This is a genomic window from Nostoc sp., assembly GCF_036919575.1.
In the GTDB taxonomy this organism is placed as follows: Bacteria; Cyanobacteriota; Cyanobacteriia; order Cyanobacteriales; family Nostocaceae; genus Nostoc.
This window is the reverse complement of record NZ_JBALBY010000081.1, coordinates 1-57,228: the sequence shown is the minus strand read 5'-3', so window position 1 is coordinate 57,228 and position 57,228 is coordinate 1. Positions and strand designations below refer to the sequence as shown.

Here is a 57,228-nt window from a genome sequence, read left to right as displayed (position 1 = left end):
TACGAGTCTGCATCTCAGAGATTTATAAAAGGTGTTAATTTTTATTGACGTTTAATACTTATATCTTTAGGTAGAAGTCAAACACTATTGTAATTTCTAACCTAGTTATTAACTTTTCTGAGGTATGAAATTATGCTCAACATTATTGCTTGGATAGTTCTGGGTTTAATTGCTGGAGCTATAGCGAAAGCTATTTATCCCGGTCGTCAGGGTGGTGGAATTGTTTCAACTATGGTTTTAGGTATCGTCGGTGCTGTAATCGGGGGAATTGTAGTTACTCTTTTAGAGACAGGAAGATTTCAATTAACTGCTGCAACCCTCAGTATCCCTGGTGTAATTGTTGCCGTCATTGGCGCAATAATTGCCATCTTTCTATGGAACTTATTAGCAGGGCGTAGCAGTTATTAGTTGAATTTAATTGCTATAAAAATCATGGTTAGAAGCAAGTTTTTAGTAATTAATCCTTTCAGATTTTACGCCAATACCAAAACTCCACTTCCTCAAAGTTAGTGGAGTATTTAATGTTACACTATCAGTAATGAATCATGGCTAAAATTGCTATTTGTACTGCAAAAGCTAAATTAGTCTAAAGCTTTCTTGAGTTCGTCTTTAATATTTTCTACAGTGTGACTAACTTGAGCTTCAGCTTGCTTTGCTTGTCCTTCAGCTTTATCTTGTGGATTACCGGTTATTTCACCCACAACCTCTTGGATTTTTCCTTCAATATTTTTTGCAGTAGCTTCTATTCTTTTTTCGGCAGTCATGGTTTTTATTTCCAGCTTGTAGTTGATTCAGCTATTACATAAACTAACAATAGTATATTATTTTTTACTTCCATCAACCGATAGAATAATTTTGTAAATTATATTAACCTAAGATAGATGTGGGATACCACAGAATCATCCAATTTGAAGAAGAATTCAGAATTCAGAATTCAGAATCCAGAATTCAGAATCCAGAATTCAGCAATCTTTCAGTCGGGGATTCAGACCCGCACTTCGACCCTTCGGCGCAGGCTCAGGGCAGGCAAGCTCTGTTACCACCACTGAATTGTTGCACCACCAAATCGTAGATTTGGTGGGGGTCTTAAACCCAGTTATTCATCCGCCAGCGATGCACTGAGCCGGTCGTTGTGTCATACAGAATACCTTTCCTGTATTCTGACGACTGGCGCCAATATTGCTGTTCGATAAAATTTAGATATATTAAGAAAATAACTTTTTCCCAAATAAATGAACTACTAAGTTAAAGCAAATTTTTAATGAAACGAAAATAAAGGAGTGCCAACAAAACGTCAAAAAAATGTCTGGAAAAGTGAGATTAATGACATTATTCGGGGTGCTTGTGGAGGTTTTTTATTTGGCATACCTTTGCTATACACAATGGAGGTTTGGTGGATTGGATCGCTGGCAAAACCACAATTGATGATCATGGCGATCGCATTGATGTTTATTGTGGTTTACTTTCTCAATCAGATAGAAGGCTTTCGGGAACGCAGATATACTTGGCTAGCTGATCAAGCCGCAATGGATACCGTAGAAGCGATCGCGATCGGACTAGCTTGCTCTACCTTTGTGCTGCTACTATTGCGAGAATTGACAACAGAAACTATTTATATTCAGCCAGAATCCGCGCCAAGGTGAGTTAAATCTGCGTGTTGGTAGCTATAAATTGCCATAGCCCAAAGAAACCTCACCCTGGTTATGCTACGCAAAACCTGTCCCTCTCCTTACTAAGGAGAGGGATGTCCGATAGCACTCTTTGAGGTTTTGGAGGACTTTTGGTTAATCGGATAACTTGTGTGTACACCGTAGGGCTATATGGTTGCTGACGCGCAGTAGTTTAAGCTTTAACTTTAGCTTTTGACCAAACACCGTTTTCATCTTCATCATATTGCTGATGAACAGACTCCCAGGCGGCTTGTTCAGCTGTGAACTCGTCATTTTTCTCATTGAAGACAGTGTTATAACGCTCAATGAATGTACTCTGAGCTTCATTAGAAAGATGAGCGCGAACTTCAGGAGACAAGTCCTCTGGACTATTGCACTGTCCAGGACAAGGACGAGCAAAGGTTTTCTCAATCGTGTTAATTTCTTCAGCACCAGCACTTTCGAGCAGCAATTGAAATTCGCCGCCGCGATCGCTCGGAACTTCTGTCATCAATAAGAACTCGCCAGCTTGTAAGCGGGTTTGGTAGATCGTCGCTTTATCTTCTGGCATCCCCAAAGTGGTTAGAACCGATACTAGACCGGCACCTGCACTACCTGCGATCGCTCCACTCGCAGCCCCCAACAGCACTGCACCTATAGGCCCTGCTGCTACAATTGAGCCGACAAAAGGAATAAACAATACGCCTACACCCGTGAGCAAGCTGAGAAAGGAACCAAACAAGGAACCAAAAACTGCCCCAGTTCTCAAACCTCCCAGAATCACATCTTTTTTACTAATAAAGCCAGCAATTCTAGTTTCCGACTGAAAGTTTCTGCCCATGACCGAAATATGATCTCTAGGCACACCCCTATCTAATAAACGTCGAATCACATCATCAATTTGCTTCTGTTCTTTGAATACAGCAGAGATAGTACGTTCTGCTTTATATACTTCTGGCACTTAAATACTCCTTATATGATGTTGTTTTTGCAATAAATATGGTGAATAGGTAGATGCACCCAGATTAATTCTTTGACACCAGTTGAGGGAGAAATGAATCCTCCCTCAACTGGTTTCACAGTCAGCCATCATCAACTCAGACGTTATCGAACAGAATTCAGAAGTCAGGAGTCAGAATTCATGTTAGGTATTCTGAACGAAAAAGCGGATGAATAATCGGCGTTTTTGCACCCCCACAAAACTAGAATTTTTGGTGGTCTTGATTCTGAATTCTGGATTCTGGATTCTTCTTGAACAGCTACACACCTACAGGTGTCTTAGCGTCTGCTGCTGGCTTTCTACCATCTGGGTCTAATGCTTCCCCTTCAATAAATGAACGCAGCATCCAAGCTATCTGCTCATGCTGTTCCAGGAGTCCAGTTAAAAAGTCAGCAGTTCCCTGATCGTGGAAATTTTCACCAGACTGATCAACATGGTCTCTCAAGTTACGAATAACCTGCTCGTGATCGTGGACTAAATTAGCTACCATCCCTGTTGCTGTGGGAACATTACCAGCATGTTCCTTGAGGCTAGCAAGCTTGAGAAATCCTTCCAATGTGCCAACTGGGAAACCGCCCAAAGTACGAACCCGCTCTGCCAAGGCATCAATATTCAGAGTCAGCTGTTGGTAGTGTTCTTCCCAAAGTTGATGCAAAGAGCGGAACTGAGGGCCAACGACATCCCAGTGGTACTTTTTGGTTTTCACCAATAGTAGATAAGCATCTGCCAAATCTTGATTTAACAGATTAATCACACCTTGACGCTGTTCATCTGTCAAACCAATGTTTATCGCACGCATTGTTTTCTATCCCTAAGCAAACTTATTTATTAATATCTCAAATTTCCCACATAATGCACATCAACCAAAGGAAATATTATCAGTTTAAATTAATTATCCCATTACATAATTGTACCTATGCCTTAATAGGTAGTATTCGTTTAATAATTGAATTTGCCAGCTTAACATTACTAATCAGCAATGGGTCACTGCTTTTATGCAATCACCCATTACTACCGAAAAATTACCAAGGTATTAACTCTGTTAGTTACCTGTAACTTTGTCCAAAAATTTCTTTACATTTTCTTCAGCAGATGTTGCACTCTGTGAATTTTCAGGACGATTTTGCTTGTCAATATCAGCATCTCCCTGAACCTCATTTAGTCCTTTGTTGGACTCCTTTTGAACCTTTTTCAGTCCAGCTGGTGGTTCTTTAGCGGCTTCGTCAGTTTTGCGTTGAATGTCAAGCAGTTGTGTAGTACCTTCAGTCGGCTCACTTTGGTAGCTATCGATTGCAAAAGCAGGAAAAGCATTAGATAACAATATTAAGGCACAAGTAAAAGCCACAACTAGAAAACGTACTGGACGGAAGATAGATAAAACAGAAGCAATAACCTTCATTTGAAATCCTCAATAACAGCTTTAACAACACAAAACTTTCACTGAAAGAGCAGAAGCTCATAGCTTTATTTGGCAAAGTTGAGCAATAATAAAACTAGCAAGCTATGCTTCAATCTGGAAGTTCTTGAGAAACGAACCTGACAAAGAAATTGTCTTTGGATTTCTGCATCGAATTAGTCAGGGATAAGTAAGTAAATACCACCTTAATTCTTTAGCAAAATAATTACAATTCATGTTGACATTCTTCGTTTCCGGTTCCATATTTCTACTTTTACTTTGAAAACGCTGAGGTCTGCATCAATCCCTAGAATGAACTTTGCCGAATCTTTAGTTGCAATAAAATCAGTCTCTAGGTATATCGACTTAATATAGTTTTGGCAGGTTAATGCCTCTATTATTTATGTTCAGTTAGCTCGACTTTATCCAATCAGTAGAAGCGAGCATCCCAATTTTGCAAAAAGATGTTTGTCATTGCGATCGCACATTCTACTACGTTGCGATCGCAATGACAATTAAAATAATTCGTAATTCGTAATAGAGCCTCCGGCACGCTACGCGAACGTAATTCGTAATTAAGTTTTGTGACGAACGCGAACAGCGTCTCTAAGAGTTGAGTGCTGTTGTGGGGACGGTTTCCGACTCGCATTACTTCGGGGGATTTCAATTAGGCGTTCAATTTGTGCTGCCTGTCAAGAGGGGGGAATTAAACAAAACACATACTTTATTAATAACCTGGGTTTAATACAACTTACACATTTGGGATGCTCCCCAGGAGAAAAACTTTTGTAGTATCTTGCGTTTACTACTTATTCATGTGAAAATTGTAAGATACGGTAACTCGCTCAATTTACCGTATATTTATCATAAAACCTATAAAAAATACTTATATTACACAAGATTACACAGCGAATCTAGGGATTTAGATATGAATATCAATACGCAGTGGATCAAAACAGATGTACTTGTGATTGGCGGTGGTACAGCAGGAACAATGGCAGGTATCAAGGCAAAACAAGCGAATTCTGATGCAGATGTACTGATTTTAGAAAAGGCTAACATACGTCGCAGTGGTGCGATCGCAATGGGTATGGACGGAGTGAATACCGCAGTCATTCCCGGCCATTCCACACCAGAACAATACGTGCGTGAAATCACCCTTGCTAATGATGGCATTGTCAACCAAAAAGCCGTTTATCAAACAGGCAAATTAGGTTACGAAGTCATCCAAGAATTAGAAAGCTGGGGTGTGAAATTTCAAAAAGATGCCCAAGGCAACTATGACTTAAAACAAGTGCATCGTGTGGGTAAATATGTCTTACCCATGCCAGAAGGTAAAGACCTCAAAACAATTCTTACCCGACAAGTTAAACGCCACAAAGTCAAAGTCACAAATCGCGTCATGGCAACCCGTGTGTTAGTCAAAGAAGGACGTGCTATTGGTGCGGTGGGATTTGATGTTAGAAGTGGAGATTATATTATCATTCAAGCTAAAGCAGTCATCCTGTGTACAGGTGCTTGTGGCAGATTAGGATTACCTGCTTCTGGCTATCTCTACGGCACTTATGAAAATCCTACCAATGCTGGAGATGGCTATTCAATGGCTTACCATGCCGGAGCAGAACTCAGTAATATTGAATGCTTTCAAGTTAATCCTTTAATCAAAGATTATAATGGTCCGGCCTGTGCTTATGTCGCCGGGCCTTTTGGCGCTCATACTGCTAACGCCGAAGGAAATCGCTTCATTAGTTGTGACTATTGGAGTGGTCAAATGATGTTGGAAATCTGGAAAGAATTAAATTCTGGGAAAGGGCCAGTCCAACTTAAAATGACCCATCTTGATGAAGATACAATCGCTGAAATTGAATCGATATTGTGGGCGAATGAACGCCCAAGTAGAGAACGTTTTCATCAAGGCAGAAATGAAGATTATCGCACCCACGGCGTAGAGATGCACATTTCAGAAATTGGCTTATGTAGTGGTCATAGTGCCTCTGGTGTGTGGGTGAATGAAAATGCTCAAACAACCGTCACAGGTTTATATGCAGCCGGAGACATGGCCAGCGTTCCCCATAATTATATGATTGGGGCATTTGTTTTCGGTCGCATAGCCGGAACTCATGCCATTGAATATATCCAAGATTTAGATTTTATCGAACCAGATACGGATTTTTTAGAAGCTGAAAAAGCCAGAATTTATGCTCCGTTAACACGTCCCAATGGTGTACCTCATACTCAAGTAGAATACAAATTAAGACGCTTAGTTAATGATTATCTGCAACCACCCAAATCAGGTAATAAAATCGAGATTGGTTTAAAACATTTTGTCCAATATCAAGAAACATTAGATATAATGGGCGCTCGTGACCCTCATGAATTGATGCGTAGTCTAGAAGTTCATTTTATTCGTGACTGTGCAGAAATGGCAGCCAGAGCATCATTGTATCGTCAAGAAACTCGCTGGGGACTTTATCATTACCGCTTAGATTATCCAGAAAAGAATGATGATGAATGGTTTTGCCATGTCAATTTAAAGAAAGATGAATTAGAGCAAATGGTACTGTTTAAGCGTCCTGTAGATCCTTACATTGTGGAAGTAGATACAGTCAAAGAATTTTATAATGTTGCAGTCTAAAAATGTCTTATGAAGCGATAATTTTCGATCTCGATAATACACTGTTGAATTTTGAGCTATGTGAACGCCAAGCTATTCTGGGAGCGCTTGAAGATTGTGGAGTATCTTTAGATTTAAATGGAGTAAGTGAGACTATTTTTCTTCAAGTGTTTGAAACTTATAATTCCCAGTATTGGAGACAGCGAGAAACTTTTTCTGCTGGTGAGTTGATAGAGATGTCTTACCGAAGTACACTTGCTCAATTAGATATAGAAACAGATAAAATCAGCAATCTTAGTCAAAATTTTTGGCATATTTTTAATCATTCTGCTGTAATAGAACCTGATGTAAATGAAGTACTAGCTGCTCTCGCAGGTAGTTATCGTTTGGCTGTCATCACTAACGGTTTGGTATCAGCACAAATACCGAGAATGCAAGCTGCGGGAATCGAGCATTTTTTTGAGGAAGTTGTAGTTTCTGAAGCAATTGGTTTTGCTAAACCATCTCCTGAAATATTTAATCATGCATTATCTAGATTAGATTTAACGCCAGCACAAGTACTTTACGTAGGAGATTCTCTCACTCATGACTATGCGGGAGCAATGCAAGTCAATATTGATTTTTGCTATTACAACCGAAAAAACCAAGTTTTACCACAAGAAGTGCAACCAAAATTTCTAATAAGCGAACTCTTAAAATTGCTAGAATTGGTTAGTTAACAGATTTTTGATTTGATTTATTGATTTAAAATTTAAATATTTTTTTAATCTTATTTTTAGGGATTTTATAATAAATATGTCTATTTATAATTCAATTGGTCAACAATATTCAAAAACTCGCATTCCTGATATTCGCATTGTCAAGAAACTAATTGATTTCCTCAATTTACCCAAAGGTAGCATTATCGCTGATATTGGTGCTGGTACTGGTGGTTACAGCCTAGCACTAGCTAACCAAGGATTTTTTGTTAATGCTATTGAACCTTCTGTAGTGATGCAAAAACAAGCAGTAGACCATCTGCAAATTAAGTGGTTCACTGGCTATGCAGAAAATTTACCTCTACCAGATAAGTCTGTTGATGGCGTTGTAAGTATCCTGACAATTCATCACTTTACTCATCTCGAAAAAGCGTTTCAAGAAATGCAACGAATTATTAGAGATGGGACAATAGTTGTGCTAACTTTTGATATTAGGTTTGCTCAGAAAATATGGCTTTATGATTATTTTCCGTTTTTGTGGGAAGATGCTTTACGATTTTTACCACTTAACGAACAGATAAATTTAATTAAGAGTAATACTCAAGGGCGTGTTGAAGTCATACCTCTTTTGTTGCCACATGATTTATCTGATTTATTCGCAGCAGCAGCCTGGAGACGACCAGAGTTATATCTTCAACCAGAAGTACGTGCTGGAATATCATCTTTTGCTTTAGCAAATCAAGATTTAATAAATAAAGGATTACAGTTATTGGCAGCAGATTTAAATAGTGGTAAATGGGTAAATAAGTATGGTGATATTCGCAATTTGATAGAGATTGATTTAGGCTATCGTTTTATCCGCGTAACGCTGGTTAACTAAATAACTGTGATGTAAACTTATGACAAATAAAGTGCGATCGCTCTTTCCTGTAGGTTGGGTGGAACGTAGTGTAACCCAACACATGATATCGGGAAAGCAGAAAATATTTATATTATAATAATCTCTCAATTTCTTGGATAAAATTAATACTAAACCTATTTTATATATTTAATTATTCGCTAAGATTAATATCGCTTGATGTTGGGTTACGGCGCAATATAAATTATTCATTGTGTTGCCAAAATACTAACTTGCGCCTCCACCCAACCTACAATAACTACGAATAGTTGCGATAATGCGATCGCTATCTCCCGTAGGTTGGGTGGAACCTAGTGGAACCCAACACATGATATCGGGAAAAGAGAAAATATTCACACTATAATAATCTCTCAATTTATTGTAAAGATTAATGCTAAACCTATTTTATGTATTTAGCCCGTAGGTTGGGTGGAACGAAGTGGAACCCAACAAATACCATGAAGAAAAATGCAAAAACTTTCAACTATAAAAATATCTCTATTCTCCAGGTGAAATTCACGCTGCAATTATTTTTATCTGTGGAAATCTTCTTTAAAATTTTCGTAATTTGCTGTACCATCCCCTTTGATTGCGATCGCACCGTTGCTGGGGTTGGTTTGGATGGTCAGGGTTGAGGGATTGATGCTGCCGTCAGCATCGCTGTCGTTAGCTAGGATGTTGATTAATACTGGTTTTGCTTGGTCGGTGGTGGCTGTGTCATCAGTTGCTGTTGGGGTAATTAGGTCTTTGTCTAGTAGCATGACGTTATCAACGATCACTTTGCCATCTTTTGCACCGAAGCCTAGTAGGTCGAAGTATAAGGTGGCAAGGGTTCCAGGAGCTATGTTGCTGATGTCGATTTTGACGGTGCGCGGTGTGTTCAGGGCTATTTTGTCGCCGGAGGTGTTTGCACCTGCTATCTTGACTTGATCACTAAAGTATGCGTTGCCGGTTTGCTGGAGGTTGAGGAGGGAGTCGGTTTGGGTGAGTCCTATGGATGTGCCGACTAGGGGGGTGAGGGTGCGGGCATCTAATAGGGCGACTTCAAAGGCGTCGTTGGGGGCAAATTCGTTGGTTCCTAGTTGGCTGTCAAGGATGGTGAATTGCAGGTATTTGGCGTGTGAGGGGATGATGAAGGTTTGGGTGAAGTTGCTGTTAAAGGGGGAGTCTTCGGTGAGGATGGCTTGGGAGTTGAGGATGTTGGCTGCACCACGAGTTGACCAGTCGGCTTGGGTGTCGAAGTCGCCGTTGAGGATGCCAATTAGGGGGTCGGAGTTGAGAGGCGCTTGCAAGGCATTCCCCCCCTCTCCCACTCCCCCACTCCCCCACTCCAAGGAGCGGACTGCGTTCAGGATTTGCAGGTCGATAAGGGAGGGGAGTTTACGAACACCTGGGGAGAGGGAGGTGTTCATTAGGTCGAAGGGATACAGTTTGGAATCGAGGTGGCTACCGTCTTTTGTGAGGGTGGTGGTGAAGTTGTCGCCTTGGAAGAATTTGGAACCGTTGATGGTTTGGATGTGGCGGTCAAATTCGGTGTAGCCGGAGATGATGCCTGCTAGGTGTCCCATTTCGTGCAGGATGCTGGTGAGCAGGTCGTATTTGCCGTATGCGTCGCCTGTAGTGGCGCGGTAGGCTGTGTCGGTGAGGGAGGTGGTGAATTCGCTGTTGTCTGCTGGTGTGGGGTCGATGAACCAGCCGATTCCGTTGGCATCAGCGTCGATGAGGATTGTACCACCGTTGGGGCGACCAAAGGAGTCGTAGTTGGTGATTTGGGCTTCGGCTAGTTGCCCTGTGGGGAGATCGGTTATTTGGAGGGTTAGGTCGAATGGGTTGGTAGGGTCGAAGAGGGTAGACCAGAGGGTTTTAGCGGTAGAGTTGATGGTATTGGTTGATGTAGAGGATGAGGTATGGAAAGAAAAGTCATAGAGGTTGAAGAGTTGCTGCGCCGATATGCTGCTGGGGAACGAGATTTCGCCTGGGTTAAGTTGCGTGTTCCTGATAGAGGGCAGGACTACTATTGGGCTATAGGGGCTGGCAGCATTTTGAATAGAGCCAATTTGAATGGGATTAATTTGAGTAATGCTGACCTCAGATACGCTGGCGAGATGAATGGTATCAATTTGAGTGATGCCAATTTGAGTGGAGCTTGGTTTGATTGGCCCATGAGAGATGCTAACTTGAGTGGGGCTAATCTCAGTAATGCCCACATGACCAAGGTTTCCTTGGATAGAGCCAACCTGAGCGGTGCTAATCTGAGTGGTGCTAATTTGTCCTTCTCCCAACTTGGTGGTGCCAACCTGAGTGGTGTTAACTTGAGAGCTGCCGATTTGGGTAGATGTGGTTTGAGTGGGGATTTGAGAGGTGTTGATTTGAGTGGTGCCGATTTGCACGCTACCGATTTGATGAGTATTGACTTGACTGGAGCTAACTTGAGCAACGCTATTTTGGAGCGTACCTACATCAAAGATGCTAACTTGACTGGGGTTAATCTGGAAGGTGCCAAGCTGGAGGGAGTTACTTTTATTAATACCATCATGCCAGATGGTACTATTCGGAATGAAACCCCAAGAAGATAGCGTAGTTTCTGTGTCAGCAAGCAAAGGAGCTTTGCTGTTTTTGCCTTTCAAAGCTTTCTTAACATCATCTGGTAGATTAGAAAGAAAATCATACCCAGGAAGATGTTGATTCTCAAGCTATCTCCCGTAGGTTGGGTGAAACGTAGTGGAACCCAACACATGATATCGGTAAAACAGAAAATATTTACACTATTTCTCTCAATTTATTAGATAAAATCAATGCTAAACCTATTTTTTATATTTAATTATTCGCTAAGATTAATACCGCTTGATGTTGGGTTACGGCGCAATATAAATTGTTCATTTGTTGCCAAAATACTAACTTGCGCCTCCACCCAACCTACAATAACTACGAATAGATTATTCATTTCCTACATCTTCGGGAAATTCTATCTCTATTCCTGAACCCCAATCTATATCGTAAATTCCTTTGTTTACATACAAAATGAAACTTGAATAATTCCAATCTTTAGGTGCTTTAACATATCCATGCTTGACAGGATTATAATGAATATAATCAACATGATGAATGAAATCAATTTCGTCTTGAATTTGATGTTCCCAAAATCGGCGTTGCCAAATAGCTTTTTCACCTTTCTTTCGACGTGATAGAGAAATTTTTCCTTGATATTGAATATCACAATGATGGGTAAAATAATTTTTGATTAATCGCCAGCGATCCGAAAAATCACTGTCCCGTGGTGGTAACGTCCAAATACAGTGTATGTGGTTTGGTAATATGACAATGGCATCTACAATAAATGGAGATTTGCTCATTACTTCTCTGAATGCTTGTCTTAACAGCAGAATATTCTCTGCATTACAAAGAAATTCCCGGCGGTTATGAGTAACAACGGTAAAGAAAAATGTACCTCCTTCTATCTTGGCTCTGCGATATTGCATAATGCCTATAAACAACCTACAATCGTGAGATAATTCATGCAAGCTTACCTTATTTATTTTACCGTTTAGCAGTTTCAGTACAAAATCATGGAGTTATTTTATGGCTTTAATCAATCAAAGAGTAGATGTTCCTGTTATCGTTGATGAATCGAAATGTTTAGAAAAATGCACAGCTTGTATTGAAGTTTGTCCTTTGGATGTGTTGGCAAAAAATCCAGAGACGGGGAAAGCGTATATGAAATATGATGAGTGTTGGTTTTGTCTACCTTGTGAAAAAGAATGTCCAACCAATGCAATTACAGTACAAATTCCGTTTTTATTACGTTAAATCTTCTCTTATTTTTTTGTGTGGTAAAAATTAATGAACGATGACCTCAAGCATTGGCTAGAAATGCTGCGATCGCATGATATAAATGACCGTATAGTAGCTGTCAAAACCTTGCAGCATCTAGGCGATGAAGAAACAATAGATGCTTTAATCATCGCTTTGAAAGATGAAAATACTACGGTTCAAAAAATAGCGATCGCTGCCATTTGGGAAATTGCCAATCCTGCTGCAATCCCGGCTTTAATTGAATGTCTGAGTTCAACAGATGCAGATATTCGCACTGAAGCCGCATCAGCGTTAAACGAGTTAATTACACAAGAGGAATTATTACTTTTACTAGATAAACTACAAAGTAATGATGTCAATCTTCAATTAAATATTTTAGTGCTTTTGCGGAAGATACATGACATTCAATCTTTATCCTACATTTTACCATTTTTAGAATCAAAAAATCCTGAGTTAAGAGAAGCAGCCGTTACGACACTCCGATATATCAATCAACTCGAAAAATGTCCACAAGCTTTAAATTTAATCTTTGATCAAGAAGCAAATGTACGTCGTGCTGCTGCTTTAACTTTAGAACATTTACAAGATACAGAGGTGATTACAATACTTTGTCAAGCACTCACAAATGATAGTGACTGGCAAGTTCGCCGGAATGCAGCAAAATCTCTGGTTATTCATGAAAATTATCAAGCAATTTCAGCATTAGAAATAGCTTTAAATGATGAACATTGGCAAGTAAGGAAATCAGCAGCACAAGCTTTGCAAAAAATTCCAGATATTCAAGTTATGCCGAGATTAATTCAAGCATTAACAGATGAATATGCAGATGTACGAAAAGAAGCCGCGATCGCACTTGGTCATTTAGCTGAACCTGATGCTATTAACCCATTACAACAAGCCTTAGATGATCCTGACAAAGAAGTGTCCATCCAAGCACAACGGGCAATTCAGAAGATTCAAACAGATAAAATAGTCTCAAGGGAGCAGTAAATATAGAGTTTCCTAATCATACAAGGTACATCTTAGCCCCCTCCTCGCTTGCGGAGAGGGGGTTGGGGGTGGGGTTCTTGTACCCTCAATCAAGGGAGCAGTAAATAACTAAGGAAAAGTGCAATGGGAAATCCATTTCCTGGAATGAACCTGTATTTGGAACAGTCGGAACTTTGGCATCAAGTCCATAATCGTTTGATTGTAGCGATCGCTGATGATCTAACTCCTCAAATTGCGCCTAAATACCGAGTTTCCATAGAGGAGCGAGTTTATACTAGTGTAGATGATATCTTACTTGTGGGAATTGCTGATGTAGCAGTTGCCAACCGTAACATTACAGATACCAGCACAACTTTAACTGCTGCAAAACTTACCGAACCCAGTAAAGTGAAAGTTCCCATACCGGAACAAGTAACTGAACGATTTTTAGAGGTGCGAGCAACTCAAAGTAAAGAAGTAGTTGCTGTGATCGAAATACTTTCCCCTAAAAATAAACGCTCAAAAGAAGGTAGAGCCGCTTACGAAAGCAAACGACAAAAAATTTTGGCTTCTGCAACCAACTTGGTAGAAATTGACCTCTTAAGACAAGGAGAGTCAATGCCTATTCTAGGAGCGATCGCCACAGATTATAGTATCCTGGTCAGTCGCAGCTACAATAGACCTGATGCAGATTTATATACTTTCGATTTAAAAAACCCAATTCCTGTTTTTCCAGTGCCTTTGCGTGAAGGAGAACCTGAGCCAATAGTTGACTTACAAAGGATACTAAATGAAGTATACGAACGTGCTAGATTTGACTTAGCAATTGATTATTCGCAACCTTTAAAAATAGTGCGTTCGCCACAGGAAAAAGCTTGGCTGAGAGAAATTTTGGAGAGGATTTAAATGAGAGCGATCATTCTTGGTAACTGAGTAATGCCAACACGATCAAAGCTTTGCTAATTTCGCAATGCAAATTCTTTACTCCAAATTATTGACCTCTGCTCACCAGCAATATTTATTAGGTGGAGCTTATCGACAACACAACGATAATTTAAATCTAAATGCTGTGTTTCTTCTAACACTTGCAAACATTGATCTCTATTTTTTGTAAATACTCCTAGCGTTAAATGCGGAACAAATGGTAAATTATCTCTATATTCAGCTAAGATACCTGTATATAATTCATTATGTAATTTGATCATATCTAGCTTTCCTTCTTCAACCATTAAAAACAGATGTTCATCCCATGACTTTTGCAATCCTTTTAGAGAAATAGGAAATGTTTTCCACTTACTCAAGATTTTATCAGTATGAAGAATGAGATTATTTTCATTGATAGATTTGATTAGGGGAAATACAAGTGTAATATGTGGTTCAATTAAATCAACTTGTGGGTCATATTTCTGCCTTATTTGATTGATATGTTCTGTGTTAATGTTGGGGTAATGTACAAGTGCGTAAGACATAGTGATCCAGGGCTATTTCATTCTAGACATAAACCGCCCGGAACTGAAGTTCCGGGCTAATACCTAAAGTCCGTTAAAACGGACTATAACCTTTTCTCAGTCGTCTTTAGACGACTTTCGCTATTAGACTCAGAATTCATTCTGAGGCGGGCTAGATGAGAATGAAATAGCCCTGCATACTAAAGGCTATAGATACTGTATTTTGAACTAAATTGAATGTTACATTACAGTCAAAAAAATTACATCATGAAAATTATGACACACGCATCAGTCGAACAAGCATGAGATTTAACAGGAATTTTTATGGAGTTATCAATGTCTAGCCATCAATTCCCTTTCTAACATCCAGAAGATATGACTACAGCCTATCATCAAGAAGTCGTCCAACTCCTCAAACAGGTTATCGAACCTACCTTAAAAAATGATGTCGTTAGTTTAGGAATGGTGCGAAATCTCCGCATAGTTGATGACTATGTTTACTTGCGTTTATATATCGGTTCTCATCAGCAGCAATTACAGACAGAGATTCAATCTAAATTATCATTTCTAACTTGGTGCAAAAAAACTTACATTCAACTTTGCACAATTCCTGGTGTCAAAATAACCCTAGCAGTTTCTAGTGGTAAAGGTGGCGTGGGTAAATCAACAACAGCCGTAAATATAGCCGCAGCTTTAAGATTACAAGGTGCAAAGGTTGGGTTATTAGATGCTGATATTTATGGGCCTAATGTGCCGCAAATGTTGGGTTTAGGGCAAGCTGATATTCAAGTAATTCATACTCCTACAGGTGATAAGTTTTTACCTCTAGAAGTTCAGGGAATTAAACTGATGTCAGTTGGTTTACTTGTAGAAGAAAATCGTCCTTTGGCATGGCGTGGCCCTGTGCTGCATAAAATTATCACTCAATTTTTGCAAGATGTGGAATGGGGCGAATTGGATTATTTATTAATAGATTTACCTCCCGGTACAGGTGATGCTCAAATCACAATTATCCAAGAAAGCCCAGTTTGCGGAGTTATTCTAGTGACAACTCCTCAGCAAATAGCGATCGCAGATGTACGACGCAACATATATATGTTTCGCCAAGTGGGTGTTCCCGTCCTTGGCATCGTTGAAAATATGAGCTATTTAATTTGTGGTGATTGTGGCGCACGCACGCCAATTTTTGGCAGTGGCGGCGGCGAACAACTCGCAGCAGAATTACAAGCGCCACTGCTGGGGCAAATTCCCATTGATCCCGATATTTGTAGCGGTGGTGATACTGGAAATCCGATTGCAATCAGCGTAGGCGAAGCCAGCCGAAGGCATCGCACTTCGCCAGCAAGTGAGGTTTTTGTACAAATTGCCACTGCACTTAACGCAACTTTTACTAATTGCAGAGAACCTGATTAAATAATTCGTAATTCGTAATTCGTAATTCGTAATTAATTTACGATAAAATTTGCGATCTCATAACTTTTAAAACATCCTCTAAACTTGATCTGACTTTTCACGTTATCTGGAAAAGCCACGAAAAACCTAACCCCCTAACCCCCTTCCCTACGAGGTAAGGGGGAAAATTCAAAGTCTCTCTCCTTTTAGGAGAGAGAAATAGAAGTGAGGTTTTCCAGATACCATGAAAAGTCAGTAAACTTGATAAGTCTGCCTTATTACCTCTTCTATTGAACTTATGCTATGAAACATTTCTATTAGTTCATGTGATCTTGTTTTTCGCTTCGCCAGCAGCACTTTTAACGGCGTTAAATAATGAACATCGGGGTCATCTTCCAAGGCAAGTTCTGCTGCTTGCAAGACATTTGTCGCATTGCTAAAAATATCCTCATTGTCAAACCCTTCTTTTGCAGAAAGTTGATGTAACGCTGCATCGGGTACAGTTGCTCTACCCAGTAAGGTTTCATCTAACACTAAACCTTTCAATAATGTCAGCAAAGCCGCATAGATGAAAAAGTTATCACAACTATCACAAGCCTTAAATTCAATGCGTCCCACTTCAGCCGGAATGCGGGCGATTTTGGTCAAGGAAGGTATGCTATTAATCAGTTGTTCCTGTTCCTGAATAAAAACCAAGGCTGCTGGCCTTTTTCCGGTTCTGATAAACGTTCGTACTGATAAGCCATCCCATAAACCTCCATTATAAAAAGGGGAACTATAACTAAAAGGGACGATATAGGGACTGTAATAGGTTAACTTTCTGCCAACATCAATCACATCTTCAGTAGACAAATCTGCCAATGAAATATTCAAATCTGGCCCGTATGTCACCATGTGAATATTAGCAGTTTGTTCGTCAGGATAAGCCTCTAGCTGTTTGATTTCATAATGGTTTAATGGGGGCTGAGGCTCAAAAACCGGATTGTAGGGATTAAAACTGACCAAAACTGGTGATAAACCAAAGTTAGCAGCAACCTCACGTAGCAAGTGAAAACTTTCTGATAATTCAGTAATAGCGCCTTGAATATCAGAATGTATAGTTGTTCTAATTTCAATACCTTTAACATGACAGTCTATCACCTTATCGGAATTCGCAAATCTTTCAAATCCCTCAATGTACCATCTCTTCATCTTAATACCCGCATCACCGACACGTAGTTGAGGATAATCACTGGGGTATGTAGGTAGCCTTTCAATAATTTGATTAAAATCAGCAAATTTTGTATGGTAAAAATCAGCAAACTTTCCTTCTTTGTTAAGGAAAGCAACTTCATGCTCAATGCCAAAGAAAAACATTATGTATACCTTTATTGCTGAGAGTTAACCTAATCTAACTAATGCCAAGTGATACGAATCTCACAGAGGAGGAAATAACATCAGTAAACGATTCATTAGAGAGAAACGTCCGCGATATTTAGCTGGGAGGTTCAAGCAGAAGCCGCGATTAAGTGGCGGCGTTCGGTTTCTTCAAAAAACTGTCGCCGCAGAACCATAACATCTGGTAAATGTAAACAACAGCCTATCTGAGAAACTTATGCAGTAGTGAATTTATCAAATTCATAATCAATTGCTGCAAGAATCTCAGATGATTTAGGATCTACTATAATTAGAACTGCTGCCTTAAGCTCACAAGCTATAGCCCAGAGGGGAATTAGTAGCGTTTCTTGAATAATGCCGAGGTTAACTTTAGTTTTATTCATAAATATCTCCACAACCCAAATTAAATCTTCCTTTTCCATTTAAGTAGAAAAGATTCTCAAAATTACTCTCAAATGGATTTTACCCCAAGACCGACTGTTGCGATTTGAAAACTTCTCTGGTTTATGTCTCTATGGGGCGATGCCTACGCACTTTCTTGATTTTTCTCTACTGTCCCACTCTTCATAGTCACTGGGTAGGATAGCTTAGTAGTGACTGAGGAAAGCTTGAGACGTGAGTTTTATGACAAGTACCGTTCAATCCCCCTACAGCAGCGAACAGATTGCCGCTTGGTTGCGTGGACTGCTCACCATTGCTTGGGCAGATGGTAATTTTGATGCTCAAGAACAGGAATTAATTGCCAGCATTACCAAAGATGAATTAGCTCTTGGGATTAAATGGGACTCACTAGAGGTAATTACCCCAGAGGAATTAGCCGCAGTGTTGGGTAAAGGTACGCCAGCAGCAGAAAATTTTTTAAGGACAGCAGTGATGGTAGCGATCGCAGATGGTACTTATTCTCCCAGCGAAGATCAGGTTTTGCAACAGTTCTGCCAAGTCTTGGAACAGCCGGAGAATTTACTCCAAGCCCTGCGCCACACCCTAGAACGCCCACAGCAAATTACCCCGACTATCCCCAGCCCTGGACTTACAAAGCGTCAAATTAATGCACTACATCCCCTGCGTGACTGGCTGGATGGGCTAGATATTCAAGACCCAAGAGTAGCCCGCTTTTTGTGTAAAATGATTCCCTCCCAGTGTCCCTTTGAGCGGGATGTCACCCTATTTGGACGTAAGATTGTCCACATCCCGCCGATGTGTAAAATTAACCCGTTATATGAGCAACTGGTAGGTTTACGTTTCCGCGCCCTCTGCTATCTGGCAGATAACTGCGGTGAAGATGTTTCAGCATATATTTAGTTAAAGTGATATAGTGAGAAGTTATAATTTTTAACTCCTAATTCCTAACTCCTCACTTCTCACTATTATTAAGTATGCAATTTATCGACCAAGCAGAAATTGAAGTTGAAGCCGGTAAGGGCGGCGATGGCATTGTCGCCTTCCGGCGAGAGAAGTACGTGCCGACTGGTGGTCCCTCTGGTGGTAATGGAGGACGAGGCGGTTCAGTAATTTTCGTTGCCGATGAAAATCTGCAAACCTTGTTGGACTTCAGATACAACCATCGCTTTCAGGCAGAAAAAGGTACTCGTGGCGGGCCAAGTAACTGCACTGGAGCCGGAGGAAAGGATTTGATCATCGAAGTTCCCTGCGGTACGACCATTTATGATGCTGGAACTGGCGAATTGTTGGGGGATTTAATTGAGCCTAAGCAGACTTTGCGGATTGCTCAAGGTGGTAAAGGCGGACTGGGAAATCAGCATTTCTTGAGTAACCGTAACCGCGCCCCAGAATACGCCCTCCCAGGATTACCAGGAGAAATAAAGCAGCTGCGCCTAGAGTTAAAACTTTTGGCAGAAGTGGGGATTATTGGCTTACCAAATGCGGGTAAATCCACTCTAATTTCATCTTTATCAGCTGCACGTCCAAAAATTGCAGACTACCCCTTCACTACCCTCATCCCAAATTTGGGTGTAGTGCGGAAACCTACTGGCGATGGTACTGTTTTCGCCGACATTCCCGGACTAATTGAGGGAGCAGCCCACGGAGCAGGGCTGGGACATGATTTCTTGCGCCATATCGAGCGCACGCGAGTGCTACTTCACTTGATTGATGCCACCAGTGATGATGTGGTTAGAGATTATAACATAATTAAGCAAGAATTACAAGCTTATGGACAGGGTTTAGCAGAACGTCCGCAAATTTTGGCGTTGAATAAAATTGATGCAGTTGATCGAGAAACTGTCGATTTGGAGGCGTTAGCTACCCAACTTAATCATCTCTCCTACGCCCCGGTTTTTGTGATTTCAGCAGTTACCCGCACCGGGTTAGAGCCAATGTTACAGGAAATTTGGGGAATTCTCGACCAAATGAAGGTTCCTGAAGAAGTGGAGGTATTTAGCTGACGAATTATGTTGACGTATTCTGAATTAGGGGAATGTTAATCACAAACTCAGCGCCTTGTCCCGGTTGCGAAATACATTCTAAAGAACCGCCATGTCTTTCTGTAATGATTTGGTAGCTGATGGCAAGTCCCATCCCCGTACCTTTGCCGATGGGTTTGGTGGTAAAGAAGGGGTCAAATAGTTGTTTTATAACATCTTCTGGTATTCCCAATCCATTGTCGGCAATCCTAATTGTTACCTGATTTGGCTCTTGTAGTTGGGTGCAAATGCGAATTGTCGAAATTGGGCATTGAGAATTTGTACTGAGCGTTGCCGAAGAATTGGGCATGGGGCATTGGGCATTGGGCATTGGGCATTGGTTATTCCCCTCATCTCCCTCATCTCCCTCATCTCCCTCATCTCCCTCATCTCCCTCATCTCCCTCATCTCCCTCATCTCCCTCATCCCCCCAGTCTTTTTCTTCAATTTTGAATTTTGAATTTTGAATTTTGAATTGATTTCTCCCCACTCCCTCTTCTAAAGCATCGATCGCATTTGACAAAATATTCATGAATACTTGGTTTAGCTGCCCAGCGTAACATTCAACCAGTGGTAGTTTGCCGTATTCTTTGATTATTTCAATTGTCGGGCGCTGGTCATTAGCTTTGAAGCGGCTTTGCAAAATCATCAGAGTGCTGTCAATTCCCTGATGGATATCAACAGCTTTCATTTCGGCTTCATCCAAGCGCGAAAAAGTTCGCAAGGAAAGCACAATCTCCCGAATGCGGTCTGCCCCAACTTTCATTGAGTTGATTGTTTGTGGCAAGTCAGACTTCAAAAAGTCCAGTTCAATTAGTTCTGCAAAATCCTCAATTTCTGGAACAGCTTGGGGATAATGATTTTGGTAGAGTTGCAAAAGTGAAAGTAAATCTTGGGTGTATTCCTTAGCAGGGCTGAGGTTGCCATAGATAAAATTCACCGGGTTGTTGATTTCGTGTGCCACTCCTGCGACTAGTTGACCCAAGCTGGACATCTTTTCACTTTGAATTAAGTGAGTCTGGGTGTGTTGAAGTTCGCGGAGTGTTTCTTTAAGTTCTTGAGCTTGTTGTCGTAGTTGCGCTTCTGACTTTAGTAGGGCTTCCTTGGCTTGTTTACGTTCTGTAATGTCCCTAGCAACAGCTACCCGACAAAAAGGCTCTCCTGTTTCAGGGTGTTTAACCAAAAACAGGCTGCAATCAGTGGGAATTTCTATGCCCGTTTGAAAATGTCTATGGCGAAACTCACCTTGCCAGAAACCATGTTGAGACATCAAAGGAGTAATTTCATCCATCAACTCTGCAAAAGCTTCGGGTGAATGAAAATCAACCAACAATTTGGTTTTGGCTGCTTCCAGGCTAGTAAGTCCCACCATCTTGAGTCCGGCAGGATTCACATGGAGAATTTGCCCTTCCATTGAAGCAATGCCAATAAAGTCGCTGCTGTTTTCAATCAAGGCTACAAATTTTTGCTGTTCCTCTTCAGCTCGTTTGCGTTCTGTGATGTCTAACACCATTGAGGCAACGCCAATCACTTGGCCATCAGGAGCCACTAACGGGTTGTTATACCACTCACAGACCATTGTCCTACCATCTTTAGTGACGTTCTCGTTGACACTAAAACTTCCTCCACTTTGGGTTAACAGGGCGGTGATAATCTCATTTACCTGCTTTCTAACGTTTTCAGGTACTATAATCTCAAAAAGATTCCCCAGCATTTCCTCTGTGGTGTATCCAAAGATTCTTTCTGCTGCCCGATTCCATGTCTGAATCTCAAACTTGGTATTCCATTCAATAATGGCTAAAGGTGTTTGTTCAATCAGCAACGTCAATCTTTGCTGTGAAGCCCTGAGTTCTGCCTCTGCTTGCTTATATTCGGTAATGTCACGATAATACCAAATTCTACCGTAATACTCTCCTAAAGGTGATGTCTCACCAGAAGCTCCTTGCTGTTTACGCACGGGTGCAGAATAGCGGTCAAAAATCTTTCCAGATTTTAGGAAAATTTCATCACGGCTGCTTTCCTCTGGATGCTGATAAAGATACTCCACCTTAGCTAGAAATTCGTCTGGATTGATTAGTTGGTCTAGTACCCATCCCAGGGGTTGGCGACCGTCGCGTGTTTCGAGCAGTGCCGCAGGAATTTGCCATAACTGGGAGAATTTCTGATTAAATGATATAATTGTGCGATTTTCATCAATAATCAGAATTCCGTCGATCGCAGCTTCTTGTTGAGCTTGCAGTAAAGCATTAGTACGCTGTAGGTCTGACTCTGCTTGCTGGCGTAAGCGAAGCTCGTCGTAGACATCGCGCAGTGCAGCTTGCCGATGGCTGATGTCGCATTCAGCCATTTCAGGAGCGATCGCTAATTCTTCGTTTTGTTGGCGCAGAACTTTCGCTGCTTCATTCTGTAAAATGATGTCTCGAATACTACCTACCAGAAATTTATTACCAGTCTCATCCTCAAAGCAAGACTTTTTTGTAGAAATGAGATGGCTTATACCCTGAGCATCGGTAAAAAGATCCTGGTTCTCAGTAGTAATATTTGCGGTGAAAACTAGTTCATCTTTTTGCCGGAATACATCAGCTTCTGCTTGAGGAAAAAAATCATCGTCTGACTTGCCAATTAATTCTTCTCGGCTATGACCGACGAAATCACAATAGGTATCGTTAAGTAATACCCAGCGATGTTGACGGTCTTTGACAAAAATTGGGTCAGATATGCCATTAATCATCTGATGCAGAAACGCCAAGGAGAAGTTTTGCTGCTGCGTGTTTTGTTTTGGCGCGGGATTATCTAAGAATCTAGGATGGTTCATACCCGAATTTATCTCTAAAATTGAGCAATAAAGAAACCTCTCCCTGGTTTTACTACGCAAAACCGTCCCTCTCCGACTCGGAGAGGGACAGACTTGAACGAAAGTTCAAGACAGGGAGAGGTTTGTCGAACTCACGTTTATTTAGCGCCGTGTGTATCAGCATGAGTAGTATTTATTATTCCCAAACTGAATACGGATGCAACAACCAAACCAATCTCTAACTTTTGGTGTTTCCAGGGGATTGAGGATTGGAGACTAGAAAGACTTTGTTCTCTGCGGGAACAAAGACGCACTAGCGATGCCTGCGGCGGGCTGTTCGGTGTCGCATTCATCAACTGTGGCGCGGCTTTTTTGAGTAGCCTAATTGATACAAAACCTTAAAATGCCTGCGGTATCGTTAAATCCGTAGATTAGACTAGAACCACAGGGTAACAATCAGAGGAATATTATGATGAGCGATCGCGACTATACATTAATCATTGACAAAAGCGGTAGTATGTCCACACCCGACCAAGTGGGTGGTAAAAGTAGATGGGAGATAGCCCAAGAGTCTACTCTCGCTTTGGCAAGAAAGGCCGAACAGTTTGACCCCGATGGCATTACAGTTTACGTGTTTGCCGGTAGATTTAAACGCTACGATGATGTCACCTCAGCCAAAGTCGCACAGATATTTCTCGAAAATGACCCTGCTGGGACAACAAATTTAGCAGGTGTACTTCAGGATGCACTTAATAACTACTTTCAACGCAAAGCAGCCGGTAAAGCGAAGCCAAACGGTGAGACAATTTTAGTGATCACCGATGGTGAACCAGACGATCGCAAAGCTGTGTTTGAAGTCATCATTCATGCGACTCGCCAGATGGAACGTGATGAAGAATTAGGAATTTCGATCATTCAAGTAGGTTCAGATGCCCAAGCAACTAAGTTCCTCAAAGCTTTGGATGACCAGTTGCAAAGTGTCGGCGCTAAATTTGATATTTGCGATACCGTCACTTTAGACGATTTAGAAGAAATGAGCCTTGTAGATGTATTGAGCAACGCCATAACTGACTAATGTGTTGATCACCCATAGTCCAGTAACTCTTTACTATTAATAACTGGAGAATTGAATAATGCTAGAAAATCGTGATTATACCTTGATTATCGACAAAAGCGGCAGCATGGCCACCCAAGATCAAAAGGGTGGTAGAAGTAGATGGGTTGCAGCCCAAGAATCTACTTTAGCTTTAGCTAGTAAGTGTGAGCAATTTGACCCCGATGGCATCACTATTTATGTATTCTCTGGTAAATTTAAGCGATATGAAAATGTGACATCCAGTATAGTAGGGCAAATTTTCCGAGAAAATGATCCCTCTGGTACAACTGACTTAGCAGGTGTGTTAAAACACGCAACTGATGATTATTTACAACGCAAAGCAGCCGGACAAACAAAGCCAAATGGTGAAACGATTTTAGTGGTTACTGATGGGGAACCGGACGATCGCAAAGCAGTAATGAAGGTGATTATTGAAGCTTCTCGCCGTATAGATCGAGATGAAGAACTAGCTATTTCCTTCATTCAAGTTGGTACAGATCCGCAAGCTACCCGCTTTCTAAAAGTCTTAGACGATGAACTCCAAAGTGCTGGTGCTAAGTTTGATATCTGTGACACAATTACTATGGAAGATATGGAAGATTTGAGTTTATCGGAAGTGCTACTCAATGCCATTAATGACTAGCTATACCATTTATTAGGAATTGCAAAAATGGATTCCATTGATAAGCTGTTAGCTCAACTCCAAACTGAATACAAAGAAGTACAACCAGAACAGCAGCAGTCAAAATCAGCCACAGCCAAATCTTTTATCCCACCATCGCCCAAGTCGGCATCTTTTATGGATAACCTTTTGGCAGAAGTTCAGGCTGATTTTGCAGAACAGGATGCTGCTATTGAGTTAAAAAGACAGCAAGAATTAGAACAGGAAAGGATTCGACAAGAACAACTCAAAGCCAAACAACTAGAGGTTTTGAAAGTGCAGGCAAAAAAATGGTTAGCCAAAGTAGATCCACTTTCGTCTGAAGGACTTTGGTTTGAAAGGTTTGCTGAAAGTTACTCCTCAAAATTAGAGGCAGCAATTGAATATTTAAGAAACAATGATTAAAATAATTCGTAATTCGTAATATCATGTCCGGGTAATTAAGCATAATACCCGGAACCCCAAAGAGCCAAAGCTGCGCTTTAGCTCCCCTCCCGAAGAGCGGGGAGGGGTTGGGGGTGGGGTTCTTTTATTATGGGTATGCTACCGGACATGATATAATTCGTAATTCAGAAAAATCTGCTAGCTAAAATTTGAAGTTAGCAATTATTATTTATTGCTTCTAGCAATCCTAAATGAGTTACGAATAAAAAGATCCCCGACTTCTTAAAGAAGTCGGGGATCTGAGCCTATCGGTGGAGAACAAATCAAATATGATTGCTATATGGTCAATATTGATGGTGATTTGTTCGAGCGAAATTTTGCACAGCCCATTCATGCATAGCATAGAGAATTGGTTGCAAAGTCTCTCCTAAAGGCGTTAGTGAATATTCCACCTTGGGCGGAATTTGGGGATAAACTTCTCGATGAATAATGCCGTCTTCCTCCATTTCTCTGAGTTGCTGAGTCAGCATCTTTTGCGTAACTCCAGGTAAAGCCCGTTGCAACTCACCAAACCGTTTGACGCCAGTCATTAATTCTCTAATAATCAAAACTTTCCAGCGTCCGCCAATCACCTTTAGGGTAGTTTCTACTTCACAAGTCAGCCTGCGATGGTTTTCTGCTTCAGCTTTCATAGTTTTTTTGTAGGAAGACCCTGACTCAAGTTTGCTGGGTAGTACCGTTAGTTATCTAATTATTGCTTGTTTTCGGAATCCTGAAAAACCTCAATTACTTAAAAATGGTTTACTTTTAACAAAAATATCTTTGTATTTTGCTAGTATCATCCCACAGAGGTAATGCAGGTAAGTTTGGATGGAGAAATTAACTAAACCAGTGCGATTTTGGCTTTGTGCAACTATCATAATTTTGGGTTTGATAAGCTGCGATCGCTTTGTCGGTACTTCTGGAGACGCGGTTGAGCGAGTGAGTGATGGTGATACTTTAGTAGTCAAAGATACCAACGGCAAAAATTTTAGCGTGCGTTTTGCTTGTGTAGATGCGCCAGAAATAGCTCATACTAACAAAGAAAAGCAGAGTAAACGCATTAGCGATCGCAATCAATTTACTTGGGGTGTGAAAGCACGAGAACGGGTACAAGAACTAGTCCAACAAGGAGGCGATCGCGTGACTTTGAATATCACAGATAGCGATCGCTATGGACGCAAAATTGCCGAAGTCCGTTTAAAAAATGGCACTTTTGTGCAACAGGTATTGTTACAAGAAGGTTTAGCAAAAGTGTATCGTCCCTATTTAAATAAGTGTCCTAGTAAAGACTTAGTTCAACAAGCCGAAGCTGAGGCGAAGGAACAACGGCTTGGTGTTTGGAGTGATGCTAAATTTGTGAATCCTTGGGAATATCGCAGCTTATATAAGAAGTAGAAAAGACCTCTTGCATAAATCACAAATAAGAACCCCAAAGAGCCAAAGCTATGCTTTGTTTCCCCTCCCGAAGAGCCTACGGTCTACACACAAGTCGAATGTAGAGGGTAACTTTCGTCATTTATCTCGTATCTCGTTCCCAGTCTCCGACTGGGAATGCCTGATTAGAGGCTCTGCCTCCAGTTAAATATTGAGTCAGAGACTCAATGAATGCATTCCCATACTGAGTATGGGAACGAGGAAAAAGACTTAGTTCAACAAGCCGAAGCTGAGGCAAAGGAACAACGGCTTGGTGTTTGGAGTGATGCTAAATTTGTGAATCCTTGGGAATATCGCAGCTTATATAAGAAGTAGAAACTTAAAAACCTCTACTCCTCTCCCCAAGTTTGCAGTTGCAAATACACTAGTACCAGCGTCACAGCTAGTAACACCGTCGCGGCGGCGGCTGCATAACCAAAATCAAACTGAGCAAAAGCCTCTTGGTAAATATAATAAACTAGCAAATTAGTCGAATTCAGAGGGCCACCGCCCGTTATCACATAAACTTGCTCAAAACTCCGCAATGTAAAAATCGCGGTAGTGATGATTGCAAAGATCACAGTCGGGCGCAATCCAGGCAGAGTAATATACCAAAATTGTTGCCAAGCATTTGCTCCATCCAAATCTGCTGCTTCATAACGACTGGGAGGAATTGCTTGCAACCCTGCTAAAAAAACCACCATATTGAAACCCAGTTGTTTCCAAATGCTCATTAAAATAATTACTGGCATTGCCCAAAATGTGTCTCCTAGCCAAGGTATGGCTGGAATGCCAAAAAAATCTAAAAGTCCGTTAACTGGCCCTGATGTTTGAAACAGCCAGCGAAATCCCAAACCGGCTGCCACAAGTGAGATAATTGAAGGGAGAAAATAGGCACTTCGCAGAATGCCCCGCAAGGGAATGGAGCGGTTTAATAGCACTGCCAATCCCAAGGAGATAACTAAACTGGGAATGATCGTAGCAACTGTAAAATAAAAGGTGTTACCCAGAACTTGCCAGAAGTCGGGGTTGAGTAGCAAGCGCCAATAGTTTTTTAAGCCTATCCAATAAGTACCTTTTAATGTGAAACTACCAGCAGTGAAGCTGAGGTAAAACAAATAGGCGATCGGCCAAATGATAAAAACGCCCAGTAAAATTAGTGCTGGTGTGAGAAAAATCCCAGCAGCTACTGTATCATTATCCAACCACGACTTAGTATATATTTTTGGCATCTATAAATTTTCCTTCTTAGCTGTTATTACCCTCCGCCTTGATTCTACCCTTAGCTTAGTTTCTCCCAGCATTAGCGATCGCTTAAGTAAGCTGTATACCAATGCTGCAAAGCATTGAGCGTGTCATCAATAATTTTCTACCAGCAAGGGCGGTTTACCGCTTACTGTCTGTGGAGACTCATTCTGTTGACTGAATAAACTTGTTGAGTTCCTGTACTAATAAATGCACTGTTGTTGATGGATTGTCTTTGGCTGGAATGTGAGGATCATATTGTTTAAGAAGATTTTCAGCATTTCTAATAGCAATAGATATCCGCGAGAGTTTACCTTTCTTTTAGGCATGAGAGTCGATTAAATAATTCAAATTTCCGATATATGGAATTGCGCCATATCTACCTTGAATATAATCACTCTCAAATGAGGCATCGTTACTTACATTGTATTCTGCTAGAGAGTACAAATCTGTTGTACCATATCTATTCTTTTCAGTAAACCAAATCTGATCCCTACGAAAAAGCTTATTGTTAAGCAAATTGGTATCGTGAGTCATGAATATTAACTGAGCATTATTGGGATTCGTTTCGTTGGAATTAAATAATTCCACAATTGCACGACTGATTAAAGGATGAATTCTAGCATCAAATTCATCAATAATTAGGACTTTACCGTTTTTCAGTGTATCAACAAGAGGTACTGCCAAAGCAAAGACTTTTTGAGTTCCTTCAGACTCTTGCTCATTTAAATCAAATATCTCTGTAGATACAGGATTTCCTTCGCCATTAAATTTCCGGTGCATGGTTTTAATTGATATTATTTTATTTTCACGATCCAGATTTGTTATAATAAAATTCTTGATTTCATCTGGCATTTTAGCAAGTAAAGAATCAAAAGTAACTTCACTTTCTTCTACCTTGACATCACCAAATCCCAAATCTAATTTTTTGAGTAACTGAAGAATTTCATCTTTATTTTTATTATTTATTAAACAATTAACTGTGTATCCTCGATAGCCTCTATCATCTAAACCAGAGACAAGTTTGACTCTATTTGTCAGCCAATCCAAGATTTTCTCTGCAATTTGGACATTAAATTGAGCAGATACAGATAAGAAGAGGGCATTATGTCTTGTTTTCTGCTGAATACCATCAGCTTTATATGTTTTAGATACACTAATCTTGTCCAGTTTGCGCTCAAAAAGTTTAGTTTCTTTTAATTTAGGGACATAAAATAACCATTCAGAGATAACTTTGTCACGAGTTGCCTCGAATCCATATCTATATCTCTTACCATTCATCAAAAATACTATTTCAAAAAAAGATGGTTTTTCTTCAGTTTCAGTGCTGAGTTTAAATCGCTCAACATCTATTTTTTCGGTACTTTGAGTCTCTTTAGAAGAATTAATCATGAACCATCTCATGAATTTTAAAGCTGTAGACAGGTTAGTTTTACCACTAGCATTTGCACCGTATATTGCGGCGCTTTTAAGTAGTTTTAAATAATTATCTATTTCAAAAACGTTGCTTTCGTCGAGCTTTTTGTCTTTTGCGACAAGGTTAGCTGCCACCATACTAAAGGTGACTTGCTCTTTAAACGATCTGTAGTTGCCGACACTAAATTCAATAAGCATAGATCAAGTTTAGGCTGAAGACAGAAATCTGTGAATAAATCATAATTTACTGTTTTAAGAGTAGCAATAATTGGTTGAAGATGCTAAAGTATAAGACTATTTTTATACATACATATGTACTGTTATTAAGGTATGCGGCATAATAAACACCTGCACCGGACGATTGGCGGTTTTGTTGCAAAAACTGACACTAGATATCTAAAAGTGAAGCAAAGGTTTATCTACAAGAAAATTACTTTAGATATATCAGTAAATTTAATCCTGGAATTGTGCGGGAAAGTGTCCACAAAACTAACGTGATGTAAATTACACCCAAACTCCATTGATACCAAGCTAGTGCAGAGATGATACCTGGTAAATGTTCATCTCGGAGGCGGATGTCATTAAATCCTAATTTAACTAGATTGTTGAGGCTAAAATCATAGTAGTTGAGCCAGTTCCAACGGCGATCGCCCAACAAGGGCATATATCGTTCCCGAAATGTCTGATTCCTTGGTATGACTGGTAAACGTCCAATCAATAATCGTAACTGGCGAAAGGTGCCGTCTTCTGTGAAGTAAGAAACGTCCATTAAATCGTGATAACGTCCTTGTTGGTAAAGTCGGATCAATAAAGCCATTGGGATGGGGACAATAATTATGAAAATACACCCCAATGTCAGCCAAGGTTGTTGAGCATTGCGAAAGATCGCTAGTAAGCTGAAGAATTCTAAAACGCTAAAACTGACTAATATCGAAATGGTTTCGTAGGATGTGGGAATAATTGGTATCGGATGCAGCCGACGATAGGGATCCACTAGCCAAAATAGTAAGCCGAAATAAGCGATCGCTAACCCTCCCACGCCAAACACTAACCAGAAATTCGTACCATAGCCACTCAACAACAGCAATACACTTAATGCCAACCAACTCCAAGCTTGCAGTAACCATTCACCGATAGAAAGTGGTTTACCTACAATTAAGCGATCGCTGAATTGGGTATATTTTTCTAAATCGATGTCTGCTAAGGTGAGTAACTCACTGGTGTTGCGAAATGGTTTTATTAGACGACGCTGGGCGATCGCTTTGGCTTGAGGTGCAGAAAAACCGAGGTTAATCAAACTTGCAACAGTTGCACTATTAATATTTGTAGCCGTCAGACGATGCCCAAACTCTATTAATCGTAGTCGTTGTTTTGTGTATTCCAGTTCATTAGCATCGGCAACTTGCTGTTGCTGACGAAAATTTTGCCCCAAATTCCGCAAGATGTTTTGATTACCTTGCAATGTTGGGATGCAGAACATCTTACCAATCTCACCGGGATTACCTAAAATTTTTGCTTGGTTGGAATTAAAAGTTAAATCAGGTACGCTTAAACAAGCCTCTGGAGCAAATATCGCATCGCTAAAATCTGCTTGGTTAAGAATGTTCGCACCTTGCAGATTTACGAATTGGTTAAACTCCGCTTCCCGGAAGCTCACAGCTTGCTCAAAAGTCACTTCTCTAAAAAGGAGGAACTGATTAAAATTCGCTTTAGTAAACTGTACTTGATTGGCAAAGCGCACATCAGAAAAATCAGCATTTTCTTGCCACTGCACACTATTGAATTTAGCCAACTGCTTAAAAGTTGCTTGGTTGAAGTTGGCAGTTTTTTCAAAGATGCTACCTTTAAAATCAGCAAATTCCTGAAATTTAGTTTGTTTAAAATTAGCTTTTTCAAAAAAAATACTACCTTGAAAATTGCTTTGTTGGCGGAAGTTAGCACTGGTGAAACTAACAGAACGACCGAATCTGGTTTCAGTCCAGTTAGTGGGTTGGAGAAAAGTTGCACCTTGGGCATCCACAGACTGAAGAAAGAACGTATTGGGGAACTTCACTTCGCCATTGAAGCGAGTTTGCACCAGTATCAATGCACCACGAAAGACGGCGATTTCACTGGATGGGGTTGACTGTGTTCCCAATAGCGATCGACAATCTTTGGAGTTGGGTAAAGCGTAGGCGTAGCTCATCGTAGACATCGTGAGTGACTGCAAGCAAATGAAGCGCAAACGTTCTAGTTCTTCTTGTTCAGTGGTGGTGAAAATGGGAGGAATGGCTTGAGCGTACAAGGGTGTTCTTAAACTTAAATCGCTGCCCACAAAATCCCCCAGAATCAAAGCATAGCTGAGGTCTAAACCCAGAGGTTTTGTACCTAGTTCTTTTCGCAGCAGTTGGTAAAAAGTATCACGAAAGCTGGCGTTTTCTGGGCGCAAATCAATCACCATCTTCTGCAAATCTACAGTTAAATTGCCTTCGCGGAGCATCGGTGTGTGTAGTCGTTCTTGTAATAATTCTAGAGTTAAGGGTGTGCGTTCTGGTTGTGCCTGTGCTGCCCAAGCAGGTAGGGGGAGGAGAAGAATTAAAAAAACGCAAAGGAACGCAAAGGGAAGCGCAGAGGAGCGCAGAGAAACCCCTCTGTGTAACTTCTGCGTGCCTATGGGTTTAAAAAATAATTTATGCAAATTGTTCGATCATTCGTCGCTAATCAGCAGAACAATTTTACCCGTCACAGTCCCGCTTTCAATTAATTGGTGGGCTTTAGCCGCTTCTTTCAAGGGAAACTTGTGACTAACGTGGATTTTTAACTTGCCTTCATCGATCCAGGTGGCACATTGTTCGAGAATTTCTGCATGATGCTGGAGGCTCTCTTCTAATCCTAGCAACGCTGGTGTCAGCATTAATTCAAAACCAATGCGGAGATTACGTACTCTAGCAGTTTTCCAAACAGTATTGGCTTCTGGTTCGAGAATCGTCACAATATCGCCATATACTCGCACTGCGGGGAAGCTTTTGTGAAAGGTTTCGCCGCCTATGGTGTCAAAAGCCAAGTCTACGCCTTCGCCGCCAGTCCAATCTAATACCGCTTGCACAAAGTCTGTTTGTTTGTAAAAAATTACATGGTCTGCACCGAGTTGTTTGACGAAATTAGCTTTTTCCTCAGAACTGACTGTGGTGGAAACAGTAGCACCTTTGAGTTTCGCCAATTGAATTGCTACATGACCGACACCACCAGCACCCGCATGAATCAAAACCCGTTCTCCAGGTTCCAATCGTCCCCGTTCATATAAAGCTTCCCAGGCGGTGATTAACACCAAAGGTGCTGCTGCTGCTTCGGCAAAGGAGATAGACGCGGGTTTACGTGCCACAAACCGCTCATCTACAACGGTATATTCAGCATAATTTCCTTGGTGTGCGCCCAAGCCACCATAGCAAAAATATACTTCATCGCCTGAGCGAAAACGCTGAACGCCAGCACCCACCGCTTCGACAATACCGGCGCCATCACATCCTAAAATTGTCGGCAAGCGATCGCGGTAGAAAGTGCCTCCGCTACGAAGTTTAGTGTCAATGGGATTAATGCCAGCCGCCACTAAACGCACTAAAAGTTCAGTATTACCTACAGGAACAGCAGGGTTTGGCACTTCCTGTTCTTGCAAAACTTCGGGACTGCCAGCTGCTGTCATTAAGACTGCTTTCACAACTCTTTCCTCCTGGCTTTAGATGCACGTTTATTAGCAACTTTAGCGCAAGAGGGTGGATATAAAGCTATGTTTTAGGGAAAACTGCGTAGGCGTAGCCCGCACTTCGACAAAGCTCAGTGGCGATCGTAGACATCGCGCCAACGCTATAATAAACGTACATTTAAATGTACACTTATCTAGATGCCAAAATATCTAAGCATAACGGAAGCTCGACGACAATTGTTAGATTTGCCGGATGAGTTGAAAGATGAGCCAGTGATCATCACCAGGCATGGTAAGCCCGTGATGGCAGCACTTAGTTTTGAGCAATTTGAATCTCTATTGGAAACCCTAGCAATCTTATCTGATCGGGAGTTTGCCCATCAGTTACGCGAGAGTATAGACCAGGGAGAACGAGGAGAAACCATTAAGTGGAAGGAAGTAAAAGCCCAACTTGGACTCTGAGACACCGCAACCCCCAAATATAGAGTATGAAATTGAACTGACACCGCTAGCTTTAGAAATGTTGACTAGTGTTAAAGATCAGCGTCATCAGACATCTTTGAGCGATCGCATCGATAAACTCAAAATAGATCCAGAAAAGCAGGGAAAACCTCTAGTTGAGAAGCTTAAAGGATATCGCAGTCTCAGGGCTGTGGGTCAACGCTACAGAATTATTTATAAAGTAGAGCTAGATAAAGTTGTGGTTTTAGTGGTTGGGGTGGGACTACACAAACAGCAGACTTAAATAACTAAATACTTTGCTAAACTTACTCCAAGATTAATAATTTAAGGAATTCTGCGTACCTACTCGTCGGTGAACTGACGCCATGCAACAAATAGTATTTGTTTTTGGGTACTATATGTTACTTTGGTGAACGTGTCTAGCACGTTCACCAAAGGAGTCTAAATAAAATTGTTTAAAAGTCAGAGGAATTTATGACTAAACTCTCCATAGAGCAAATGCTTTACTTGCTTTACACAGTTGCCTACTCAGATGAGGGTACGGTAACTCAAGGTACTGTCAAAGAGCATTTGTCTAAAGAACTTAAAAAAAATACTGGTGATATTTGCAACACTCTATACCAGCAAAATTTACTAGAATCTCCCAAGAGAAGGCGGATTTCAGTCACAGAAGAGGGCAGGAAAGCGCTTGTTGCCAATCTACAAACTACAGACTACGAATTTGACTCTTCAAAAGGGCAAAAAGTTCTAAACACTCTTCTGCATTGCCTTAAGCTGACATCGTTGAAAGACTATGTTTCTTCTGTGCTTATAGAAGATATGGACTTTGACACATTCGTAGAAAAGTTTAAAGAACTATATTTTGCAGAAAGAAAGCAACAAGAATTGCGTGGCGTTGTTGCTATTTACAGTCGAGATATTAGTCTAAAATTTAGGAAGAATCACCCTATTTTTGTCAGGACTACGCATCATCAGTACTGGAAATACATGAAAGATATTTTAGCGAAGCACCTGAGCAAGTCTTTGAAGGGAATGCCCGCGAGTTAGTGGAAGCGCAGTGTCGAACAAAGTGGGCAAGTTATTTGAGTAAATCTGCATATACTTTATCGGTAGTTTCAACTACAACTGTGCTATCAGGTCATGCATTTGACTGCTACGTGGAATTGTTGCATAACGGTACAACTGTAGCTAGAGCTTTTGGTGAAGCAAAGAACTATGAGCTTTTGAGTGGACACTTGCAGACGTTTGAGAAATGGTTAAGTGATGTTAATTTCAAGCTAGGCGCAAACCCTCCTGATCTAGCTTTTATGATTGCTCCTTCATGCCCATCTCTGTTACACCGAAAGTTAGAGCTTAAAAATATTCAATTTATTGAATCTAAAAAAGTAGCTTCACCACCGCCACCACCGCCACCGCCACCTCCTGTTATCAATATTAATAAGGCTGACAAAGATAGACTTATTGTTGCTTTTAAAGGTACAGGTGTAAGACTAACAACTATCGATAAGCTGATAAACCTTAGACAACGTAAAAGCTATATTCGCTTAGAAAGTCTGGCATCTGATCTAAAATTTACCGATGCAGTGAGAAAAAAACTTCAGGAAAAATTGAATAAAGCGGAGATTTGCTTTTGAAAGGAGTGATAATTCTTTTAGAAGGGGTGGAAAGATGCGAACCTCTCACTGTCTACGCCCCCTAGTCCAGTTTTGAAAAAGGAAAAAACCGCGAAACATAATGTTTCACGGCTTTCAGTGTGGTGTGAGGAGCTTAACTAAATATCATCATAAAGTAACTGCCCAACAACAACGCACTCGTAACAATTTTGGTAACAGACTTTTTTTAGCGATCGCACTTTCACATATAAATCCGGTCAGTCAAAAATTCCCAATCGGTTGACCAGCTTTGAATGTGCAGGTTTGGTGGAAACAAGCCAGTCTGAAGGATGAGTTCAAAATCTGACCGCTTCTAACTTCACTCCTTTAGCTAACTTTCAAGCAAAGCACCACCACAACTAGAACCACACCCAGCAGTACAACCATAGCAATAAGCAGCAGTTTGTATCTCACTAATCAGGTCTAAACTGCCAGCTTCTAACAGTTTGCTAACTGTCAAAGTTTCGCCATTGCGATTTTTTGCAGGCAAATTCATCATTTGGTTAAAGTCACAATCATATACATTGCCCAGATAGTCAATTGAAAGTTGATCGCGACACATTAAATGTTCAACTGTGCTGGGATTAAAATGCGATTCTAAAAACTCTAAATAGCTGGTATGCAGTTTTCTCCGTTCTAAATGCATTTTGGTTCTACCAACTGGTAGGTTGGTAATGGTGAAGAGGTTGTTAAACACAATATCAAAATGTTCTTGCAAGAACATTTTGTAATCTCGTTCTAGGTTGGTCTGTTCGGGGGCTAAGGAAAATTTTTCACCCGTGGGTAACTGGGGATTAAATACCAAGTCCAAAGTTAAATTTGGCTCTTTACCATAGCCAAGTTCGTTAAGCCACTGCAAAGCTTTGACTGAACTATCAAAAACACCAGCACCGCGCATTTTATCAACATTATCTGCTAGGTAGCAGGGTAGGGAAGCGACAATTCTTACTTGGTGTTTAGCAAAGTATTCTGGTAAATCAGCAAATCCATCTTCAAAATAAATGGTCAAATTAGACCGGACAATCACTTGTTTATTGGTTGCTCTTGCTGCTTCTACCAGTGGCTTAAATCCATAATTCATTTCTGGTGCGCCACCAGTCAAATCTACAATTTGAATTTCGGGGAATCTATGAATTAGCGAAATCAATTGTTCACAAATTTCAGGAGAAAGTTCTTCTGTACGTTTTGGACTAGCTTCGACATGACAGTGTGTACAAGCAAGGTTACAACGCTTACCTAGATTAATTTGTAAAACAGTAATTCCCTTTTTTGTCAAAGGTGAATTGAGTTTATTTTTAAAGGCTGTGACTGCTGTATCTAGTATATTTTTTGGTTGAGTTTGCATTAGTTACTATTCCTTAAATATGGTATAAATATATAGCAATACTATTTGATTTGTAAACACTGACAGGCTCAGATCCCCGACTTCTTGAAGAAGTCGGGGATCTTTTCGTTCATAACTGATTTAGGATTGCTATATAGCGCTTCTCGGTTGAGTAGGTACTGAACCCCACCCCCAACCCCCTCCCCGCTCTTCCAGAGGGGGCTATGATGTACCTCATCTGATTAGGAAACGCTATATTCAAATTTTGTTACCTTGTAATAATCTATAGGTTATTCCACTAATAATTGCAGCAGTTGGTAAAGTTAAAATCCACGATAGTAGTATCTGAGAAAAAACACGCATATTGACTTTTTTACCAATTAATCCTGCTCCAAAAATAGAACCAACTGAAACATAAGTGGTGGAAACTGGAAGCCCAAACCCACTAGCTGCAATTACCAGAATTCCAGTGACTATATTTGCTGATAAGCCTTGAGTATGATTCATTGAGGTAATTTTTGTACTCATGGTGACAGCAACTTTTTGTGAGTTGAGTAAACCGCCAAGTGCCATTGCGATCGCTATCGTAATCATTCCCCCCTGAATCGAGAAATACTCAATAATTAGAATGAGTGAAACAATCTTAGGAGTGTCATTTAATCCTCTAGCAAAACTGACAATTCCTGCGCTGAGAAAATGGCAAGTATCAATCATTTTCTGATTGACTGGTAGATACCATTTTGAATTGATATAGTTAGATAAGCTGTAAATTCCTGCTCCCCAGAAAATAGCAATGATTGGACTGAGTAATAGAGGCAAAATAAAGGAAGTTCCCAAAGCTGCAAAATTAACTTTGAGTCCGATCGCAACTAATCCAGCGCCAACAATGGCACCTGTTAAACTGTGAGTTGTGGAAATGGGAAACCCCATGAGGCTGGCTATAAGCACAGTTAAACCAGCTGCGATCGCTACTGCTATATGAAACTGTGGGGTGTTAGCGATCGCATCAGGCACTAATCCTTTTCCAGAGAAGTTTTTAAGTAGTGTACTTGCCAAAAAAGTCGCAGTTACTGCACCAGCAAAAGTTGTAAAAGTTGCCCACAAAATTACTGTTTGATAGCTGCTTGTTCGGCTACCAAACAGCGTTGCTACACCTTTAAAGTTGTCATTTGCACCATTGGAGTATGCTAAAAAAAGCGTCGCAATAAATAGACTAATTAACAACATTTTGGGGTTTTTGAAGAAGTATTCAGAATTCAGAATCCAGAATTCAGAATCCAGAATTAATAAAACAGGAGTCAGAATTCAGAATACTCTACCCATAAAGGAATAGAGTTTTAAGGCGAGAATATTTTAATTTTTTCGCCCAGAGTTCGGCTTGGTTTTAAACCAATATTCATTACCCAGTCGTACAGAATTCAATTCTGAATTCTGACCGGAGGCGGAGCGTCTCCGGCTCCGCTCCTGAGTTCTGAATTCTTCTTAGAAATTAACAGCAACCACCACCGCTATAGTGCCAGGTTGAATTGGTAACAATTATTTCTGCTGGCTTGATAGCCGCAAGTTTAGCAGCAGTCTTATCACACACTGCTGCGGGAATACCTCGCTGAAGTAGATGACCTGCTGAATCGTCAAAGAAGGGTTCTAAACCAGCATAAATTGCTGTTTTACCCGTGAAAATGCAAGCACCATCTTCGGCAATAGCAACTTTAAAAGAGACAGAATCCAGACTTTCTAAAAGTAGGTGTTCTTCTAAATTATAAGTCTGGGAATCTAGGAGACGATAAGGACGACGGGCGCGAATTTCAACTTGACCAAAGCCAGCATTTGTAATCCGTTCAGTATACTCTTGATATGTGAGTGCGCCTGATAAACACATGGCTCTGAGTCGTTCATCTTGTTGAAGATGTGCTGGAATTTGACGAGTAGCAATTGGATCGCTCATCTGCAAGCGTCCGCCGGGTTTTAATACCCGATAGGCTTCTTTTAAAGCACGGGTTAAATCTTCTGGTTCAAAGATGTTGAAAAGACAATTTTGCGCCACGATATCGACGCTAGCATCAGCAACGCGCAAGTTAAAAGCATCGCCTTCGCGGATTTCTACAAAACTGGTGTCAAACCAGGAATTTTCTTGAGCAGCAATTTCCAGATTACGTGCGGCTGCTTCCCGCATGGCTGCAACTGGTTCAACGGCAATTACAGCACTTGCACGGCGAGAAAAATAAGCGAATTGCAACGCTTCTAAGCCGCCACCAACACCGACATACAGCACAGTCGGTTGCTTTCCTAGTTCGGTGGGGTGAACAGTGGTGCCACAACCATAGTTCATTTCCTGCATTGGCAAAGGAATTTTTAATCCTGGTAATTGCAGGGGTGTACTTTGCACACAACAAAGTCCAACTTGCGGGGTTTGGGCAACTTCACGGTAGAATTGCGCTGCTGTTTCTAGATAGGTCATGCCATTTTAGATGATCATAGTTTTGTGCATCCTAGTATCATTAAAACTCTGAGTTGGATAAGTTTTTGCTGAGATTGCCAAAAACGCCAAATCTTCATAAAACAGGAGTCAGGAGTCAGGAGTCAGGAGTCAGGAGTCAGAATTCAGAATTCAGAATTCAGGAGTCAGGAGTCAGAATTCACCAATTGTGAATACTCTACCCATAAAGGGATAGAGTTTTAAGGTGAGAATATTTTAATTTTTTTCGCCCACCCTTCGGCCACGCTCAGGGCATGGCCAGGGGCGAGGTTTTAACCAATATTCATTACCCACTCCTACAGAATTCATACTGAATTCATACTGAATTCTGACTCCTGAGTTCTGAATTCTTCTTATAAAACAGAAAAATTTGACGATTTCAACTCAGGTCTTCAAATTCTAAAACATCTGCGCCATCTGCTTGCTGGCTTCTTCGCAGGTGAGCGCCGACTCTGGCTAATAATTCATCAACGCTGAAAGGTTTAACGAGGTAATCATCAGCACCAGCGTCTAAACCTGCAATGCGATCGCTTACTTCATCTTTGACGGTTAATAAGATTATCGGCACTTTATCACCAATACTTCGCAGGCGGCGGCAAATTTCCAACCCCGACAAACCTGGCAACATCCAGTCTAAAATTACTAAATCTAGATGTAACTCACGCGCTGCGGTGAGTGCAGTTAATCCATCGTAGGCAATACTGACTTGATAGCCTTGATAATTCAATTCCAATTCGACAAATCGGGCCAGTTTGACTTCATCTTCAACCAGTAAGATGTGCGTCATGATGATGTTAATGATTTCAGCAGGGTACGGTAAGTAATAATACGGTCTGGAAACACTGTCTTCGAGGTGCCAGCTACTGAATAGCCAAACATCTAATTAGGTGTACGCTAGCTTAGTATAAACCTGAGTAAGTAACAACCGTAAGTCTGCAATTAGCGATCGCTGCTTGATCAAAGAACCATCCAACTGGCGCTTTAGCAATAGGCTGTGACATCTTCACCGCATTCATCGGCAAGATAACAGAGCGCTTTAAAACGCAAACCAACCACTTCTTCGTATAGGGGATTTAATTTACACATCGGAGGAATGTGAAATAGCTTCCGACCAAACAGCGTGATATCTCGCTCAAAGGGACACTGAGCAGGAATAGCTTTGCACAGGAAATGAGCAAATTTGGAGTTATGAATTTCCATCGTTTCCAACCACTCGCGGACTCGGTGCAGTAGATCATTGTGTAAGCGGACTTGAGTAAAGCTTGTCATAATTGTTCACCTTAATAATTTCTAACTAGATTCAGTTTGTTCTATTTGAACTTCTATAAATACATACGCTTCGGTTCTATAGTTTTATGCAGTAATTGCTAATTATTTGGTTCTCTACAGAGATAGAAGAGTTTTTAGGCACACTGTTAACTACACATTCAAGTGCTACAGTTCCCGATGATTTGTCAAGGCGAACATATCTTTTGTGCCAAACTGCATTTCCGTAGGGGTTCCAGTCTGCTACTGGGATAGATGTCGGACTAGAAAAGTTTTTAACTACTGCTGATGGGCAAACTATTGCAGTGCCGCAGTATTACCGTAAGACACAATCCACATTAGGGACTGACAACAAATAAATTATCCAATCTTGTGGGGTGGGTAATATGAGCGCCCGTAGCAAAAGGCTCTCGTGTCGCCCACCCCACAAGAAGTAGTTGAGTATTTTTTTATTTGTCAGTCTCTTAACCCCTTAGCAACGCCAGCTTGCACGAAAAACGAACTTGAAGTCTCCCCAAGTGTCGCAACTGCCGTTTTGAACATTTTGTACTTGTTCAACTGTGCAAAGGGGCATCTCTTGCAGTATAAGCAAAGCGAGAGTTTTTGTCCGACGGGATACTCACATCTTGCACCTAGCCCTAGCGATTAGAAATCGCGGCTATACAAACGAAGTCCGCCTGCGCGGACTAACACAAAATCAATGTTTTCAACCCGCGCAGGCTGGTTTTGCCTCGTGTAGCCGTGACTTCCAGTCGCCGGGTGCAAGATATAAGGATACCGGGAGTCACTGACAAGCCTACACGCTCTCTGCTTGCAGTCAGTGTAGGAGTATGTCACTCTAGGATATATCACTGTTTCGCTGTATTGGAAGAAGCAAAAATGACTATAATATTCCAATTTGCTCTGATCGGTCTAGTTCTATTATCTTTTGTCCTGGTTGTTGGGGTTCCCGTTGCTTACGCGACTCCCCAAAATTGGGTTGAATCTAAAAAACTACTCTGGGTTGGTTCCGGCGTCTGGATTGGTTTGGTATTTTTAGTTGGTTTGTTAAACTTTTTTGTCGTATAGGCGACGGCTTCGCTCTGGCGCAGGCACATAATATAAGAACTAGAGGGGCAGAAAAGCCAAGGTCGAAGACCAAAGGAAAAAAGGAGAAATTTTTTCTGATTTCCTTTTTATGACAGTGCTTTCCTGCTCTTCTACATTTAAATAAGAAATGTATATTGGTCAGAACTATATTTGATTAAGAGGCAGTCATGGCAGTTTTCGAGGGAACTTTTACCCAAACGGAGCCTTTGCGGTTTGCAGTGGTGATTGGTCGATTTAATGACCTTGTTACCGGAAAGCTGCTAGAGGGATGTCAAGATTGCTTGAAACGGCACGGTGTAGACCCTAACCCCCACGGTAATCAGGTGGACTATGTTTGGGTTCCAGGAAGTTTTGAGGTACCTCTAGTAGCTCGTCAACTAGCTCTTTCCCATCGTTATGATGCGGTAATTTGTCTAGGTGCAGTCATTCGAGGGCAAACACCCCATTTTGATTATGTATCCTCAGAAGTTTCTAAAGGCATTGCCGCCGCTAGCTTTCAAACTGGGGTGCCAGTAATCTTTGGCATTTTGACAGTAGATACTATGCAGCAAGCCTTAGAACGGGCAGGTATCAAAGGTAATCATGGCTGGGATTACGCCATGAATGCCCTAGAAATGGCAAGCCTGATGCGGCAACTGCGTTCTAACCTGGCAGAGCCATATTCTCGTAATAGCCAGTCTTTGCCTGCCTCATTTCAAAGTGCCAGCGTCGGCAATTTAACTGCGGAGTCGGAAGAACTGAGCTAGGTTCGTCATTAGTCATTTGTCCATTGTCCTTTGTTATTCATTAATGACCAATGACCAATGACCAATGACCAATCACCAATGACCAATGACCAATCACCAATGACCAATCACCAATGACCAATGACCAATCACCAATGACCAATGACCAATGACCAATGACCAATGACCAATGACCAATCACCAATGACCAATGACCAATGACCAATGACTAATGACCAATGACCAATCACCAATGACCAATGACCAATGACCAATGACTAATGACTAATGACTAATGACCAAATTAAGGGGTTGACAATTACAAATAAATCTGAGATATTAAGATATGGTTATCAATTGCGGGTATAGCTCAGTGGTAGAGCGTCACCTTGCCAAGGTGAATGTCGCGCGTTCGAATCGCGTTACCCGCTTCCAACTAAAACCTCTTGGACTTGAAAATTCCAAGGGGTTTAGTATTTTTAAGGTGCGTTGAAGTCTTCGTGGATTTGCGCTACACTCCTGTGAGCCGCTCCCAATGTGGACAGATCGAGCAAAATAAAGAGAGAAGCCTTATCAGGCATTTACCAAAGGATTATATTCTCGCAGTTCATGTAAAACACGCTCAAGTTATTAGAACGCTTGTGCAATCTCAAAAACCCGAAAAAATCGATTTCAATGCTGAATACCCCTGTCCCTGTCGTCGCCGGGGTCAGTTAATTCCGATTACGCTGACAGAAGCATTTGGTTGCGATCGCTGTCAGCAAATCTTTGTCGTAGAAGATAATGGTCATGTCCTAGAACAGCTTTCTACCACCTATCCCTACAAACGGGCTTGGCGTTGGATGGGAAATAGTTGGCATGTTGTCCATCCCCGCTTGGGAGAAAGCTATCTGCCTATAGCGCTGGGCATTATTTTCGTGCTAGTGATTATATGGCTACCATTAGCACTGCGATTAGCAAATGGTTCCAGCATTATTGCTTGGGCAATGGTGGCGGTGCTGTTGGCTATCCTACCAGCACTAATGGTCTGGCTTACCTACAGACGTTAACTCAATGACTGTTGAAGTTTTGGATGACCACCCCGAACCAATTACTAGTGCCCAACGAGCCTATCAAGCTTCCCTAAAGTTGGGTAGCACAAAAGGAGCAGACCGGAGTCGTGCAGTATTGGCGATGGCACAAGCCCTTGAGCGCTCATTTGACGACATTCTAGAAGCCAACACCTTGGATTTAGAAGCCAGTCGGGAAATGGCAGTGCCAGAGTTAATATTGGACTGGCTGAAGCTGACTCCCACAAGGTTAGAGATGACAGTAGACATCTTACAACGGTTGGGGGAATTATCAGATCCGCTGCGGCGCGTCAGAACCGCTGATTATCAACTGGAAGATTCCCAAAGTTACACTCAATTAATGCCCTTGGGAGTGATTGGATTTATTTATGAAGCGTTTCCCGATTTAGGAGCGATCGCAGCGGGTTTTTGTATCAAAACTGGCAATTGTATAATTCTCAAAGGCAGTACTGTAGCTAGCCATTCCAACGCGGCGATCGCTGAGGTACTGCAAAATGCGATCGCCGAAGTTGGACTAGCTCCGGGGTGTGTAGAACTGATCACAGCAGAACATGGGGCTTCAATTCGGGATTTAGTCACCCAAGACGAGTACGTAAATTTAGTGATCCCCTACGGACGTTCCAGCTTAGTGCAGCAGGTAGTACGACAGTCAACTTGCCCAGTTTTAAAGTCAGCGATGGGTAACTGTTATCTCTACTGGTCGCCCAATAGCAGCTTAGAAATGGTGCGCTGGATGATTCTTGATAGCCATCAGAGCGAACCAGATCAAGTTAATGCCATTGAAAAGGTACTGATTCATCGCCAAGCCTTGCCATCATCAATAGCCGTTCTGTGGAACAGCTTGATGGAAAAAGGCTTTGAAATTAAAGGGGATGCAGAACTAGTAAAAGCCTTTCCCCAGTTGCAGCTGGTGAAGGAAGGCGAATGGGGAAACCCTTATTTAACTAGGACAGTAGCTTTTAAACTGGTGGATAGCTTAGAGGCTGCGATCGCCTGGATTAATGAATACAGCAGTGGTCATGCCGACTCTATCGTGACTGAATCTTACCAGGAAAGTCGGCAGTTTGCTTTGGGAGTTAACAGTGCCTCTACTTACATCAACACTTCCCCGCGTTTTTCTCGCAACCCCTCGCGGGGAGATTCAGTGTTTCTCGGCATGTCTAACCAAAAAGGTCATCGTCGGGGATTTATTAGCCTGGAAACCTTGACTACCGTCAAGCACATTGTTCAGGGAAATGGCAGGTTTTAAATAATTCGTAATTCGTAATTCGTAATTAAGTTTTGTAACGGGGATTTAGCGCATAGAAGAAACTTAAAAAAAGTCGCAGAATATGGGAAATTCAGGAGTAGTGTAGACTATTCAAGCTGGAAGCGTAGACATAGCCCGTCGTAGACATCGCCTGTTAGAGGTTGTTTGAAAAGTGTTTCGCTGTGACTTTAGGCACTTTTAGATCCCCCCTAACCCCCCTTAAAAAGGGGGGAACCGGAATCAAAGTCCCCCTTTTTAAGGGGGATTTAGGGGGATCTAAAACTATTTGATACCGACAATAGGACTTTTCAAACATCCTCTTAAAGGTTACAGTGAAATTTTCCTAAAACGGCAAGGGAAAAACTATGAATAAAAGTTGGGTTTTGGCAGTTGATCATTTAACGCCCAGTTTCCTATGTCTTGGATTTTGTAATCTACTGGATCGTGGAGAGTGAACGTGCGGAGATTACGCCAATAACGGTCAAAGCCATATTTTGCATTAGTAGCGCGTGCGCCCATAACTTCAAAGATCCGGTTGGTAATGTCTAAACCAACTCTAGTGGCCACGACTTTAGCAGTAGCGACACTGAGCGCACATTCTCCCCGTTGTTCTGCGGTAAGTGACCATTCCCGGTTCCAAGCTGCTTGTAGTAATTCTCCTGCTTGCTGAGTTAGATACACGGCTGCTTGGAGATCAACCCATATTTTGCCATAGTGCTGGAGGATGTAAGGATCTTTAGTTGCACTCTCTACACCTGATGTCAGCCAAGGTTTTGTATTAGTGCAAGTATATGTTTTAGCAGCTTCAAATGCTCCCTGTGCAATTCCCAGGTAGATATTAGCAAGATTCAATTGAGTTAAGCAGGCGCGAATAGTGGCGAAAGGTTGACTTTCTTTATCTCTACTACTAAGAATTTCGTCAGGATACACCAACACATTTTCAAAAGTAACACTACCACTGTCTGTTTGACGTTGCCCTATATTATCCCAATCATCATGAACAGTAACGCCTTGCCGTTGGGTGGGAATTACTACAATACTCAATTCACCACTTTCTTGATGAGTTGCAGTAATCGGCAATATATCCGAGTCTTGAGAGCCAGAGCAAAAGCTTTTAATCCCGTTGAGCCGGAAATAATCATTTTCCGATGTCAGAGTAGTTCTTTTATCTAAAGGGTTGAGGGCATTGCACCAAAACCAATTATTGTGAATAGTTTCTGAGTAATATCGCTGTTTTTGCTCTATGGAACCAAAGATATGAGGAATTACTACACCTAGATGGTGATAAGAAAAGACGTGAGCAATGGAGCTATCAACTTTGGCAAACTCGCGGGTAATTTGCAGGACGGTAATCCAGTTTTGTCCTAAACCACCGTATTCTCTGGGTACGATCAGTTTAAGTAAATTGCTTTGGCGCAAGCGATCGCGTTCATGCTTTGGTGTTCCCCCTTTTGCATCCCGTGCCACAGCAGTCTGGGCAAATTCTTTTGCTAAAGACTTAGCTAGATCAAGATAATTTTGAGACTCTTTAGTTTCGATTAATTGCATCCCTTGCAACTTCTCCTGTTAACCTTATCGTGAGGAGCAACTATAATTTTGACTGGCAAAACTTTAAATCTACAGTATTTCGATAAAATTACCGTACGCTAAATATATCATTGCACAATCTGACTAATAAGGCAAGTTCAAATTAAAATAATTTTGCTAAAGCTATGGGTTATTAGTACAGGGCTATTTCGTTCTAGACAGAAATCGCCCAGAACTGAAGTTCTTTGGCTTTTAGCTAAAGTCCGTTTTAACGGACTATAACCTTTTCTTAGTCGTCTTGAGACGACTTTCGCTATTAGACTCAGAATAAATTCTGAGGCGGACTAGATGAGAATGAAATAGCCCTGGTTATTAGTACAATCTCAAAAAATAATTATTTTAGAGTCAAGTAAAAAAACTTTTGAGAATAAATTTTCTCACCTACTTGTTTTTCAGGACTATATATGCAATATTATTAACTTAAATGCAATAATCTACTTTAACTTGATAGTTATGTAGTAGTTTGCTATTAATTGGCGATAAATTCAGATTATTCTGTAAAATTGCAATGTATTTTTTACAGATAGATAGAGATTCTCTTCGCAAATAGACCAACTTGTGCGGGGATTATATTTGTGTGAAAACAAGTCTTTTCTACACTTAAATATGCAGATGAAAACGCTAGATATTCACTGATACATCTGGTTGTATCTGGAAGTGTAGTGATATTAGTGAAAACTTTTGAGTGTTAAAGTAATTCAACATTTTTCCGGGCTAGTCATGAATTTTTAGCTTGACAAGTCACTGAAATGTCTGATGGCTTTCACTAAATTTTTTAAACCAAAAATGTGAGGGGAGTGATAGAAATGTTCAACCGTTCATTTCATAATTTATTCATGGAATCGATGATTTTGGGTGCTACTTTGCTAGCCAGCACATCAGCTTATGCTGAAGACAATAATTTAGTGGCTGTGAATGGGACTCAAACAAATATACCAACTGCCGCAGGCATCGCCAAGCGCCCCCTAAGCCGCAACCAAACTCCACGTTTCGCGGACAATTCTTCGGAAACAACCATCGCACAAACGCCTAAAATTCCTGCAATCAATAGTGATACAAGTGCCCAACAGACAAACAGCATGTCTCAGGTAACATCTGTATCTCAGTTTTCAGATGTGCAGCCAAGTGATTGGGCATTTGGCGCACTCCAGTCTTTAGTTGAGCGTTATGGATGCATTGCGGGCTATCCAAATGGCACTTATCGGGGAAACCGCGCCATCACTCGCTATGAATTTGCAGCAGGCTTAAATGCTTGTTTATCTCGGATCAACGAGCTAATTGCAACAGCTACATCAGACTTAGTTACCAAAGAAGACTTAACTAGCCTACAAAGACTACAAGCAGAATTCGCCACTGAACTAGCAACTCTACGGGGTCGCGTTGATAATTTAGAAGGTCGGACTGCGGAACTAGAAGCCAATCAGTTTTCTACAACCACAAAGCTAGTAGGAGAAGCCGTCTTTGCCGTCACAAATGCCTTCAGTGGCTCAGTTCATGGTAGCAACACAGTTTTTCAAGATAGAGTTCGCCTCAAATTCATAAGTAGTTTTACAGGTAAAGATGCTCTCTATGTCCGTTTGACTGGCGGTAATGCTACTACTTTGAAGCTGCCAAATGGTACAACAGAAGGACTTCAAACCTTTAATCTCTCTCCAGCTAACAACAATGATTTTCTCGATTGGCTCGCTTATTACTTCCCGATTGGAGACAAAATAGAAGCCTATGTAGGAGCAGTAAACGGAGTATTTTTTGATTTCATTCCCACTCTCAGTCCCTATTTGGATAGTGCGACAGGAGCCGGTCGCGCTCTGACAGAATTTGCATCGTCCAGCCCTATCTATAGAATTGGTGGTGGTGCTGGTGCAGGAATCAATTACAAATTCAGTGACAAAGTAGTATTGAGTTTGGGTTATTTAGCAGGAGATCATGCCAGTCCTGAAGTAGGCAGTGGCCTATTTAATGGTCAATATGGGGCGATCGCCCAACTAGCATGGAACCCCAACAAGAACTCTGGCATTGGTTTAACCTATGTAAATGCCTACCAAAATCGGGGAGCGATATTTGATATTGGTAGTGGTGGAGCGATCGTTGGAACTGCACAGGCTAACACTCCTTTTGATGAAGTAATTACAAACTCTTATGGAGCAGAAGCTTTTTACAAATTCAGTCCGAAAGTTGCAGTCAATGGCTTCTTTGGCTACACTAACGCCAAAAATCTCACAGGTAGTGGTAATGCAGATATTTGGTACTATGCTCTGGGATTGGCATTGCCAGATTTAGGTAAACAAGGCAATCTTGGTGGTATTCTCGTGGGCGCAGAACCTTATCGGGGTGGTAATCCTGCACCTGCAAACGATTTATCCTTACATATTGAAGGCTTTTACAAGTATCAGTTCACAGATAACATTGCCATCACCCCTGGCGTAATTTGGATCACGGCTCCTGGTCAAAACGATGACAATCAGGATGCGGTAATTGGCACTGTGAGAACAACCTTCACCTTTTAGATATTTAGCAAAGATACAAAGAACAATTCAGACATGAGTTCAGCAGCGTCAAAATTTTGATGCTGCTGAATTGATCTAGAATTTAGAGACAAGCCACAAAGCTTATACGCACTTCCCAACGCATATATCAACTTTAAGACGATGGCGATCGCTATAAATTTAATTCCCAACCGCTTCTAACCAAGTCGGCAAATCAGCTAAACTAGTAAAATCTAATAGTGCTTCGCTCAAATCTTCGAGAACAGGTAAAGGTAAATCAAAAAGTGGCGATCGCATTTCCCCAGACAATTCTCCAAACCGCTTAGTCAACAATCGGATAATAAGGTTAGCAGCCTCTTCCCGTCGTCCTTCCTCTCGTCCTTCCTCTCGTCCTTCCTCTCGTCCTTCCTCTCGTCCTTCTTCCTTGATTTCTCGGTAAACTCTCGTTTCTTTGAGCGTTATTCCTAACATAGACTCCACCTCAACTCGACTTAATTTTTCAAACTTGTACACCATAATTGTCGTGATCATCTCTATTATGGCGCGACTTGCCCTTTCAGGCACTTCTTGAGTGGTTCTTTCTAACAAATACCTTGCTTCCTCTGGTGCTTGTTCTGACTCAACTGTAGTCAACACCATCAGTGCTACCCATAAAGGTAATTGACGAATATCTCCCAACTCATCCAAATACACTCGATGCACTTGTGCGCTGTTAAGAAATCCCCGATGGGGATGAATATCGTTTTGCTCAATACTGCGTGACGGATAAATTATCACGGCTTGCCAATCGCTAAATCTAGCACGGTTGCGGTAAAAATATAATGAGGATTCTGCAAAGACCCTTTCATAAAGTTGTTCATCTTTTTGGAACTGCACCTCACAGAAATATACTATTCCTGCACCTGCGCTTTCTGGTGGTAAGAATACCCCGTCAATTTCAAACTTGGGTTCTTTGACAGCTACCGAATCAAAACGGTAATTGTCAGCATTTATTGGAGGATTTGTCAATAGTTCAAATAGCAAAGTGGGGGATTGTTGAAAAAGCTTGTAGAATATTGAATCTCGACGCATGAAGGATTCTATTTAATTTATTTGTTCAACCTGCGGTACATTAAATCACACATCCCTCTACATCGCTATTATATTGTTGTGTGTAGACGTTGAAGTAGAGACAGCAACATCACAACTATTAACGCCCTTCACGATTGAGCCTCAGAGGTTGCTGTTCTTCAACTAGTGGCGGTACATCCTGCCAAAGGCTAATTCCGTCGTATAATCCTGGAGCCATTAAGAATACTTGAACCCAAAGGATATTAAACCACCAGTAAAGCCCTTGGATCATATTTTCCTGACCTACCAGAGATACTGTCACCAGGTAAAACAAGACCGAAATTATTAAACTAGCAACAGATGCAACTATGCCTTTTGTGGGCTGTGATAGCTCTGTGAAAGGCCACATATTAAATTGCCACAGCAAGCCTAAACCAACTGTTGTCCAAATTGCAGCAAAGGTTGGGCCTGTCGTTGTTGTAAACAAATCCATTCCTAGCTGCTTGAGGAACAATTCTGTAATTAGAGTGAGTAATAAAATAATACCTGTATGCAGTAACCCCAAACGTGGCATTCCTAGTTCCAATTTGTTCAAAGGCCAACGTTCAAAGAAACTGCCGAATACTGTTGAACAAGGATACCAATACCAAGGAATGTAAAACAGTTGAAGTCCCCACATTTGTGGCAAAAAGGTAAGTGCAGGGGCAATAAAGAAGACGGCAAAAAAGATATTGAGAAAGCCGCTAATTGGATGCCAGTTGCGTACTTCTTCAGTGGTGACAATCGTGTTGTCAAAGAAGAACAAACTGGCGGCGGCTGCAATGATTGCTGTTTGTCCCCACAAGCCAACAGGTGTATCAGTGAGAGTTGCTTTTGCAGAGATGAATTTCCAAGCTTCTCCAGTTATGTAAACTAGCGCCAACAGCACTACTAAATTCACTGTTCCTCGTCCAAATCGGGTAGAGGAAAAGCGAGAGCCTGGATAGCCGTTGAGAGAAAAACCTAGATGCCACCACCAGACGAAGCATATAGTGATATAAGTCAACTTTGTTCCTACATTCAGCTGAATAATTTGACCAAAGATGAGTTCAAAAATATAGCTAATGACAGCAATTACAGCAATAAAAAGCAGTCCCTTAAATGGCTGGCTTTTCCAAATACTCCGCCTCTGGGTTGGGTTTGCAACGCTCATAGTATCAAGTAAATAATGTTGGATTTATCAGGGGCAAAGCATTCTGGTAAATATAGCGGTTCTCGCTTGAGTGACGTACAAGAACCCCACCCCCAACCCCCTCCCCGCATGCGAGGAGGGGGCTATGATGTATCTTATGTGATTAGGAAACGCTATATTTTCCCCGAAAGCTTCACCGAATTTTAGACTTCGGCGTGAGCGCTACTTCTCTACGAGAGGCTGCGCCAACGACAACGCTCAGTACAAGTCAGTCGAACGCTTTTAAATTTTGGATTTAAGATTCAAAATTTAAAATCTAAAAATGTCTAAGAGCAAGCAAATTTATTTGTGGAATAAATCCAAAATCTACAATTCCTTATTCAGAGCAACTGCATTAATGCATGGGGTCAATCTAAAATCCAAAATCCAAAATCCAAAATTGATTGACCCCAATAGAGAATGCGGCAATTACAGCCAAGGATGGCGTGGGGGATAAACACCATTGAGGAAGTAGTTACCAACAGCGTAGTATTTCCAGCGCACGGGATCGTGGAGTGTGTGAGCGCGGGCATTTCGCCAGTGGCGATTGTAGTTGAATTGCTCCAATGTGGACTTTGTACCTGCTAGTTCAAACAACTTGTTGGTAGCTAGTAATGCTGCTTCGGTGGCTAAGGCTTTGGCTTCCGCAACTGCGATCGATGCTTCAACTACCTTGGGTTCTTCTAAACCTGACTCGTTGGCAACATCAAGAAATTCGCCTGCACGACGCAGCAATGCTTCAGAAGCGTGAACCTGAATTTGGACGTTGCCTAAGTTATATAGTGTCAGGGGATCTTCGTATCCTTTTTCTAAATTGCTGTCAACCCAAGGGCGGGTATAGTTGCGGACAAAGTAGATGGTGTCACGAACTGCGGCTTTGGCAATCCCCACGTCTACAGCAGCTTGGATGATTTGCGCGATCGCACCCATTGGTGTTGCCCTCTCAAAGGCTAAGTAGTGCGGAATGACGTGTTCTGCCTTCACTTTCACATTTTCAATAATGGTAGTGCCGCTAGCTGTAGTACGCTGTCCGAAGCTCGTCCAGTCATCAAGTAGTGTCAATCCGGCGGCATCTCTTTCGACAAATGCCACCACTGTCCTACCATCTTGACTAGCAATCACGGGAACCCAATCAGCTAGTAATGCCCCGGCGGAGTAATATTTACGTCCGTTGAGTACGTAGTCAGAACCATCTGGTTCTAACTTTGTCTGGACATCGGTGACAGACTTAGTACCAATTTCCGAGAAGGCGTTACCAAAGCGCTTACCTTGTAAAGCCAAATCAAAGAAGAACTTCTTCTGCTCATTTGTGCCATCCAAGCGAACTGCTTCCACCATGTAGAGGTGGTTTTGGGGAATTTGACCGAGGCTAGAATCAGCTTCGGAGATGATTTTAATGACTTCTGCTAAGGTGACATTAGATACAAAAGCCCCACCATACTCTTTGGGGACTGTGATCCCCCACAATCCACTCTGGGAGAACTTTTGCACTTCCTCAGCAGGCAAACGCCGATTTTGATCGCGCTCTGAGTCACCTTTGGCAAACTCAGCTGCCAATTCATGAGCGATCGCGATCGCTTCTTTGTCATCCCGAATTATATGCGCCTTCTGTTCAGTATCAATTACTGATGTCATAATATAACTCCTTGATTGTGATAAGTATTTAACCAGACAATGATATAAATACATTGGCTAGTGGTAATTTGTAGGGCTGATTGCAATATGCCAATACACAGATTGAATCTGGTAAGATTCTTTGAATGATCAACTTTTTGTAGGAATGGGTTTAACCATTAAACGACTTCCCAAATAAATTACACAACTACTTGCAGAAGTCGTTAACTGTCAAGAATCTACTACACCACAACTAACTCATCAGCCTTACGACGATTAGCTTCTAGTTCGCGCACAATCGGAATTACTGTCCGACCAAATGCAGGCAAATCATCCGAGTAGTGTAAGAAGCCACCGAGAATTAGATCAACTCCGACTTCATAAAACTGGCGAATCTTGTCAGCTACTTGATCAGCCGTACCAATCAAGCCGGAACGGAAGCCATCGTTATACTGCACCAAGTCTTCAAAATTGGAATTCGCCCACATTCCCTGATGCTCACGAGTAGAAGCTCCCGCCTGTTTCACTGCTTCGCCAAATCCTTTTACCGCTTCCACATCTGCTTGAGCAATAATATCGCGCAATACTTCATGGGCTTCTGCTTCCGTATCTCGCACGATGATAAACGAATTCAGACCAAACTTAATTTTACGTCCTTCAAGACTCGCTAATGCAGACACTTCTTCAATCTGCGATCGCACACCTTCTATAGTGTTGCCATTCATAAAATACCAATCAGAGACGCGGCCAGCCATGCGCCGGGCTGCTTTCGAGTTACCACCTTGGAATATCTCCGGGTGTGGATTCTGATTAATCGGTTTGGGCTTCACCCAACCGCCGTTGATGCGATAAAAGTCGCCCTTAAAGTGAAACTCCTCCTCTGTCCACAAACCTTTGAGAACACGGATAAATTCCTCTGAACGACGATAGCGTTCGTCATGGTCTAACCAATGTTCACCATATATAGTGAATTCATCTTTGAACCAGCCGCTAACCACATTTAGTGCAAACCGACCGTTTGACAGAAAATCAATGCTGGCACCGATTTTAGCAACTACTCCCGGATGCCACAATCCTGGGTGAACTGCTGCAATTAGCTTCAATTTCTTGGTGACAGGAGCTAGGGCTGACACGATTGTAAGTGCCTCTAGCTGGTACTCAGCGCCATAGCTGGCGATAAATCTGGCTTGTGCTAGAGCATATTCAAACCCGACTTCTTCAGCCGTCTGAGCTAGTTGAGCATTATATTCGTAAGTCCAATCTGTCCGTTGGGGGATTTTACTAACAACTAACCCCCCGCTAACGTTGGGAATCCAGTATGCGAACTTAATATCTACCATAATTGTGCGTTTGTAATTGAAACTGCTTGGCTATTTGTCTAAGTTTGCTTGTAATCCAACAAAGCCTAATTTTTGATCACTAACAAATCAGCTAAAACTTGATCGGACAAAATCTTAGTCAAAATCGAAAGCTTGAGAGCGGCTGGAAATTACTCTGAGTTTATAAGTAGACAATCTCAAGATGTGATAGTGGCAATATACCATAACTCGACCGTGCTACCGTAGTTATTAATGTATCAGACTTTATCACGATAATTTTTCCGATGTCGTGACTCGATATACTTAAATTCCATTTCCATATTCCATTTTGGAATACAGCCCAATTTTGCTGAGTGAGTATTTAATTATTTTTAGGACTAGCCCTTTCAAGGTCACTGATAAAATCTCGGTAGTCTTGTAGTAGCCCCTCGTGGCTAGAATGTTGCAAAAAAATTGTAGGTTGGGTGGAGGCTTTGCGTAACCCAACATCCTGATAATCAGTTGGGTTGCGCCGGAGCGCAACCCAACCTACGTCTAATGCACTATTAAAGCCATGAGGGTCCACTACGTGCATTTCAAAAATCAAATACTAGTCCTATATTCCATATCGTGATAAAGAAATGCTTTTCATGTGTTATCTGCAACTATACACAGCAGAAATAAATGTGGTAGTGTTAACTACTAAACCACGGTAAAGAGATGTAAATACCGTAGTTTAGTTAAAATCTTGTAAAAAAAGGCACTAGAAAAAGATTTATGCCACTTCAGTTTGGAATTTGGTCGCCGGTGTGTGGTGGATGGTTGCGGGTTGTGAACCATGAGGCTAATTTATCTACTCAAGATTTGGTAAAGCTGGCAGTTCAAGCAGACGAGTTAGGTTATCATTTCTATTACATTCCTGAACATTACTTGAATGCAGTTCATGGGCCTAACTATAATGTTGCTGATGCTTGGATTACAGCAGCTTTAGCAAGTTTAAACACCAAAAATATCAAGATTGTTGCGGCTGTACAACCTGGTTTTAAACTGCCTGCGGTCGTTGCCAAACTGAGTGCAAACATTCAAAATCAACTCAGTAATGGTAGATTTGCTCTGAGTGGGATTGCAGGTTGGTGGAAATTAGAAGTAGAAAGCTATGGAGATATCTGGCTACCCCATAGCGATCGCTACGCGCGATTAGAAGAGTACATTGATGTAATCAAGGGGCTATGGACAGTCGAAGGCTTTAATTATGTTGGCAAATATTACACTATTAAGGGTGGTATTCTCGCAGATAAGCCTACACCAATACCACCCATTTTCATTGCTGGTGAATCAGACCGGGCGATTGACTTAGCGGCTCGTCAGGGAGATTATTTATTTATCAATGCTGATGAACCAGAAAAAACAGCAGCATTAGTGCAGAAAGTGAAAAAATTGGCTAGCGATCGCTACGGGCGTCAGATTAAAGTAGCAATGAGTGCGTTTGCGATCGTTCGTGAACATACCGCCGAAGCCCAAGCCAGATTAGAAGCGATTTATCGTTCTGCCGATCAACAGCAGATTAAGTACTTTCAAGAGCAAATTGATCCTAACGTAGTTGCCCACAACAAACTAGATATCACTCAAACCATTGAAGCTAATCTAGGTTTATCTGCTCAACTCGTTGGCGATCGCTATACTATTATTCAACGCCTGAAAGAATACGAAGCTGTTGGCGTTGACTTAATAGTACTCAAATTTGAATCGATGACAGAAGACACTATTCGCTTCCATAAACTAGTGATTTCCGAATATACACAGCAAAATAGCTTAATTGCGTTGTAATTAAAAATCTTGTCTTAGCTAGGATGAATAAGATTAAACTTGAAGATATTACCCTAAATCACATCAAAATTTTAAAAGCAGTAGATGACTGTGGTAGCTTCTCTAAAGCAGCACAAAAACTAGGGTATAGTCAGGCATTAATTAGTAAAAAAGTCAAGCAAATAGAGGATTATTTCGGAGTAATTCTCCTAAATCGCTCTCCTGGTTCTATATGCTTGACCAATAAAGGCAAAAAATTAATTTCTCAGACACTTAATGTAGTAGAAACTGTAGAAAATCTGCGAGAAGAATTTCAAGCAACATTTAGCGCTGAAGGTGAAGATTTGATATTGGGGGCTACTAATTTAATCTTAGAAGTCTGGCTCAAACAATATTTACAGAGATTTCAGCTTTGTTTACCAGGTAGAAATATCAAAGAGATCGGAGTTAAAAATAGCATATTTTTCTCAAATTCTCAACTTATCGAGATGGATCTATTGCTCAACAGTTGCTCTGGATATAAGGAAGAACACCATTGTACTAGATTAACAACTCATAAAATGCTGCTTGTCTCCTTTGGGGCAAGTAAATATCTGAATGAGCATAGCTTAATTAAAATCAATGATATTGATCTGGCTGATATTGTGCTTTTAGATGAGGTTCATTATCAACTATCGAAAAATGAATTTTTGATCAATAAATTAAGTGGTGTAAAGGTAGTACATAATTATCAAGATTTACTCACCTATAGTTCCGAAAATCAAAAAATAACGATTTTACCTGACTTTTGTCAAGCTGATATAATATCTCAATATCAAGTACTAACTCTTCCGATTCAAGATGTTAATGAATATGGCATTTATATTCATGTTCCTCGCTTTAGTGAGTTGTTAATATCCGCAGAGAGTTTGGTGAGAAGTTTTAGACTCGATCAAAATAACTTAGAAAGTTTGCCTAACGTAAATCTAATTTTAGGTAGGTATTCTTCCAAAGAAGAAAATGTTCTTCGGATAGGTATTCAGAGTGATTCCATCGGGCAGCTTATTGCTGGATATGGGACTAAGCATATTTCTGATTTACAGAGAGCATCCTCATCACTGGAAGAGTCTATTTTCAAAAATATTGAAATTAACCGAGATTTCGAGTTACAAATTCTACCGTTCACTTCTGGGGAACAAATGAACCGAGAGATGAAACGGGGAGAACTAGATATTTGTATTTTAGATGATATTTCTCTGTTGAATAATGGTAGCCAATTCTTCGATGATTTAAGTTTTGGCTCTAAATTGATTGGGATTGCTTCCTATAATCTTTTAGGTCAAGATATAAATATTGTACTGCATAAAGATTCTTCTATAAACACTGTTCAGGATCTGAAAGGGAAACGAATTTCCACCTTATTTGGTTCAAATGCTCATAGGTTCATCATTACTCTTTTTGATCTCTATGATATGGATGTCAGTCAGGATTGCAGATTAGTGAATGAAAATCCTCGAAAAGCAAGTAAGAGTTTGGCAAATAAAACTATAGATGCTTACGTATGTTGTCACACTTTTGCCTCAATTTTAGAAGGATATGCTTTTCTCAGAAAGCTGCCTCTCTCTCAGACGCTTAGTTTAAGAATTCCATCAATCAGAGGAATTGTTTGTCGTTCGCAGTTCATTAAAGAAAACCCGAAGATTGTCGTTGCTTATTTACATGATTTAGTAGTTGCTAACTATTGGTTTAATTCATCTCCACTGAAGGCGGCAGATTTATTAACTAAAGTGATTGATGTGAGAACCACTCAAGTAAATCAGTTTTTTAATCCTGTATTTGGTAATCGCATAGATCCGACCCTTAAACCTCAATGGTCTTGGTTACTCAAAACTTTAAATCGTAGATTGGAAGGAAAATATGGCATTTCACTATTTGATGTAGATTTCTGGATAGATGATTATTTTTTAAGACTTGTCTACAATTTGCTGAATTTAGATTATCACTTTCATCAGGTTTCTTTTGCAAGTGAATTTTCCAGCAGCTATTTTGTAGAGGAACAGTTTAGCCGACACATGAAAGTTCTCTATAATAAATATGATCTACCGCTATATAGCGGTATGCAATTGGGTGAGATATAGCAGTCTGCTTTTATTTTTGTTCGCGCAGCGTGGCGTAGCCATAATTATTTGCGTAGACAGGGAGTGGGGAGTGGGGAGTAGGGAGTGGGGAGTGGGGAACAAGCCTTTTTGGGGTGTACTGATTTTTTTCAAAAATCAAATACGAGTCCTATCTGAACATCTGTACTGTAATGTAGATGTATTGAAGTCAAAAGGTACTTATACCATTTCTTTGTGAGGCTGTGCGCCAAACCCTTTTAAATTCTTTCTTTCTTTCTTTCTTTCTTTCTTTCTTTCTTTCTTTCTTTCTTTCTTTCTTTCTTTCTTTCTTTCTTTCTTTCTTTCTTTCTTTCTTTCTTTC

Annotated in this window: 56 protein-coding genes, 1 tRNA gene and 4 pseudogenes; 31 read left to right on the top strand and 30 right to left on the bottom strand. The window is 41.1% G+C overall.

From position 1 onward, the window contains the following. Positions 1–132 precede the first annotated feature (132 nt). A complete protein-coding gene (locus tag V7K27_RS21105; RefSeq protein ID WP_334950031.1) occupies positions 133–408 on the top strand; it encodes a GlsB/YeaQ/YmgE family stress response membrane protein in 276 nt (91 codons plus the stop codon). 173 nt (positions 409–581) lie between these two features. On the opposite strand, the gene V7K27_RS21100 is transcribed toward V7K27_RS21105, so the two are convergent. Continuing rightward, entirely contained in the window at positions 582–764 is a 183-nt protein-coding gene (locus tag V7K27_RS21100) for a CsbD family protein (RefSeq protein WP_334950030.1), read from the bottom strand. Positions 765–1,280: 516 nt separating this feature from the next. Between V7K27_RS21100 and V7K27_RS21095 the strand changes: the two are divergent. Beyond that, a pseudogene (locus tag V7K27_RS21095) lies at positions 1,281–1,610 on the top strand (DUF2391 family protein); the annotation flags it as partial. A 232-nt stretch (positions 1,611–1,842) separates the two neighbouring features. On the opposite strand, the gene V7K27_RS21090 reads toward V7K27_RS21095, so the two are convergent. Further along, positions 1,843–2,610, bottom strand: a complete 768-nt coding sequence (locus tag V7K27_RS21090; RefSeq protein WP_334950029.1) for a ChaB family protein — start codon at positions 2,608–2,610, stop codon at positions 1,843–1,845. Between the two features lie 72 nt (positions 2,611–2,682). Here V7K27_RS21090 and V7K27_RS21085 point away from each other — a divergent pair, with 72 nt between their 5' ends. Continuing rightward, positions 2,683–2,826: a hypothetical protein gene (locus V7K27_RS21085; protein WP_334950028.1), complete on the top strand. Its 144-nt coding sequence runs from the start codon at positions 2,683–2,685 to the stop codon at positions 2,824–2,826. 82 nt (positions 2,827–2,908) lie between these two features. Here the strand turns inward: V7K27_RS21085 and V7K27_RS21080 are convergent, their stop codons facing one another. From V7K27_RS21080 to V7K27_RS21070, 3 genes are all read right to left on the bottom strand, one after another. Beyond that, positions 2,909–3,448 carry a Dps family protein gene (locus V7K27_RS21080; RefSeq protein ID WP_334950027.1) on the bottom strand — a complete coding sequence of 180 codons (540 nt, stop codon included), beginning with the start codon at positions 3,446–3,448 and terminating at the stop codon, positions 2,909–2,911. Positions 3,449–3,691: 243 nt separating this feature from the next. Next, complete coding sequence (locus tag V7K27_RS21075) at positions 3,692–4,048, bottom strand: hypothetical protein (RefSeq protein WP_334950026.1); 357 nt, start codon at positions 4,046–4,048, stop codon at positions 3,692–3,694. A gap of 427 nt (positions 4,049–4,475) precedes the next feature. Continuing rightward, positions 4,476–4,694 (bottom strand): hypothetical protein, encoded by a 219-nt coding sequence (locus V7K27_RS21070; protein ID WP_334950025.1) that lies wholly within the window; start codon positions 4,692–4,694, stop codon positions 4,476–4,478. Between the two features lie 279 nt (positions 4,695–4,973). Between V7K27_RS21070 and V7K27_RS21065 the strand changes: the two genes are divergently transcribed. The 3 genes from V7K27_RS21065 to V7K27_RS21055 all read left to right on the top strand — a co-directional run bounded on the left by V7K27_RS21065 (position 4,974) and on the right by V7K27_RS21055 (position 8,237). Beyond that, positions 4,974–6,680, top strand: a complete 1,707-nt coding sequence (locus tag V7K27_RS21065) for a fumarate reductase/succinate dehydrogenase flavoprotein subunit (RefSeq protein ID WP_334950024.1) — start codon at positions 4,974–4,976, stop codon at positions 6,678–6,680. Positions 6,681–6,682: 2 nt separating this feature from the next. Continuing rightward, a complete protein-coding gene (locus V7K27_RS21060) occupies positions 6,683–7,378 on the top strand; it encodes an HAD family hydrolase (RefSeq protein WP_334950023.1) in 696 nt (231 codons plus the stop codon). Between the two features lie 76 nt (positions 7,379–7,454). After that, complete coding sequence (locus V7K27_RS21055; protein ID WP_334950022.1) at positions 7,455–8,237, top strand: class I SAM-dependent methyltransferase; 783 nt, start codon at positions 7,455–7,457, stop codon at positions 8,235–8,237. A 551-nt stretch (positions 8,238–8,788) separates the two neighbouring features. On the opposite strand, the gene V7K27_RS21050 is transcribed toward V7K27_RS21055, so the two are convergent. Next, positions 8,789–9,667, bottom strand: a complete 879-nt coding sequence (locus V7K27_RS21050; RefSeq protein ID WP_334950033.1) for a TasA family protein — start codon at positions 9,665–9,667, stop codon at positions 8,789–8,791. A gap of 495 nt (positions 9,668–10,162) precedes the next feature. Here V7K27_RS21050 and V7K27_RS21045 point away from each other — a divergent pair. Both V7K27_RS21045 and V7K27_RS21040 read left to right on the top strand, forming a co-directional pair. Then, a pseudogene (locus tag V7K27_RS21045) lies at positions 10,163–10,354 on the top strand (pentapeptide repeat-containing protein); the annotation flags it as partial. 108 nt (positions 10,355–10,462) lie between these two features. Then, a complete protein-coding gene (locus tag V7K27_RS21040) occupies positions 10,463–10,831 on the top strand; it encodes a pentapeptide repeat-containing protein (RefSeq protein WP_334950032.1) in 369 nt (122 codons plus the stop codon). 245 nt (positions 10,832–11,076) lie between these two features. On the opposite strand, the gene V7K27_RS21035 is transcribed toward V7K27_RS21040, so the two are convergent. Next, positions 11,077–11,199: a hypothetical protein gene (locus V7K27_RS21035; protein WP_334950021.1), complete on the bottom strand. Its 123-nt coding sequence runs from the start codon at positions 11,197–11,199 to the stop codon at positions 11,077–11,079. Then, positions 11,192–11,734: an REP-associated tyrosine transposase gene (locus V7K27_RS21030; protein WP_334950020.1), complete on the bottom strand. Its 543-nt coding sequence runs from the start codon at positions 11,732–11,734 to the stop codon at positions 11,192–11,194. Before V7K27_RS21030 ends, V7K27_RS21035 begins: the two co-directional genes overlap by 8 nt. Positions 11,735–11,834: 100 nt before the next feature. Between V7K27_RS21030 and V7K27_RS21025 the strand changes: the two genes are divergently transcribed. The 3 genes from V7K27_RS21025 (at position 11,835) to V7K27_RS21015 (ending at position 13,943) form a co-directional block, all read left to right on the top strand. Then, positions 11,835–12,062 (top strand): 4Fe-4S dicluster domain-containing protein, encoded by a 228-nt coding sequence (locus tag V7K27_RS21025; RefSeq protein ID WP_053455107.1) that lies wholly within the window; start codon positions 11,835–11,837, stop codon positions 12,060–12,062. 33 nt (positions 12,063–12,095) lie between these two features. Continuing rightward, a complete protein-coding gene (locus V7K27_RS21020) occupies positions 12,096–13,058 on the top strand; it encodes a HEAT repeat domain-containing protein (protein WP_334950019.1) in 963 nt (320 codons plus the stop codon). A 123-nt stretch (positions 13,059–13,181) separates the two neighbouring features. Beyond that, on the top strand, positions 13,182–13,943 hold the full coding sequence (locus tag V7K27_RS21015; RefSeq protein WP_334950018.1) for a DUF4058 family protein: 762 nt from the start codon (positions 13,182–13,184) through the stop codon (positions 13,941–13,943). Between the two features lie 53 nt (positions 13,944–13,996). On the opposite strand, the gene V7K27_RS21010 is transcribed toward V7K27_RS21015, so the two are convergent. Continuing rightward, positions 13,997–14,506 carry a 2'-5' RNA ligase family protein gene (locus tag V7K27_RS21010; protein ID WP_334950017.1) on the bottom strand — a complete coding sequence of 170 codons (510 nt, stop codon included), beginning with the start codon at positions 14,504–14,506 and terminating at the stop codon, positions 13,997–13,999. 354 nt (positions 14,507–14,860) lie between these two features. Here V7K27_RS21010 and V7K27_RS21005 point away from each other — a divergent pair, with 354 nt between their 5' ends. After that, positions 14,861–15,898 carry an Mrp/NBP35 family ATP-binding protein gene (locus V7K27_RS21005; RefSeq protein WP_334950016.1) on the top strand — a complete coding sequence of 346 codons (1,038 nt, stop codon included), beginning with the start codon at positions 14,861–14,863 and terminating at the stop codon, positions 15,896–15,898. A gap of 231 nt (positions 15,899–16,129) precedes the next feature. On the opposite strand, the gene V7K27_RS21000 is transcribed toward V7K27_RS21005, so the two are convergent. Both V7K27_RS21000 and V7K27_RS20995 read right to left on the bottom strand, forming a co-directional pair. After that, entirely contained in the window at positions 16,130–17,233 is a 1,104-nt protein-coding gene (locus V7K27_RS21000) for a glutamate-cysteine ligase family protein (RefSeq protein WP_334950015.1), read from the bottom strand. A 236-nt stretch (positions 17,234–17,469) separates the two neighbouring features. After that, complete coding sequence (locus V7K27_RS20995; RefSeq protein ID WP_334950014.1) at positions 17,470–17,676, bottom strand: hypothetical protein; 207 nt, start codon at positions 17,674–17,676, stop codon at positions 17,470–17,472. Positions 17,677–17,878: 202 nt separating this feature from the next. Between V7K27_RS20995 and V7K27_RS20990 the strand changes: the two genes are divergently transcribed. Both V7K27_RS20990 and obgE read left to right on the top strand, forming a co-directional pair. Continuing rightward, positions 17,879–18,556: a Mo-dependent nitrogenase C-terminal domain-containing protein gene (locus V7K27_RS20990; RefSeq protein WP_334950013.1), complete on the top strand. Its 678-nt coding sequence runs from the start codon at positions 17,879–17,881 to the stop codon at positions 18,554–18,556. A gap of 74 nt (positions 18,557–18,630) precedes the next feature. Next, complete coding sequence (obgE, locus tag V7K27_RS20985; RefSeq protein WP_334950012.1) at positions 18,631–19,659, top strand: GTPase ObgE; 1,029 nt, start codon at positions 18,631–18,633, stop codon at positions 19,657–19,659. Positions 19,660–19,663: 4 nt separating this feature from the next. Here obgE and V7K27_RS20980 read toward each other — a convergent pair whose 3' ends face one another. Next, positions 19,664–22,492, bottom strand: coding sequence for a PAS domain S-box protein (locus V7K27_RS20980; protein WP_334950011.1), 2,829 nt, complete (start codon positions 22,490–22,492; stop codon positions 19,664–19,666). 448 nt (positions 22,493–22,940) lie between these two features. Here V7K27_RS20980 and V7K27_RS20975 point away from each other — a divergent pair, with 448 nt between their 5' ends. From V7K27_RS20975 to V7K27_RS20965, 3 genes are read left to right on the top strand one after another with little or no spacing between them, the layout of a single operon-like run. After that, positions 22,941–23,546, top strand: coding sequence for a vWA domain-containing protein (locus tag V7K27_RS20975; protein WP_334950010.1), 606 nt, complete (start codon positions 22,941–22,943; stop codon positions 23,544–23,546). Between the two features lie 58 nt (positions 23,547–23,604). Continuing rightward, positions 23,605–24,210 carry a vWA domain-containing protein gene (locus V7K27_RS20970; RefSeq protein WP_334950009.1) on the top strand — a complete coding sequence of 202 codons (606 nt, stop codon included), beginning with the start codon at positions 23,605–23,607 and terminating at the stop codon, positions 24,208–24,210. Between the two features lie 27 nt (positions 24,211–24,237). Next, entirely contained in the window at positions 24,238–24,633 is a 396-nt protein-coding gene (locus V7K27_RS20965; protein WP_334950008.1) for a salt stress protein, Slr1339 family, read from the top strand. Between the two features lie 323 nt (positions 24,634–24,956). Here V7K27_RS20965 and V7K27_RS20960 read toward each other — a convergent pair whose 3' ends face one another. Further along, positions 24,957–25,304 (bottom strand): winged helix-turn-helix transcriptional regulator, encoded by a 348-nt coding sequence (locus V7K27_RS20960; RefSeq protein WP_334950007.1) that lies wholly within the window; start codon positions 25,302–25,304, stop codon positions 24,957–24,959. 178 nt (positions 25,305–25,482) lie between these two features. Between V7K27_RS20960 and V7K27_RS20955 the strand changes: the two genes are divergently transcribed. Together V7K27_RS20955 and V7K27_RS20950 are read left to right on the top strand one after the other, a co-directional pair. After that, positions 25,483–26,049 carry a thermonuclease family protein gene (locus V7K27_RS20955; protein ID WP_334950006.1) on the top strand — a complete coding sequence of 189 codons (567 nt, stop codon included), beginning with the start codon at positions 25,483–25,485 and terminating at the stop codon, positions 26,047–26,049. A gap of 243 nt (positions 26,050–26,292) precedes the next feature. After that, positions 26,293–26,403 (top strand): annotated as a pseudogene (locus V7K27_RS20950) (thermonuclease family protein); the annotation flags it as partial. Between the two features lie 14 nt (positions 26,404–26,417). On the opposite strand, the gene V7K27_RS20945 reads toward V7K27_RS20950, so the two are convergent. The 4 genes from V7K27_RS20945 to V7K27_RS20930 all read right to left on the bottom strand — a co-directional run bounded on the left by V7K27_RS20945 (position 26,418) and on the right by V7K27_RS20930 (position 32,422). Then, positions 26,418–27,299 (bottom strand): carbohydrate ABC transporter permease, encoded by an 882-nt coding sequence (locus V7K27_RS20945; RefSeq protein WP_334950005.1) that lies wholly within the window; start codon positions 27,297–27,299, stop codon positions 26,418–26,420. A 334-nt stretch (positions 27,300–27,633) separates the two neighbouring features. Further along, positions 27,634–28,926 carry an AAA family ATPase gene (locus V7K27_RS20940; RefSeq protein ID WP_334950004.1) on the bottom strand — a complete coding sequence of 431 codons (1,293 nt, stop codon included), beginning with the start codon at positions 28,924–28,926 and terminating at the stop codon, positions 27,634–27,636. Positions 28,927–29,158: 232 nt separating this feature from the next. Then, a complete protein-coding gene (locus tag V7K27_RS20935; protein WP_334950003.1) occupies positions 29,159–31,405 on the bottom strand; it encodes a pentapeptide repeat-containing protein in 2,247 nt (748 codons plus the stop codon). 9 nt (positions 31,406–31,414) lie between these two features. After that, on the bottom strand, positions 31,415–32,422 hold the full coding sequence (locus V7K27_RS20930; protein ID WP_334950002.1) for a zinc-dependent alcohol dehydrogenase family protein: 1,008 nt from the start codon (positions 32,420–32,422) through the stop codon (positions 31,415–31,417). A gap of 183 nt (positions 32,423–32,605) precedes the next feature. Between V7K27_RS20930 and V7K27_RS20925 the strand changes: the two genes are divergently transcribed. The 4 genes from V7K27_RS20925 to V7K27_RS20910 all read left to right on the top strand — a co-directional run bounded on the left by V7K27_RS20925 (position 32,606) and on the right by V7K27_RS20910 (position 34,503). Further along, positions 32,606–32,869, top strand: a complete 264-nt coding sequence (locus V7K27_RS20925; RefSeq protein WP_334950001.1) for a type II toxin-antitoxin system Phd/YefM family antitoxin — start codon at positions 32,606–32,608, stop codon at positions 32,867–32,869. Continuing rightward, the gene (locus V7K27_RS20920) at positions 32,859–33,152 is read left to right on the top strand and encodes a type II toxin-antitoxin system RelE family toxin (RefSeq protein WP_334950000.1); all 294 of its coding nucleotides are present in this window, start codon (positions 32,859–32,861) and stop codon (positions 33,150–33,152) included. Before V7K27_RS20925 ends, V7K27_RS20920 begins: the two co-directional genes overlap by 11 nt. Positions 33,153–33,343: 191 nt before the next feature. Continuing rightward, on the top strand, positions 33,344–33,916 hold the full coding sequence (locus V7K27_RS20915) for a hypothetical protein (RefSeq protein ID WP_334949999.1): 573 nt from the start codon (positions 33,344–33,346) through the stop codon (positions 33,914–33,916). Between the two features lie 35 nt (positions 33,917–33,951). After that, positions 33,952–34,503 carry a hypothetical protein gene (locus tag V7K27_RS20910; protein ID WP_334949998.1) on the top strand — a complete coding sequence of 184 codons (552 nt, stop codon included), beginning with the start codon at positions 33,952–33,954 and terminating at the stop codon, positions 34,501–34,503. A 349-nt stretch (positions 34,504–34,852) separates the two neighbouring features. On the opposite strand, the gene arsS is transcribed toward V7K27_RS20910, so the two are convergent. The 5 genes and pseudogenes from arsS to V7K27_RS20885 form a co-directional block, all read right to left on the bottom strand. Beyond that, entirely contained in the window at positions 34,853–35,866 is a 1,014-nt protein-coding gene (arsS, locus tag V7K27_RS20905) for an arsenosugar biosynthesis radical SAM (seleno)protein ArsS (RefSeq protein ID WP_334949997.1), read from the bottom strand. Between the two features lie 237 nt (positions 35,867–36,103). Then, the gene (locus V7K27_RS20900; RefSeq protein WP_334949996.1) at positions 36,104–37,072 is read right to left on the bottom strand and encodes an inorganic phosphate transporter; all 969 of its coding nucleotides are present in this window, start codon (positions 37,070–37,072) and stop codon (positions 36,104–36,106) included. 262 nt (positions 37,073–37,334) lie between these two features. Next, entirely contained in the window at positions 37,335–38,303 is a 969-nt protein-coding gene (gene arsM, locus V7K27_RS20895; protein ID WP_334949995.1) for an arsenosugar biosynthesis arsenite methyltransferase ArsM, read from the bottom strand. 400 nt (positions 38,304–38,703) lie between these two features. Continuing rightward, positions 38,704–39,108, bottom strand: a pseudogene (locus V7K27_RS20890) (response regulator transcription factor); the annotation flags it as partial. 194 nt (positions 39,109–39,302) lie between these two features. Then, a complete protein-coding gene (locus V7K27_RS20885; protein ID WP_334949994.1) occupies positions 39,303–39,590 on the bottom strand; it encodes a Mo-dependent nitrogenase C-terminal domain-containing protein in 288 nt (95 codons plus the stop codon). 876 nt (positions 39,591–40,466) lie between these two features. On the opposite strand from V7K27_RS20885, the gene psbZ reads away from it, so the two are divergent. Together psbZ and ribH are read left to right on the top strand one after the other, a co-directional pair. After that, a complete protein-coding gene (gene psbZ, locus V7K27_RS20880; RefSeq protein ID WP_300415693.1) occupies positions 40,467–40,655 on the top strand; it encodes a photosystem II reaction center protein PsbZ in 189 nt (62 codons plus the stop codon). Positions 40,656–40,843: 188 nt separating this feature from the next. After that, positions 40,844–41,422 (top strand): 6,7-dimethyl-8-ribityllumazine synthase, encoded by a 579-nt coding sequence (gene ribH / locus V7K27_RS20875; RefSeq protein ID WP_334761822.1) that lies wholly within the window; start codon positions 40,844–40,846, stop codon positions 41,420–41,422. Between the two features lie 40 nt (positions 41,423–41,462). Here the strand turns inward: ribH and V7K27_RS20870 are convergent, their stop codons facing one another. After that, entirely contained in the window at positions 41,463–41,627 is a 165-nt protein-coding gene (locus V7K27_RS20870) for a hypothetical protein (protein WP_334949993.1), read from the bottom strand. A 133-nt stretch (positions 41,628–41,760) separates the two neighbouring features. Here V7K27_RS20870 and V7K27_RS20865 point away from each other — a divergent pair. From V7K27_RS20865 to V7K27_RS20855, 3 genes are all read left to right on the top strand, one after another. Then, a tRNA-Gly gene (locus V7K27_RS20865) sits at positions 41,761–41,832 on the top strand. Positions 41,833–42,042: 210 nt separating this feature from the next. Then, complete coding sequence (locus V7K27_RS20860) at positions 42,043–42,450, top strand: hypothetical protein (RefSeq protein ID WP_041565838.1); 408 nt, start codon at positions 42,043–42,045, stop codon at positions 42,448–42,450. Between the two features lie 4 nt (positions 42,451–42,454). Next, positions 42,455–43,720 (top strand): glutamate-5-semialdehyde dehydrogenase, encoded by a 1,266-nt coding sequence (locus tag V7K27_RS20855; RefSeq protein WP_334949992.1) that lies wholly within the window; start codon positions 42,455–42,457, stop codon positions 43,718–43,720. A gap of 363 nt (positions 43,721–44,083) precedes the next feature. On the opposite strand, the gene V7K27_RS20850 is transcribed toward V7K27_RS20855, so the two are convergent. Continuing rightward, the gene (locus V7K27_RS20850) at positions 44,084–45,268 is read right to left on the bottom strand and encodes an acyl-CoA dehydrogenase family protein (protein ID WP_334949991.1); all 1,185 of its coding nucleotides are present in this window, start codon (positions 45,266–45,268) and stop codon (positions 44,084–44,086) included. Positions 45,269–46,113: 845 nt separating this feature from the next. Here V7K27_RS20850 and V7K27_RS20845 point away from each other — a divergent pair. Next, positions 46,114–47,814, top strand: coding sequence for an iron uptake porin (locus tag V7K27_RS20845; RefSeq protein ID WP_334949990.1), 1,701 nt, complete (start codon positions 46,114–46,116; stop codon positions 47,812–47,814). A 159-nt stretch (positions 47,815–47,973) separates the two neighbouring features. Here V7K27_RS20845 and V7K27_RS20840 read toward each other — a convergent pair whose 3' ends face one another. The 5 genes from V7K27_RS20840 to V7K27_RS20820 all read right to left on the bottom strand — a co-directional run bounded on the left by V7K27_RS20840 (position 47,974) and on the right by V7K27_RS20820 (position 53,560). Next, the gene (locus V7K27_RS20840) at positions 47,974–48,864 is read right to left on the bottom strand and encodes an Rpn family recombination-promoting nuclease/putative transposase (RefSeq protein ID WP_334949989.1); all 891 of its coding nucleotides are present in this window, start codon (positions 48,862–48,864) and stop codon (positions 47,974–47,976) included. Positions 48,865–48,982: 118 nt separating this feature from the next. Next, on the bottom strand, positions 48,983–50,035 hold the full coding sequence (locus V7K27_RS20835) for a hypothetical protein (protein WP_334949988.1): 1,053 nt from the start codon (positions 50,033–50,035) through the stop codon (positions 48,983–48,985). Positions 50,036–50,482: 447 nt separating this feature from the next. Then, positions 50,483–51,688, bottom strand: a complete 1,206-nt coding sequence (locus tag V7K27_RS20830) for an SfnB family sulfur acquisition oxidoreductase (protein WP_334949987.1) — start codon at positions 51,686–51,688, stop codon at positions 50,483–50,485. A 221-nt stretch (positions 51,689–51,909) separates the two neighbouring features. Further along, entirely contained in the window at positions 51,910–53,007 is a 1,098-nt protein-coding gene (gene sfnG / locus V7K27_RS20825; RefSeq protein WP_334949986.1) for a dimethylsulfone monooxygenase SfnG, read from the bottom strand. A gap of 340 nt (positions 53,008–53,347) precedes the next feature. Further along, on the bottom strand, positions 53,348–53,560 hold the full coding sequence (locus V7K27_RS20820) for a hypothetical protein (RefSeq protein ID WP_334949985.1): 213 nt from the start codon (positions 53,558–53,560) through the stop codon (positions 53,348–53,350). 182 nt (positions 53,561–53,742) lie between these two features. Between V7K27_RS20820 and V7K27_RS20815 the strand changes: the two genes are divergently transcribed. Together V7K27_RS20815 and V7K27_RS20810 are read left to right on the top strand one after the other, a co-directional pair. Then, positions 53,743–54,792: an LLM class flavin-dependent oxidoreductase gene (locus V7K27_RS20815; RefSeq protein WP_334949984.1), complete on the top strand. Its 1,050-nt coding sequence runs from the start codon at positions 53,743–53,745 to the stop codon at positions 54,790–54,792. 23 nt (positions 54,793–54,815) lie between these two features. After that, positions 54,816–56,888 (top strand): LysR family transcriptional regulator, encoded by a 2,073-nt coding sequence (locus V7K27_RS20810; RefSeq protein ID WP_334949983.1) that lies wholly within the window; start codon positions 54,816–54,818, stop codon positions 56,886–56,888. Positions 56,889–56,898: 10 nt separating this feature from the next. Here V7K27_RS20810 and V7K27_RS20805 read toward each other — a convergent pair whose 3' ends face one another. Continuing rightward, positions 56,899–57,027: a hypothetical protein gene (locus tag V7K27_RS20805; RefSeq protein ID WP_334949982.1), complete on the bottom strand. Its 129-nt coding sequence runs from the start codon at positions 57,025–57,027 to the stop codon at positions 56,899–56,901. Between the last annotated feature and the right edge of the window lie 201 nt (positions 57,028–57,228).

Excerpts from the sequence above, each read along its gene's own strand:
- V7K27_RS21105 (WP_334950031.1), top strand. The coding sequence starts at position 133 with ATGCTCAACATTATTGCTTGGATAGTTCTGGGTTTAATTGCTGGAGCT.
- V7K27_RS21100 (WP_334950030.1), bottom strand. The coding sequence starts at position 764 with ATGACTGCCGAAAAAAGAATAGAAGCTACTGCAAAAAATATTGAAGGA.
- V7K27_RS21080 (WP_334950027.1), bottom strand. The coding sequence starts at position 3,448 with ATGCGTGCGATAAACATTGGTTTGACAGATGAACAGCGTCAAGGTGTG.
- V7K27_RS21075 (WP_334950026.1), bottom strand. The coding sequence starts at position 4,048 with ATGAAGGTTATTGCTTCTGTTTTATCTATCTTCCGTCCAGTACGTTTT.
- V7K27_RS21070 (WP_334950025.1), bottom strand. The coding sequence starts at position 4,694 with ATGCGAGTCGGAAACCGTCCCCACAACAGCACTCAACTCTTAGAGACG.
- V7K27_RS21065 (WP_334950024.1), top strand. The coding sequence starts at position 4,974 with ATGAATATCAATACGCAGTGGATCAAAACAGATGTACTTGTGATTGGC.
- V7K27_RS21060 (WP_334950023.1), top strand. The coding sequence starts at position 6,683 with ATGTCTTATGAAGCGATAATTTTCGATCTCGATAATACACTGTTGAAT.
- V7K27_RS21055 (WP_334950022.1), top strand. The coding sequence starts at position 7,455 with ATGTCTATTTATAATTCAATTGGTCAACAATATTCAAAAACTCGCATT.
- V7K27_RS21050 (WP_334950033.1), bottom strand. The coding sequence starts at position 9,667 with ATGAACACCTCCCTCTCCCCAGGTGTTCGTAAACTCCCCTCCCTTATC.
- V7K27_RS21040 (WP_334950032.1), top strand. The coding sequence starts at position 10,463 with ATGACCAAGGTTTCCTTGGATAGAGCCAACCTGAGCGGTGCTAATCTG.
- V7K27_RS21035 (WP_334950021.1), bottom strand. The coding sequence starts at position 11,199 with ATGAATAATCTATTCGTAGTTATTGTAGGTTGGGTGGAGGCGCAAGTT.
- V7K27_RS21030 (WP_334950020.1), bottom strand. The coding sequence starts at position 11,734 with ATGCAATATCGCAGAGCCAAGATAGAAGGAGGTACATTTTTCTTTACC.
- V7K27_RS21025 (WP_053455107.1), top strand. The coding sequence starts at position 11,835 with ATGGCTTTAATCAATCAAAGAGTAGATGTTCCTGTTATCGTTGATGAA.
- V7K27_RS21020 (WP_334950019.1), top strand. The coding sequence starts at position 12,096 with ATGAACGATGACCTCAAGCATTGGCTAGAAATGCTGCGATCGCATGAT.
- V7K27_RS21015 (WP_334950018.1), top strand. The coding sequence starts at position 13,182 with ATGGGAAATCCATTTCCTGGAATGAACCTGTATTTGGAACAGTCGGAA.
- V7K27_RS21010 (WP_334950017.1), bottom strand. The coding sequence starts at position 14,506 with ATGTCTTACGCACTTGTACATTACCCCAACATTAACACAGAACATATC.
- V7K27_RS21005 (WP_334950016.1), top strand. The coding sequence starts at position 14,861 with ATGACTACAGCCTATCATCAAGAAGTCGTCCAACTCCTCAAACAGGTT.
- V7K27_RS21000 (WP_334950015.1), bottom strand. The coding sequence starts at position 17,233 with ATGTTTTTCTTTGGCATTGAGCATGAAGTTGCTTTCCTTAACAAAGAA.
- V7K27_RS20995 (WP_334950014.1), bottom strand. The coding sequence starts at position 17,676 with ATGGAAAAGGAAGATTTAATTTGGGTTGTGGAGATATTTATGAATAAA.
- V7K27_RS20990 (WP_334950013.1), top strand. The coding sequence starts at position 17,879 with ATGACAAGTACCGTTCAATCCCCCTACAGCAGCGAACAGATTGCCGCT.
- obgE (WP_334950012.1), top strand. The coding sequence starts at position 18,631 with ATGCAATTTATCGACCAAGCAGAAATTGAAGTTGAAGCCGGTAAGGGC.
- V7K27_RS20980 (WP_334950011.1), bottom strand. The coding sequence starts at position 22,492 with ATGAACCATCCTAGATTCTTAGATAATCCCGCGCCAAAACAAAACACG.
- V7K27_RS20975 (WP_334950010.1), top strand. The coding sequence starts at position 22,941 with ATGATGAGCGATCGCGACTATACATTAATCATTGACAAAAGCGGTAGT.
- V7K27_RS20970 (WP_334950009.1), top strand. The coding sequence starts at position 23,605 with ATGCTAGAAAATCGTGATTATACCTTGATTATCGACAAAAGCGGCAGC.
- V7K27_RS20965 (WP_334950008.1), top strand. The coding sequence starts at position 24,238 with ATGGATTCCATTGATAAGCTGTTAGCTCAACTCCAAACTGAATACAAA.
- V7K27_RS20960 (WP_334950007.1), bottom strand. The coding sequence starts at position 25,304 with ATGAAAGCTGAAGCAGAAAACCATCGCAGGCTGACTTGTGAAGTAGAA.
- V7K27_RS20955 (WP_334950006.1), top strand. The coding sequence starts at position 25,483 with ATGGAGAAATTAACTAAACCAGTGCGATTTTGGCTTTGTGCAACTATC.
- V7K27_RS20945 (WP_334950005.1), bottom strand. The coding sequence starts at position 27,299 with ATGCCAAAAATATATACTAAGTCGTGGTTGGATAATGATACAGTAGCT.
- V7K27_RS20940 (WP_334950004.1), bottom strand. The coding sequence starts at position 28,926 with ATGCTTATTGAATTTAGTGTCGGCAACTACAGATCGTTTAAAGAGCAA.
- V7K27_RS20925 (WP_334950001.1), top strand. The coding sequence starts at position 32,606 with ATGCCAAAATATCTAAGCATAACGGAAGCTCGACGACAATTGTTAGAT.
- V7K27_RS20915 (WP_334949999.1), top strand. The coding sequence starts at position 33,344 with ATGACTAAACTCTCCATAGAGCAAATGCTTTACTTGCTTTACACAGTT.
- arsS (WP_334949997.1), bottom strand. The coding sequence starts at position 35,866 with ATGCAAACTCAACCAAAAAATATACTAGATACAGCAGTCACAGCCTTT.
- V7K27_RS20900 (WP_334949996.1), bottom strand. The coding sequence starts at position 37,072 with ATGTTGTTAATTAGTCTATTTATTGCGACGCTTTTTTTAGCATACTCC.
- arsM (WP_334949995.1), bottom strand. The coding sequence starts at position 38,303 with ATGACCTATCTAGAAACAGCAGCGCAATTCTACCGTGAAGTTGCCCAA.
- V7K27_RS20885 (WP_334949994.1), bottom strand. The coding sequence starts at position 39,590 with ATGACAAGCTTTACTCAAGTCCGCTTACACAATGATCTACTGCACCGA.
- psbZ (WP_300415693.1), top strand. The coding sequence starts at position 40,467 with ATGACTATAATATTCCAATTTGCTCTGATCGGTCTAGTTCTATTATCT.
- ribH (WP_334761822.1), top strand. The coding sequence starts at position 40,844 with ATGGCAGTTTTCGAGGGAACTTTTACCCAAACGGAGCCTTTGCGGTTT.
- V7K27_RS20855 (WP_334949992.1), top strand. The coding sequence starts at position 42,455 with ATGACTGTTGAAGTTTTGGATGACCACCCCGAACCAATTACTAGTGCC.
- V7K27_RS20850 (WP_334949991.1), bottom strand. The coding sequence starts at position 45,268 with ATGCAATTAATCGAAACTAAAGAGTCTCAAAATTATCTTGATCTAGCT.
- V7K27_RS20845 (WP_334949990.1), top strand. The coding sequence starts at position 46,114 with ATGTTCAACCGTTCATTTCATAATTTATTCATGGAATCGATGATTTTG.
- V7K27_RS20840 (WP_334949989.1), bottom strand. The coding sequence starts at position 48,864 with ATGCGTCGAGATTCAATATTCTACAAGCTTTTTCAACAATCCCCCACT.
- V7K27_RS20835 (WP_334949988.1), bottom strand. The coding sequence starts at position 50,035 with ATGAGCGTTGCAAACCCAACCCAGAGGCGGAGTATTTGGAAAAGCCAG.
- V7K27_RS20830 (WP_334949987.1), bottom strand. The coding sequence starts at position 51,688 with ATGACATCAGTAATTGATACTGAACAGAAGGCGCATATAATTCGGGAT.
- sfnG (WP_334949986.1), bottom strand. The coding sequence starts at position 53,007 with ATGGTAGATATTAAGTTCGCATACTGGATTCCCAACGTTAGCGGGGGG.
- V7K27_RS20820 (WP_334949985.1), bottom strand. The coding sequence starts at position 53,560 with ATGCACGTAGTGGACCCTCATGGCTTTAATAGTGCATTAGACGTAGGT.
- V7K27_RS20815 (WP_334949984.1), top strand. The coding sequence starts at position 53,743 with ATGCCACTTCAGTTTGGAATTTGGTCGCCGGTGTGTGGTGGATGGTTG.
- V7K27_RS20810 (WP_334949983.1), top strand. The coding sequence starts at position 54,816 with ATGAATAAGATTAAACTTGAAGATATTACCCTAAATCACATCAAAATT.